Raw genomic sequence first — 49897 nt, 5'->3', positions numbered from 1 at the left:
GAGCGCGACAACTCCGGCTGTTTCGCGCCCCTTTCAGCGCTCGGAAACCCCCGTACGAAAACCAAAGGAGAAGGCGCGTGTTTGAACGCATAGCCGAACTGGCGATCCGCAGATCCCGGCTGGTACTCGTCGTCGCCGTCGTGGCTGTGGCTCTCATGGGCGCCTTGGGCTTCGGTGCGTTCGGCAAGTTGCTGGGCGGCGGTTACGACGACCCGGCCTCCCAGTCCGCCCGCGCCGGCAAGGTCATCGAGGAGAAGTTCGGCGGGGAGACGAACCTGATCCTGCTGGTCCGCACCTCCGAAGGACGCGTCGACGCCCCGGCGGCCCGGCAGGGCGGCGAGTCCCTGGTGGCCGAGCTCAAGAAGGAGAAGGACCTGGAGAACGTCGTCTCCTACTGGGAGACGGCCAGCCCCGACCTGCGCTCCAAGGACGGCCGCGAGGCCATGGTGCTCGCCCATGTGACGGGCAACGACACCGAGCGGGACGAGCACACCAAGAGCCTCGTCGAGGCGTACGCAGGACCGTACAAGGGCGGCCTCACCGTCCTGGCCGGCGGCGGCGCCGCCGTGACCAGCGAGATGGGCACGCAGTCGGCCGACGACCTGGCCCTCGCCGAGACCATCGCCGTCCCGATCACCCTCGTCCTGCTGCTCCTTGTCTTCGGCAGCCTGGTCGCGGCCTTGCTGCCGCTGGTGATCGGTGTCGTCGCCATCGCGGGCACGTTCGCCGAGCTGTACATCCTCGGCAGTGTCACCGACGTCTCCGTCTTCGCGATCAACCTGACCACCGCCCTCGGGCTCGGACTGGGCATCGACTACGCCCTGTTGCTGGTCAGCCGCTTCCGGGAACAGCTCGCGACAGGGGCGAGCGTGGACGACGCCGTCCGCCGGACGGTGAGCACCGCCGGCCGTACGATCGCGTTCTCCGCTGCGACCGTCGCGGCGGCGCTCGCCGCGCTCCTGGTCTTCCCGCAGTACTTCCTGCGCTCGTTCGGCTACGCCGGCATCGGTGTCGTCGTCATCGCCGCCATCAGCACACTGTTCATCATGCCCGCGCTGCTCGTCGTCCTGGGCCACCGCGTCAACAGCGGCCGGCTGCCGTGGGTCAAGCCTGAACGCACCACCTCCCGTACGCCGTTCTGGGGCCGGCTGGCCGGCACCGTCATGCGGCGCCCCGCGCTGACCGCGCTTCCCGTACTCGCCGTCCTGCTCGTCGCCGCAGGTCCGCTCCTCGGCATCACCTTCGGCACACCGGACGAGCGGGTGCTGCGCTCGGACGCCGAGAGCCGCCAGGTGTCGTCCGTACTGCAGGAGAAGTTCAACGGCAACGACGACGCCGCCCTCCACGTCGTCATCGACAAGCCCGTGGGCAAGGCGCCACTTGAGTCGTACGCGGCCGAACTGGCCGGTCTCAAGGGCGTCGTACGCGTCGAGACCAGCGCCGGAACCTACGGCGACGGCGCCGGCGACTCCGGCGGCGGCAACCCGGCGCTGGGCCGCGCTGACGCCCAACAGCTCAATGTCGTCAGCACCGTGACACCGAAGTCGGACGAGGCGCAGACCCTGGTCGGTACGGTGCGGGCGGTACCCGCACCCGCAGGGACACACTCCCTGGTGGGCGGGGCCGACGCCGAACTGGTCGACTCCAAGCACTCCATCGGCAGCCGCCTCCCGCTCGCCATCACCCTGGTCGCGCTGACCACCTTCCTCCTGCTCTTCCTGTTCACCGGCAGCATCACGCAGCCCCTGCGCGCGCTGCTCCTCAACATGATCAGCCTGGGCGCGACCCTCGGTGTGATGACCTGGATCTTCCAGGACGGCCACCTCTCCTCCCTGCTCGGCTTCACGGCGCAGCCCATGGACGTGTCGATGACCGTGCTGATGTTCTGCATCGCCTTCGGCCTCTCGATGGACTACGAGGTGTTCGTCACCAGCCGCATCAAGGAACTCCACGAGCAGGGCGAGGACAACGAGTCCTCCGTGACCAACGGCCTCGGTCACACCGGCCGTATCGTCACAGCGGCGGCCTGCCTGCTGGCGGTGAGCTTCTTCGCCTTCGGCACGGCCAAGCTCAGCTTCATGCAGATGTTCGGCCTGGGCAGCGGCCTGGCCGTCCTCATCGACGCGGTGGCCGTACGCGGCATCCTCGTACCGGCGGCGATGCGCCTGCTGGGCCGTGCGGCCTGGTACGCCCCGGGCCCGCTGCGCACGTTCCACAACCGCTTCGGCCTCAGCGAATCGGCTCCTGAGACCGCCCCGGCGACAACCCCGGAGCTGGTGACCGAAACGCGGTGACGGACGCGCGGTGACCGACGCGCGGTGACCGACACCGCACCACAGGCCGGACCGCCCGCCTCCCTCCCCCGGGGGCGGGCGGTTCGTCGTGTCCGCGAATAATGACGTGCCGCGCGGCTATGGGCGCGGCGGATTCGGCACACTGGGCGTACGGCCCTGCCGGTGGTGGTGTTGAGCGCACCACCACCCCGGTCGGCGGACGCCCCCGGCAGGGGTCACGTGATGATGTGCGGCAGGAAACGCGCGTACTCGTCGGTGATCAGCCCTGCGGACTCACGGATACCGAGGCCCGCCGACTCGTCGCCCACCACCCACGCGCCCAGCACCACGCGGTTCCCGTCGAAGTCGGGCAGCGGGGCCAACTCCTGGTAGCAGCAGGGCTCGTCGGTCCGTACGACGGGAGCGGCCCCCGCCTCGTGCACACTGACACCGGCGCCCTCGCGGCCGAGCAGCGGCTTCGCGACGTAACCGCCGGTGGTGGCCAGCTCGCGCGGCCCGTCCAGATAGGCCGGGAGCAGATTCGGGTGGCCGGGGTTGCGTTCCCAAAGGATCGCCAGCAGCGCCTTGTTGGAGAGCAGCATCTTCCACGCGGGCTCTATCCAGCAGGTGGTACCCGTGCCGCCGCCGTTGTCGAGGGTGTCCATGACGTGTTCACCGAAGCGGTCGGTCACCAGCCATTCCCACGGGTAGAGCTTGAAACAGGCGCGTATGAAGCCCAGTTGCTCGTCCACGAAACGCCCCGACAGCTCGTCCCAGCCGATCGCCTCGACGGAGAGCGCGGTCGTCGCTATGCCCGCCTGCTCGGCGGTCTCGCGCAGGTACGCGACCGTCATCAGGTCCTCGCCCAGCTCGTCGGCCTCGGAATGGGCGAAGTGCAACGGCCCCGGCGGCAGCAGATGCGCCTGCTTCCGCCAGCCGTCCACGAGCCGTTCGTGCAGCGAGTTCCACTGGTCCGCGCGGGGGAACCGCTCCTCCATCCAGAACCACTGCGCGCTCGCCGCCTCGACCAGCGACGTCGGTGTGTCGGCGTTGTACTCCAGCAGCTTGGCCGGCGTGCCGTCCGTACCGTCGTACCGCAGGTCGAACCGCCCGTACAGGGACGGCTGTTCGGCCCGCCGCCGCCACGAGTCGGCGACGAGCTCGGCAACCCGCCGGTCGGTGATGCCCAGCGAGGCGAAGCGGTCCTCGGCCACGATGAACGCGGCCGCGTCGAGGCACAGTTCGTGCAGTTCCTCGACCACTTCTTCCAGCGCCTCCACCTCGGGCAACGAGAAGGAGTAGTACGCGCTCTCGTCCCAGTAAGGGCGAAGCGTGTCGTCGGGATAGCGGGTCAGGGGATAGACAACACCCTGCTCCTCGACGATCCGCTGCCAGTCCGGGCGCGGTGTGATGGTGTGGCGTCGCATCGGCCGGCGACTCAGCCGCCGTGCGAATCGCCATGGCCGCCGAAGCCGCCCCGGCTGACCGCCGACTTGTCGAAACTGCCGCCGGTCAGCTTCCCGCCACGGACCTTGCCGCCGTAGTAGTAGCGCCCGGTCCCGCCGTCATGACACTGCTTGTCGTCGATCTTCTTGTACGTCGACGGGTCAACGCAGCGCTTGTCCGGGTCGGAGGAACATGACACGAGCGTCGCCGCCAGCAGCCCTATGCTCCCCAGGACCACCGTCCCCGACCGGAAACTGCCTTGCCGTACCGCACCCATCCGAACCACTCCTCCCCCGCCGGGCGCCCCTCGGCAACGGGCCGCCCCTAGGCAAAGCCAGACTAAGCACCTCGCTGATCCCCCGAATGCCCGGGTCTCCCCAGCGTATGGCTCCGCCCACCACCCCAGTTGCGGAGCCCCAGCCTCCGCCGACACCGGTACCGACACCGGTACCGACGCCGGTACCGACGCCGGCACATGCCGTCCCCGGTGCTCACCAGGGCACCATCTCGCCGTTGCGGTCCAGATACGCCAGGCCGGGCGTGCCCAGCCTGGACAGCAGGATGTCCACCAGGAGCGGGACGGACTCCTCCATCGTGAACGGTGCGTCAGGGCCGCCCAGTTCGGTGCGGATCCAGCCTGGTGCCAGCAGGACGAAGGCACGGCGCGTATCGGCCTGGCGGGCCGCGAAGCTGCGCATGAACATGTTCAAGGCCGCTTTGCTTCCCCGGTAGACCTCGCGGCCCCCGGTGGTGTTGTTGGTGATGCTGCCCTGCCCGGACGTCATCGCCCCGATGAGTCCTGCGGGGGCCACGAAGTCTTCGAGCGCTTCGACGACGCGCATCGGGCTGAGCGCGTTGGTGACCATCACCTCGACGAAGTCGGCTACCGGGACCGCGCCGATCGGCGTCCGCTCGTTGTTCGTGATGCCCGCGTTGACGAAGAGCACGTCGAGGCGGCGGTCGGCGAGACGCTCGTGCAGGGGCGGCAGGTGGTCGGGCTCGTTGATGTCGAGACGCTCGATGGTGACGCGCCCGTCGGCCGCGTCCGCGAGGTCGTGCAGGGGTGTGCGGGCGGTGGTGTCGCGGACCGTGCCGATGACGTGCCAGCCCCGGTCGAGGAATTCCGCCGCCATCGCGTGGCCGAGGCCGCGCGAGGCCCCGACGATGAGGGCGGTCGGCGGCCGCCGGTCCGTGGGAGTCGATTCTGTGGCAGTCGATGACATCCGGCGTCATCTCCGTTCGTTACGTCTCGTTACGTCGTGGGTGCCTGCCAAGTCTGTCCGCCGCGCCGCCGCAGCGGCGGGACGGCGGGGCCGATCTGTAGGATTTCCCCCATGACAGATGCATCAGTGTCTGATTCCTTCGTTCCACAGCCCGATGATGTGCGAATCATTCGCGCACTACAGATCGCTCCCCGGGCTTCCTTCACTGCGATGGCGTCCGCGCTCGGCCTCACCGAGAGCGCCGTCAACCGCCGCTACCGGCGGCTGTGCGCCGAGGGCGTCATCCGTGTGGCCGGGGTGGTCAATCCGGGGGCGCTGGGACAGAGCCGGTGGCTGGTACGGCTCCGCTGCCGCCCCGGCAGTGTCACGGCCATCGCCGACGCACTCGCCCAGCGCGACGACGTCAACTGGGTGGCGGTGAGCGCGGCGGGCTGCGAGATCACCTGCGCGACGCAGTCACGCACCCGGGAACAGCGCGAAGACCTGCTCGGCCAACGGCTTCCGCGCACCGCCGCCGTGCTCGACATCAACGCCTTCGCCATGCTGCGGCAGTTCATGGGAGGCCGGGGCCACTACTGGGCCGCCCTGCGCGGCGCGCTGTCCGCGGAGGAGGAGACCCTGCTCGGGAGCGACGGTTCCCCGTTCACGGAAGCTCCGGTCGTCGCGCGCGACCCCGTACACCTCACCGCCGACGACGAGAAGATTCTTTACGCCCTCGCCGCGGACGGCCGGGCCGGCCTCACCGACCTCGCCGCCGCTGCGGACTCCACTCCGGGCCGGGTGTCCCGCCGTCTGCACGCTCTGCTCCTGAGCCGCGTCGTCCAGATCGACGTCGAGATCGCCGCGGCGGCTCTCGGCTATCACACCCGGGCCAACCTGTGGCTGCGCGTGCATCCTTCGGCGGTGAAGACCTTCGGACGCGCCCTGGCGCAGGAGCCCGAGATCGCCTTCGTCGCGGCCGTCTCAGGCCCGTACAACCTCCACGCCGTCGCACACTGCCGTGACCTGGACGAGCTGTTCGAGTTCACCTCGGACCGCATCGGGTCCATGCCCGGTCTGCAGACCATGGAGGTCTCCCCGGTCCTGCGGCACATCAAGCAGGCGGGCACACTGCTGTCGGACGGCCGCTTGACGGAGCGCTCCCGCAGGAGCAGGAGTCAGCCGCCCTGACCGGCGCTGCCGACCGGGCCGATCCGCACCGGAGAACCGGCGCCTTCGGTGACGGGCAGGGCGGCCTCGCCCGGCCAGTCGAGGGTGACGGACTTCGTCTCGTCGGGCGGGGTGACGACCAGGCCCGTGATGCGGATGCCGGAGCCGCCCGACTTGTTGAACGGGTAGCTGATCGGGAAGGCCGTCGACTTTCCGTCCTTGAGAACGGCCGATGTGGTCTCCTGGCCGGTGCGCTTGGCGGAGAGCGACCCCGCGTTGGTCTTCAGGTCGACGCCCGCGTACCCGGAAATCACACAGTCCCGGCCGCTGCCGTTCTTCAACTCCACCGCGACGGTGGCGTCGGTGTCACCGTCGATGGTGTTGTCCGTCGCCGTGATCTCCAGATCGTCGGTGCGGCACTTGCCGACCTTGCTGCTCGCGTTGGAGCCGCTCGCCCCCGAGTCGTTCCCCGCAGCATCGCTCCCGCCGCCCTGATCCGAACTGTCCGAGCCCGAACCGCTGTCTGCGGAAGGCGTGTTGGAGGCGGCCGACGACGGGGCACTCTGTCCCGCGCTGTCGTCGTCACTCTGACAGGCCGTCAGTGAGAGACCCGCGACGACGGCCAGGGCTGCGAAGGTCAGTTTGTGAACGCGCATCGTTTCTACCTCGATGTCAGTTGGCAGTACGTGGACCGTTCCGTACGTTGCTGACCATCAAGACCCAGCGCGCCCGGTGATCCGTTCCGCACAACCACCGCCTAAGACACGCCTGTTACGCGCACAGCCAGGCACAACACACCCCGCCACCCGCCCACAACCGCGCGAGCGCCCGCCACCGACGGGTAGGAACACCCGTTCCCAGCACCGTTCCGCGCGGCCCCACGAACACCGCCCGCTGGGACAGACCCGTGACGCGGCGGCCCTTGAGGCTGGTCGGTCGCCGGGAGTAGGACCGGCGCCTCATGCGCGCCACGGAATCGCTGATGAGGGTCGGTGTTCATGCAGACCACGGGAACCGCTCGTCGTGATGTGCCGGAGCGCAGGCGCGACACTCTTGAACGCCTCGCCGCAGAGAGGGACATGTGGGTGTCGACGGCCCATCCGGAGCACGGCCCGCATCAAGTGCCGCTGTGGTTCTGCTGGGACGGCCAGGCCGTCTGGATGTGCACCGCCGAGACCTCAGCGACCGCGCGCAACGTACGCACGGAGCCCCGTGTGCGGCTGGCGCTGCCGGACACCTTCGACGTGGTGCTCCTGCAAGGGACGGCGGAGTGCTTCCCTGACCGGGACGTGCCGGCGGACGCCGCGGACGCGTTCGCCGAGAAGTTCGGATGGGACCCACGCGCGGAAGAGGGCCCCTTTCTGTACATACGCGTGACGCCGAAGACCGTGCTCGCCTGGCGCGGCGAGCCGGAACTGCGCGGCAGGGTCCTCATGCGCGAGGGCACGTGGCTGGACTGATCACATGGCAGACCGGCGACGCCAGGCCGGTGTCAGTGGCGTCCGCTTGGATGGGCCGTATGACTGTTTACGACGTCGCCGAGGCGCTGCCCGACATCCGGTCCCTGCGGGACCTGTGCCGGGCGATGGCCATGGCGGAGGCGGTCCTCGATCCGGCCCGCGAGCGGTACTACTCGTTCAACTCCCGCTGGTCGGAGACCGAAGCGCTCGCCTCGATGCGAAACGGATCGGGCGACGAGTTCGACATCGTCTTCTCGTCCGCCGGCGCCTTCATACGCGGCTTCGACCACGAGTCCCCGTTGAGCCCGTACCAGCACGACGCCGCGCCGGCGCCGTGGCCGGGTGTGGTCGACTCGGTCCCGGACGTGTTCCGGAAGTACGTCCGCGAACCCGCCTTCACGGATGAGGACGGCACCCCCGTCGTGACGGTGTGCGTGTGGCGACAGCCGGCGGACGAGCGCTGGCGGGCGGGCCGGATCGACTTCCCTGGCGGCCATCCGGACCCCGACGGCTCGGAATGGCTGTTCGGGCTGCTCGTCGACCCCACTCCCGAGGCGTTCCAGTCGTTTGCCAAGGACTACTACGAGACCCCCGTCGACCTCGAAGCCGTCCGTCACCTCTACGACTTGCGCCCCCTGACCCGATCCGTGATCGCCGACCTCAACCCGGCCGTCTCCCTGCACGACGTGACCGGGGCAGCCGAGACCATCGGCTATCCCGTGTCTCCCTCGGCCTGACGCCTGCGCGGCTGCCGCTCCCAGCGCCCCGGTTAGGTTGGGGTCCGTGATCGATTCGACGTCCGTATTCCAAGCCTTGCTGCACGTCGGCCGCGACGGCGGCGGGTGGCAGCCCGTCACGGACGGCGAGTCCGGGGCCCGGGTCTTCCGTTCTCCTGACGGATCGCGCTACGCCAAGTGCGTCGCCGCCGAGCACGTGGCCTCGTTGGAGGCGGAGCGGAACCGCGTCGCCTGGCTCGGCACGCAGGGGGTGCCGTGTCCACGCGTACTCGACTGGCGTGTCAACGCCAACGGCGCTGCCCTGTTGACCAGCACCGTCGCGGGAGTCCCCGCCGATCGTGTGCCGGCTTCGCTGCTCCGGGCGGCCTGGCGGCCGATCGCCGGCGCGGTGCGTCAGTTGCACGATCTTCCGCCGGAGGAGTGCCCCTTCACTCGCGACCTCACGCAGATGTTCGCCGCCGCCCGCGATGTCGTCGCGCGCGGCGCGGTCAACCCGGATTTCCTCCCGCAGGATCAGCGGCAGACACCTCCGGACGAGCTGCTTGCGCGTCTTGAGCCGCAAGTTGACGGCCGCCTCGCCCAGGAAGCCGCGGAAACCGTCGTCTGCCACGGGGATCTGTGCCTGCCCAACATCATCCTCGACCCGGAGAGCATGACCGTGGCCGGCTTCATCGACCTCGGCCGCCTGGGACGGGCCGACCCCTACGCCGACATCGCGCTTCTCCTCGCCACCGCAGGCGAGACGTGGACCGACGGGCAACAGTCGACCGCGGCGGACGAGACGTTCGCCCACCGCTACGACATCGTCCTCGACCGCGACCGCGCGGACTTCTACCTGCACCTCGATCCCCTCACCTGGGGATAGGCCGTGAATCGGGGCCCTCTCAGTGCGCCGCGCGCACCGCCGAGACCAGGCCTCCGGGGCCCTCGTTCTGCCGTGACGGGGTGAGCACCGGACGCCCGTAGGCCTCGGCGCGCTCACGCAAGGTGAAGGTCTCCGCCTCCCAGCCGAGACTGTCCAGCCAGCCGACCGGGTCCTCCGGCATCTCCGAGAGCCACATCGACGCCGCCGATCCCGGACCGGCGTCCCCACGGAAACGTTCGACCACACCGCGCGAGCCCAGTGTCAGGCCCATCCTGCTGCCTGCCGCGGACAGCGCGCCGATCCGTTCGAGCAGCAACTGCACCGCGTCCTCGGGCAGGTAGATCAGCAGTCCCTCGGCGATCCACACGGTCGGCCGCGCCGAATCGTGCCCGGCGGCGGTCAGGGCGCCGGGCCAGTCCTCGCGCAGGTCGACCGGGACGGTGATCCGCTCGCAGCGCGGCACGGCCCGCTCCTGACCCAGCACCGAGGCCTTGAAACCCAGCGGTTCGGCCGTGTCCACCTCGAACAGCCTGGTCCCCGCAGGCCAGTCCATCCGGAAGGCCCGGCTGTCCATCCCTGCGCCGAGCAGCACGACCTGCCGGACCCCGGACGCGACCGCCCGCTCCAGCAGGTCGTCCAGGAACTTCGTCCGGATGACGATCGAGACGGCCACCCCGAGCCAGCGCCGCCGCGACGCCTCGTCCGCGCGCGGCGGCAACGGCGCCCCGGGCTCCAGCCCGCCGGCCGTGGCAAAGGCCGCCGCCAGCGGATCCCGGAACAGCGGCTGCTCCCGCGCCGTCTCCAACGCCCTCACCCTGGCCACGCCCACGGCGGTGGCCCACACCCCGGACGGCTCGCCCCGTCCCCCCGCGTCAGTCATGCGCCCAGCCTAGGCCGCCGGGTAGCCACGCCCCCGGGCGGCACAAAACCCCAGGGCACCGCAGGCAAGTCCGGGGGTTTCAGAGCCTCCTGTCCCGGTCACGGCACTAGGCGGCGGGGCGTTCTTCGAGGGGGCGGCGGCGCAGGCCGGCCTGCTGGAGCGCTTGCGGCTTGTAGGCCATGTCGAGCTGGCTCACGTCGGTGCCGGGAGCGACGATGGCGTCGATCTCGTCCAGCAGGGCGTCGTCCAGCGTGGTGTCGGCACCGGCGAGCAGGTCGTCCAGGTGCTCCATGGTGCGCGGGCCGATGATGGCCGAGGTGACCCCGGGGTGGGAGACAGCGAACGCCATCGCCAGGTGGGTGAGCTTGATGCCGGAGCGTTCGGCGAGCGGGACGAGCTGCTCGACCACGTCGAGGCGGCGCTCGTCGCTGTAGTGCTTGAAGAGTCCGCCGCGGTGGGTATCGGCCTGCTGCCCCTTGCGGTAGCGGCCGGTGAGCATGCCCTGGGCGAGCGGGCTCCAGACGAGGGTCCCGATGCCGTACTTCTGCGCGACGGGCAGGATCTCGCGTTCGATACCGCGGTCGAGGATGGAGTACGCGGGCTGTTCGGTGCGCAGGCGTTGCAGTCCGCGGGACTCGGCGATCCACTGGGCTTCGACGATGGTGGAGGCCGGGAAGGCCGACGAGCCGACGGCGCGGACCTTGCCGCTGCGCACCAGGTCGGTGAGGGCCGACAGGGTCTCCTCAAGGTCGACCGTGGGGTCGAGGCGGTGCAGTTGGTAGAGGTCGATGTGGTCGGTGCCCAGGCGCCGCAGCGAGTCTTCGACGGCCGTCATGATCCAACGCCGGGAGCCGCCGCGCATGTTGGGGTCCTCGCCCATGGCGCCGTTGAGTTTCGTGGCGAGCACGACGTCGTCGCGGCGGCCCTTGAGTGCCTTGCCGACGATCTCCTCCGACTCGCCGCGCGAGTACACGTCGGCGGTGTCGACGAAGTTGATACCGGAGTCGAGGGCCTTGTGGATGATGCGGATCGAGTCGTCGTGGTCGGGATTGCCGATGGCACCGAACATCATGGCCCCCAGACAGTAGGGGCTGACCTGGATGCCGGTGCGGCCCAGCGTGCGGTACTTCATGGCTGTCCTCCGGTACTGCTGCTGTTACGATCGGTAAAACGGAACGTCTTACCACTTAGACGATACGGAACACCTTCTCAGTTAGCAATCGGAGGGACACATGAGCACGCCCCGCCCCGAGCCGGCCCGCCGGGTGCGCGCAGACGCGCAGCGCAGCGTCGACGCACTGGTCGAGGCGGCTCGTGAGGTGTTCATCGAAGCGGGCGTGGATGCCCCCGTGCGCCAGATCGCAGGCCGTGCGGGAGTCGGTCTCGCCACGTTCTACCGGCACTTCCCCGAACGCTCGGACCTGGTCTCCGCCGTCTTCCGGCATGAGGTGGACGCCTGCGCCGACGAGGCGGCCGTCCTGGCCGCGACCCAGGAGCCCTTCGAGGCCCTGGCCCGCTGGCTGCGCCGCTTCACCGGGTTCGTCGGCACCAAACGCGGGCTGTCCGCGGCCCTGCACTCGGGCAACCCCGCCTTCGAGCCGCTGCCCGCCTACTTCCAACAGAGATTCGAGCCCGCACTGCGCCAACTCCTCGAAGCGGCAGCAGCCGCCGGGGAGATCCGCGCCGACATCGCCCCGCTGGACCTGCTGTACGCCGTCTCCCGGATCTGCACGGGAGGCGTGGACCGCACCGCCGACGAGCGAATGGTCGCCCTGCTCGTCGACGGACTCCGCTACGGCGCGCGGCGGGACAACTTCGGAGTCCGCCAGGAAACAGGAAAAACCCCAGGTCACGGCGAGTGAGTCCTGGGGTTTTCAGAGCCTCCTGTCGGATTCGAACCGACGACCTACGCATTACAAGTTGTCCGATCTTGTTCCACTGGGGTCCACGGAGGTCTATGGCGCGGCTCGCAACGGTGGCCGGTGAACTTTCGGACGTCAGCGGACTACCGCGTACAGCAGCGCGCCAAGCGACAATCGAGACCGCAACTGAGACCAGCCCCGAGACTGGCTTCTTCCCGTAGAAGCGATGTGGGCCGCTCGCCTTGCACCCTTGCCACGCCGTCCGCCCGCCGCATGCCCGCGGGCATGCGGCGGGCGGACGGCGTGGGGCGGCATTCGGCAGGGTGAAGCACCCTGATTGCATTGGTCATACGTTGACCTCGACGTCGTTTACCTGCGCATGTGTTGGCAGCTCCAACGCCTCACATAGCGCCACGGCTGCAAGGACTCGCACGCATGGGTCGAATCGTCAGCGGCTGAGGCACGAGCGAAGGGCTACCCCAAGCTGCCTCCCCCTCCGCGTATGCGGACCACGAGGAGCCGGCTGGGCCAGCTCCTGGAACCGGTCCCAGCGCCGGACGAAGCGACTGACTCCTGGAACACAACGCCGGCAGCAAATACCAGCGCGGCCAATGAAGAAAGCTGTACTGCGCGCCGCCTCTGTGAGGCGAAGTTCAAATGACACACCTGCTTCGGTGCCTCCCCGTGCGCTCCACGAGCAGGCACCGAAGCACGGCAAGAACGCCTTCAAGACCGATCGGTTTTGCAGCCAAACGCGCCTTGACCTGCGCATTGGGAGCCCTCGGCCCATGATCCTGGGGCCTGCGAGCTGGCCCGCACACCAGTCCTTCTAGTACCGGCAGGGCCTCAAGGAACCGTACTGACTATCCACGGGTGCATGACGAGAGCTTCCATAATGGGGTTCTCGCAAAAGGACCTGTCCGAACGACTCGTCGCTCTATGCTGCCGGAGAGCACAGGAGGTGGGGGCATGACTGCATCGGAGCCGAACACACCGGAGACGGGTGCACTTCGCGATCAGTTCGCATTGGAGCGATACCGGTACATACTGCAACAGATCCAAGCGGTCAACGAGAATGCACACCGATTCCTGGCCATTTATCAAACGCTTGCTACGACGTTGGTCGGGGCAGCTTTGACACTCTTCGTCGGTTACCGAAAGTGGCAAGTGGAACCAGACGCCGCGCGATCCGGAGTGATCGGATTGCTGGTTCTGACCACAATGGTTGCAGCATTCACAGCGACTCAGATAGCGGTAGGTGCGGTCGCCTGGCTTGACTACCGGAACGAAGAGTGCGACATAACAGATGAAATGGTGGGGGAGAATTTCCGTAAGCGACCGCGCCCTGGTAATCTACTGCGCTGGTATGAGACCTACGTCCTCCTATTCATCATATTCTCCGTGATACTGATGTGGGCGCTTTGTGGATTTCTCATCCTACCCGGAATAAAATAATTTCGCGCGATGACCACGCGCCGGTTCACACATCACGCTGCTACCCAGGGCAAGTGGAGAACGGGCCAACAACTAGTGGATCTGGAGACACTTGATGGACTACGAGGAGACACGATTTTGGAGACTCTTAAGCGAACAGACTGGGGTACAGGCTCAGAACGAGGCGCACCGACTTGCAGAGCAATTCAAAAGTAGCCGCGAACGGGCTGCATTGATCGCCGCAGAGATTAATCGAGACTCTGCCGATCTAACACAGCACGACATTTCCCACATCGACGCACTCTGGGAGTATGCTGAGCTAGTTTGCGGCCCAGAGTACGAGCTAAACCCTGCCGAGATTTATGTCCTGGGAATCGCCTTCCTTACGCACGATCTAGCGAATGGAATGGCAGCCATTCCTGGGGGAATGGAAGAGGTGCGAAAAGACGCAAGATGGCTAGACATTTTGACGTCGGAGTACCGGGCGCAGAACGGCGCCTATCCTTCACCCAAGAAACTCATCAAACCGGATCCTGGAATTGAATCCCGAGCGGTCTCCCGTTATCTACGGGAGACGCATGCTGACTACGCAGCGACTATCCCCTTGACGCCATACAAAGACGCAGCCACTGGCGATTCATTTTACCTGCTGGAGGATGCCGAGTTGCGTAACCAATATGGACACCTTGCCGGCCGCATCGCAGCGAGCCATTGGTGGCCATCAAAAGAGTTGCGTCAGGAATTCGGCGTGAGAATTGGTGCGCGTGCAAGCATGCCGAGCTCGTGGGAAGTAGACCCTCTCGCGCTTGCCTGCATTCTCCGATGCGCAGATGCTAGCCATTTGGATTCCCGTAGGGCACCCGCCTTCTTGCGCGCAGTGCGGAACCCGGGTACTGGATCCATGCCGCACTGGGTTTTCCAAGATAAACTTCAGAAGCCGCGGATCCATGATGATCGGCTATCTTACACTAGTGTAAGCCCATTCAGGCGGACCGAATCCGAAGCTTGGTGGGTCTGCCACGATGCGCTTTCAACCCTACATCATGAACTCACCGCAGCCGATAACATTCTATCGGACTCAGGGAGACACCGGCTTTCCGCGCGAGGCGTCTTAGGCATTAGCGATTTGGAGGAACTTTCTCGAAATATTAGAACCCTTGACTGGCACCCAATCGATGCCACGATCAAGGCAACTGATGTAATCACGCTTGTCCGCCGACTGGGAGGCGCAGAACTATACGGAAACGATTCATCGATTCCCATTCGTGAATTGATCAGTAATGCTACTGACGCCGTGCGGGCCAAGAAATCTCTTCTAGCTGCATCCGGGGTCCGCCCCTGGGAAATCACAGGGGATGTTACCGTGTCCCTGAATGATGATACAGACGGGACTTGGCTCCATATCCAAGACACAGGTCTCGGAATGTCGAAGGACGTCCTGACGAACGCGCTTTTGAACTTCGGTACGTCTTATTGGGACTCACCCAAATCGCGGCGAGATCTCCCGGGCCTCCTTTCATCAGGGTTTCGCCCTACGGGCCAGTACGGCATCGGTTTCTTTTCGGTCTTCATGATTGGGCGCTCAGTTCAAGTAATTTCTCGACATTACGATGCTGCCGCGAGCGAGACAATGGTACTAGAGTTCGCCAACGGCCTGACTGGGCGTCCAATGCTAAGAACTGCCGACTCTCACGAGCAGCTAGTGATCGGTGGTACCGAAGTCAGAGTGCTGCTAAACACGGAGCTAGCCAGCATTCTGACCATCGGAACTGGTAGAAAAGGTCGGAGCCGACCGGTAACTCTGGCACAGTATTTCGCCTGGCTCTGCCCTGCGTTGGATGTAAATCTCTATGTGGTGAACAAAAAGGGAGAACGCGTTCTCGCTGTAGGAGCCGATGACTGGAAACGTCTCGAACGAGACACGCTTATTGATCGGCTGTATGCAGACCATCAACCAAGCGTGCGCGATAGGCTCAAAGAGGGGATCGATGGCAACCTGGAACCGATTTATTCACCTCAGGGAGAAATGGTGGGCCGGATGGCCATCTCGCCCACCATTAACGGTGTTGACCTCTACGACTATCCCGACTCGGATGATGTCAGAGGAAGGGACTGGATCTCCTTCGATGCTCCGCTTGTAGTTGGAGGTGTACGCGCCAAAACAAGCATGCAAAATTGCGCGGGTCTAGTCGCTGGAACAACACTTCGAGCAGCGCGCGATATGGCGATACCGACTATCTCCGCACAAGACTTTTCCACTTGGTCCACCGGTCAGGCAAAACTGTGGAAGCCGACATGGGAAAACTCTATGGGAAAGTTGAACTCAATTCTGGCGTCGCTTTATTCCGAGCCAGAAAACATGCCGGTAGGCGAAACGCAAAACGGTAATGTGACATATGAGCAACTGGTAGAACACTGCAAAAATCTACCTCGCATTGTCCTATTGCAGGATGCGGCCTGGTCTATTTACTGTAACAGGCGTAAGGGGCAGCACGAACTTCGAGAAGACGTCATTCTTATGAATCCAGGATACCCAGCGGTCTTGAGCGGGAGCCGCGGCGCATATGACGGCCGGGATGTTTTTCTGTACGATTGGGCCAGACACTTTAGTCCTGATGCGAATTTCGTAGCACCAAACTCGATGGGAGGTATCGTCGTTCGGGCTGTAGCTCAGGCGTGGGACATCGATGCATCAAAACTTTATCCATCCTATGCACTTCGAAAAGACGGCGAAGAGCGGGTTGAGATCGTTGGGGTAAGTGAAGAGGAAGGCACTGCAAAGAACGTGCGCCTTGAGGTTGTGGCAGTCCTGACACGAGAAAATCCAAATGGCAACGGCCAAGTAAAGTGATTTTCGGTTTGGGGCACAATCTGGTCGTTGCGGATGCAGTCAAACCAGGTTGATAAACCCCGGGCGGAGACTACGCCCCTGGATGGGGACTGGTCCCTCGCCTGGACCATGGGACGCTGGAGGCCGACGGTAGGGGCCGGGAGAAGGAGAACGTGTGTCGAAAGAGGCAAGTCCCCGGGGGACCTTCTTGCAGATCGCTGAGGCAGTGAAGGCCCAGATCGAGAGTGATTCGAGCAAGAAGGAACTGCCGTCGTTGGCAGACATCACGCGCGAGTACGGCGTCTCCCGTGGCGTGGCGCTGAGGGCGTTCTACGTGCTGCGTGACGAGGGCGTAGCTGAATCCGTGCCCGGTGGTCGCTGGCGAGTGATCCGGAACCGCACCGAGGAAGATCGCCGGCCGCTGACCGAACGGATCGCAGGGCTGATCGGACATGAAGGCTTGGACGTCGGGGCAGCGTTTCCGAGTGCCTCCGCGCTGAGTGCTCGGTTCGGTGTATCGCGCCCGACAGTCAGCAAGGCGCTTGACAAGTTGGAAGCTGCCGGACTGCTGTCAGCGGGTGGGCAGGGCAAGGTACGAACTGTACGAGCCCTGCCAAACTGAGAGGAGCGTTCCCCACCTTGAGCACTACTGGACTGGCCGCGTGGGCCTACCCTGTTGCGGAATCCCTACTGGCTGAACCTCTGCCGCGGCGTTGGGCACATTGTCAGGGAGTGGCCGAGCGCGCCCGGTCGCTCGCTCCGATTCTCGGAGCTGACGCGGACCTCATGGAGGCCGCTGCCGTCGTGCATGACGTGGGTTACTCGCCCGACCTGGTCAAGACTGGCTTTCACCCGCTGGACGGCGCCCGGTACCTGCGCGATGTGGCTGACGCTGACGATCGGCTCGTACGGCTGGTAGCTCACCACTCCTGTGCGTGGATGGAGGCGGAAGCGCGTGGCATGCGCGAGGAGTTGGAAGACGAATTCCCGCGTGAGCCTGCGCATCTTGCTGACGCGCTCTGCTACTGCGACATGAACACGACGCCGGACGGTACGCCGACGAACCCCGTGGACCGAGTGAACGAGATCGCCGGGAGGTACGGGCCGGAGAGCCTGATCGGGAAGTTCATCCGCCGTGCGGAGCCTGAAATCCTGGCCAGCACGGTACGCGTCCTCGAACGTCTCGCAGCCGTCAAGCTTCAGCCGATGTAGGGAGACGTCCGCCCCCGGTCCATCGCATGCTCGATCCGGAGCCGCATGGTGGGGTGGACGTCGTACGTCGCCAGGTCCGCCGGGTCCACCCAGCGGACCTGGGTTGTCTCGTCACTCGTGCGCAGCTCGCCGCCGACCGGACGTGCGCGAAAGCAGATGCTGAACTGCTGCCGGGCTTCGCCGTCGTCGTAGAGCATCACGTGACCAGGGTCGGTATAGATGCCCGACATCCCGTCGACCTCGGCCTTGATTCCGGTCTCTTCCAACGTCTCACGCACAACTGTGTCACTGATGGACTCCCCGACATCGTGACCGCCGCCGGGCAGTGCCCACCTGCCGTTGTCTGAGCGTTGGATCATCAACACCTGCCCTGCGTCGTTCTGCACGAAGGCCACAACGGACGGTACGACCGAGTTGGCCGGCGGGGCGTCGGGATCGTGAAGGTAGTCGATGCGTCCCATGTCAAGCTCCTGTGATGTCGTGTTCCGTCACCTGGCGACCGCCTGTCCAGGTCTGATCGATGCTGTTCGCGTACGTGTCGAAGAGGCCGCCGCCCGGGAGCCGCCGGAGGTGTAATACCGGCGCCAAGTAGGCACCTATGCCGTAGACATGCGTGTTGACCAGCATTTCGTCGTCGGCGCGGAAGAGCGAGTTGTAGAGCGTTGCGTCGTGGAGACGGAAGTTGATCTCTGGGTGTGACGAGAAGAGCGGGCGGTAGTTCACCAGGGCGTTGCGAATCTTCCCGTCCATGATGCGGTGCCCTTCGTCTATGCCGCGCTGCCGGACGGCGGGGCAATCAGGATCACCCAGCATGATGCGGACCTGCGCCCCGGCTTCCGACTTCATCCGGAGGAGTGCAAGGAACTGCGGGTCCTCGGACAGCCAAAGCCCGGCGTAGACGAGTAGGTCGACGTGGTGCGTGGCGCGTTCGTACATCTCGCGCCACAGCCCAGCGGGCACCATGTGGCGGTGTGGGTAGACCGTGAGGATCTCCGCCCGGCTCAGGTCTGCGGAGGTATCGACCGCGCGGGAGTCCTCCCACAGTGTTGTGACGTCGACGTTGAGCATGGACGCCGTTGCGTACTGATGGCGCCGATACGGCACCTTCCCCTGAGTGATCCAGCGTTCGACCGTCTTGGGGTTTACCTCGATCGACTCCGCGAGTTGCTGCACGGTCAGGCCCTGAGCCAAGAGCGCTGAGCGTAAGCGTTCGTTGGGCATCTCCACCCCCGGTGGGACGTCTTGGGATGTCTTGAACGTAGCCAGATTCACCCAAGGTGTCCATGGGCGAGGTAACCAAGGCCCGTGACCTGGAGTGATTCTGATGGTGCGCCAAGAAGTGCGGCGCGAAAGCAGGAAGTTCCGCCGGTCCGCTTGACGGAACCATGATGCAGGACCTGTAATACAGGTACCGCATCGCTTCGTAGTCCTCGGACTGTGGAGGGATCGCCCGGAGGGTCCCGGCAACGGGAGTGAGCCCGAAGGAAGCGGTCGTTCTTTGAGAATTGAACAGTGAGTCGTGGCAGGTGAGAGACCTGCTCCCGTGACGACCGGGTGATGTTCGTTGGCGGCATGTACGGCACGTCGGCTCTGGAGAACACCCCTTGGGTGCCACCCGGTGTGCGCCGCTCTGCTCACGCGTCAGGCAGAGAGATGACGCGCCCGATTGACGGGCCCGGGACTGGCACGGCGTGGCAACGGCCGGCCAGTGAAGCCCTTTCACCAGCATTCACAGTCCTCGGCATCCGCGCTTCGGCGTCGGATGTCGGGCGGCTGTGGCTGCTCGTGTCGAGTGGTCAACACCAGTGCAGACCCCGGGCGGCAACCCGGGGCCTGCGTACAGGCACCTGTGTTGGAGGACCTGTGTTCAGCAGTTTGGCAGAAGAGCAGGAAGCGGAGTTGCGGCGTCAGGTCGCTGAGACGAACAAGCGCAGTGAGGATGCGGCGCGGATTCGGGGTGGTCGCTGATGGCTGCTCCGCAGGATGTTGCGGCGTATCTCCAGTCGCAGGGCGACAGTTGGGCCGCTTCGCTCGCCTCGCAGGATCCGGCTCCGGCCGGCAGTGATCTGGCCTGGCAACAGGACATGATCCAGAACGCTTATGGGGATGCCGCTCGCCTCACTGACCAGCCCGAGAGGTGACGGGCATGGCCAAGAAGAGCGAGCACGTACAGGAGCCCGGCCCGTTGGCTGCTCAGGCGGCAACGGCTCTCGCCCGTGCGGTTGCCGATCGGCGCCCGCAGGACGCTCCGCACCCGCCGCCGGCGGGCACAGCGGAGCGCCGCCGGTTCGTGCAGAACCGGCGGTGGTGACGGACTTTCCGAGACCGGAACCCGTCTGACCTGGTACGACCCGCCCCGGATGTGGCGTGAGGCTGCCGGATCGAATCCGGCCCGGGGCGCTTCCCCTGCCGTTTGGGCGACCGCCGGTCGCCCGTTCGTTGTGCACCCAACCCTTTGAGGAGTTCCGTAATGACGGAGCGCGTTTTCGTTTCCCGCTCGGCCGGTCCGGTCGTGCTGGGCTTATCGCTGCCGGTCGGCAGTGTCCGTGTGCAGGTGGACCCTGACCTGCCCGTGGCCCGCGTGGTGCTGTCCACCGACGACGCCAGCGGCCCCGCCGCCGAGGCCGTCGGCCGGGCCCGCAGCCGGCAGGACGGGCAAGCGTTCGGCATCGAGGTCCCCGAGATGCCCGACAACGTGATGGTGCAGGGCACCCGGGGCAACGTGGTCTTCCAGAGCATGGGCCGTGTGCACGGGACGGTGACCGGCATGACCATCGTCAACGGCCGGATCATCTCCGGCGGCGGCCAGGACATGCCGAGTGTGAGCCCGATCATCGCCACCGTTCACCTGCCGGCCGGATCGTCCCTCGCGGTGGTGTCCACCTCCGCCGATGCCGAAGTCTTCGGGTTCGTGAACCGGATCGAGTTCCGCTCGGTCTCGGGAGACCTGGACGCGGACATCGTCTGCGCCCTGGACGCTTCAACCACCTCCGGCGACATCAACGCCGGACGGGTGACCGAGCAGATCACCGCCCGCTCCGTCTCCGGCGACATCGACGTCGCCCTCTACAACGGCCGGTCGGCGGACCTGACCACCACCTCAGGTGATGTCAGGGTCCAGGCCACCACCAAGGCGTCCGGCAGGGTGAGCGCCCGCAGCGTCTCCGGCGACATCCGTATCAGCGGCGGCGGACACCTGAACGTGAGCGCCCGCAGCGTCTCCGGCCGCACCCGCACCCACTGACCTTTTCCCACCCCACGGCCAGCGGCCCGGTGCTGTAACACCGGGCCGCTGTAGGGCCGTCTGCCCGCTAGGAGAGCACGACCCATGCAGAACATTGTCGCTGGTCATGTGGCCGCTTCGGCCCACGAATTCGTAGAACTGGCGCTCGGTACCCCGCCGGAGCTGTGGCTGGGTGTCGAGGGTGAGAGCGAGATGGAGCGGGCCGCCCGTATGGACGCGGCCCGCGACATCCTCGCCGACCACCCCGACCTGCCGGACCGGGTGAGCCAGGTCGCCGCGCAGGCGATCGAGGCGTTCGCCCCGGAGTTGTTCAACGTCGTCCCGCTCGCACCCCGGGCTACGACCCGGCGTCGGAGCTCCCGGAAGGGAGCGGCAGCATGACGACCACACCCGACACCCCCGGCGTACCTCCGCTGTCCAAGCCGGAACTGTGGCTGTTGGGCGCCGTCGCGGTCCTCGCGGCCGGCGTCGGTGGCCTGGGATTGGCAGCGTCGTTCGAGGCGGTGTCGTCGGCGGGTGCCCGCTGGGGATTCGCGTTCCCGTGGATGCTCCCCGTCGGCATCGACACCGCGATCCCCGTGTTCACCGCCGCGTTTCTGCTGCTGATCCGGACGGATATGCCGTTGGGCTGGGTGCGGTTCGTGCCATGGGCGCTGACGGGGGTGACGTGCTGGCTGAACATCGCGGCCGGGCACTCGCTGTCCGCGAAGCTCGCGCACGGCACCATGCCGCTGCTGTGGGTGGTGCTGTCCGAGGTGGCCGCGCACGTCTACGCCTCCCGCATCGGCGCTGTGACCGGCCGGCGGATGGAGAAGATCCGCCGCTCCCGCTGGTTGCTCGCCCCGGTGTCGACGTTCGCTCTGTGGCGGCGGATGACGCTGTGGGAGATCACCTCCTACTCCGAAGCCCTCGGACGCGAGCGCGAGCGGCAGTTGGCTCGCGCCGACCTGCGCGAGCAGCACGGCCGCCGCTGGCGTTCGCAGACCCCGCGCCGGGAGCGAGTGTTGCTCAAGCTCGGGGAGCTGTCCCCGGCAGGCGACGAAGCCGCGGTAACCCCGAAGCCGCCCACGCAGCCGGAGCCGGAGCCGTCGCAGGGCGGGGCGCCGAAGCCGCCGCGTAAGCGGACCACGAAGCCGAAGCCGTCGAAGTCGGTGCGTACGCCGGCCGAACTACTCACACAGGCCCGGCAAGCCACGACCGAGTGGGCAGACGCGGCGATCAACGCCGAAGCGATCCGGACTGAACTCCACTGCTCGGCCGCCAACTCCCGTGTCTTGCGGGACCTGTTGCTCAGCGAGAGGAACCAGGACGGCGAGAGTGACGAGCCCCGGGCGGAGGCTGCCTGATGTCTCCGACGTTCGGCCTGTGCTACGACCCAACCGGCAGCGTCCACGGCATACCAACCTTCCCGTGGCGCTTCGCCCCGGACGGCTACGCCACCCGCCGCCAACTCCGGGCACGCGGCCTGCGCCCCGGCGGGCAGCCGGTCGCCGCATAGGTGATGCGATCCTCCCGCCGCCGTAAGGCGGGTGTGTCCGTCGCCTACCTGTACCGCGTCGACCGGGCCAAGAAGGTCCGCCCGATGACGCCGGGCAAGTGGGCGGCTCACGCGGCGGCGATGCTCGCCCGCCGCACCTGCCCCAAGTGCCGCACCGACGCCGGATACGTCATCCCGACCTCGCTCGGCATGTGCGTCCCCTGCGCCTACCCCGAGGCACAGCAAGCCGCGTGAGAGTCCCTTCGGTGGTCAACTGACGCTACATGAGCGGCAGTTGACATGCCTTCCGGGCTATCGCGGCGCCGACGTACTCACTGTCTTGTCGCATGGGATGCAGGCCGCGTTCGCTACGGCCGCGCCCACGCCGAGCAGAACCACCGACAGTGCGAATCCACCCAGAAAGACCCTCATGCGTATCACCCAGTCACTTCCGATCCAAGATCACTCGTTCTTGATCGCGGACAGTACTGGACTGATCACCACTCCACCAAATTGACGAACCATCAGATATTTCGCGCCTGCGGGGCGACGGCGCCTGGGTGCCGGACCGGCTCCCTCCAATGGTGCAGTGACCAGCATGGATTCCATCCGAACGACATCACCGTTCTCGGTAGGTGACCGAACGGTCGGTGGTTCCACTTAGGTAGACCTTTCCCGCTCGCGACGGAGCCGGCCGCTTCGCCAACGTCGCCCGCGACATCACCCCCGCCTGACCCCGACAGTTCAGCCCCGGCATTGCTGCCGCGAGGGCGCCCGTTCGAAGCGGGCCCGGGGCATGCACCGTTCAAGCGGGGTCCGGACGTCTGCCGGCAAGCGCCGTCCGGACCCCTTCCCACCCGTGTCCGGGAAGGACATTCAGTGAATCACGAGGAAGAGAACGAACTGTTCAACCGACTCGAAGCCGACCTCACCCCCGACCCGACTACCGACCGGTCGCCCGACTCCGGCGCCGATCCGGACACGAACGTGGTCGACCTCGACAAGGCCCGGGTTGCCCGTAGCGAGTCGGGCGACGGGTCGGGCGACTCGTACGACTCGGAGTCGGGCAGTGAGTCGGGCGACCCGTCGGCCCGGGTGTTGGTCGACGGTCCGGCCCCGGTCGGGCCCGGCTACTTGGGTCGGATCATGGGGGCGAAGCGTCGGGACACCCTCCCGCCGTGGCTCCGGTCGACTGCCGAGCTGCGGACCGCCGCCCGGTGGGCTGCCGGGCACTACGGGCACCTGGCTGCCTATCACGGCCTGCGCTCCCCCTACTACGCCGCACGGCTCGCCGTGCAGTCCCCTCGCGGGGCGGCGAAGTTCATCGGCGGAAGCATGCGGTGGGCGGCCGACCGTGAGGGTGAGCCGGTCCGACTCGCCGCCGTACGCCGCGAGGATGCCGCGGAGTACCTCAAACTCTCCCGGCAGCGGGACGGCCGGGTCCGGCTGCGGACCCTGGTCACGGTGCTGGCGATGTTCGTCGGGTTGGGTGCCGCGCTGTCCATCTACGTGCTCGCGCCAGGGTGGCTGCAAGCCCTCTCGGTCGGCGCCGTCATCCTTGCGTTGGGCGCGGCCGGCACGCAGTCTGACACCCCGGTCGTCACCCGGGCAGTGGAGCTGCCGAAGTCGCCCAAGCTGACCAGCGACATCGTGCTCCGGGCGTTGGGATCGTTGGGTATTCCGGCGATCAGTCAGGCGCAGGCCAAGGGGCGTACCGGGTTCGAGTTCTCCGCTCCGATCACCCGGGACGGTCCCGGGTGGCGTGCCGAGGGCGACCTCCCGTACGGCGTGACGGTCACGGACGTGATCGACAAGCGGGACAAGCTCGCCTCTGGTCTGCGCCGCCCGCTGGGCTGCGTGTGGCCCGAAGCCGTCCCGGAGGAACACACAGGCCGGTTGGTGATGTGGGTCGGTGATCAGGACATGTCGACGGCGAAGAAGCCCGCATGGCCGCTGCTCAAAGGCGGTGCAGTCGACCTGTTCAAGCCCGTGGCGTTCGGCACGGACCAGCGGGGGCGGTGGGTGGAGATCACCCTCATGTACATCGCCGCCGTGATCGGTGCGATCCCGCGTATGGGCAAGACGTTCCTGCTGCGGTTGCTGCTGCTGATCGCGGCGTTGGATGTGCGGGCTGAGCTGCACACCTACGACCTCAAAGGCACCGGGGACCTTGACCCGGTGGGCGAGCGTGTCTCGCACCGCCACCGTGCCGGCGACGATGACGACGACATCGAATACGCGCTCGCTGACCTGCGGGAACTGCGGGCGGAGTTGCGGCGCAGGGCGAAGATGATCCGCTCCCTGCCCCGGGACATCTGCCCGGAGTCCAAGGTCACCTCGGAACTGGCGAACAAGCCCAAGCTCGGGTTGCACCCGATCGTGATCGGGGTGGATGAGTGCCAGGTCTGGTTCGAACACCCCAAGCACGGGGCCGAGTTCGAGGAAATCTGCACCGACCTGGTCAAACGCGGCCCCGCCACCGGGATCGTGCTCCTGTTGGCGACGCAGCGGCCGGACGCGAAGGCACTGCCGACCGGTATCAGCGCGAACGCGTCCGCCCGGTTCTGCCTCAAGGTCATGGGCCAGTTGGAGAACGACATGGTCCTCGGCACGTCGTCGTACCGGCGGGGCATCCGGGCCACGATGTTCTCGTGGAAGGACAAGGGCATCCACTACTTCGTGGGTGAAGGCGCCGACGCGAGGATCGTCTCCTCCGCCTACGTGGACGCGCCGACCGCCGAGGCCATTGGCATGCGCGCCCGCAAGCTACGCGAGGCGGCCGGCACGCTGTCCGGGCACGCGCTCGGGGAAGCCTTCGAGGCAGCGGAGAGCGCGGCGTATGACCTGCTGCGGGACATCCTCGCCGTGGTCCCCGCCGAAGAGCCCAAGGTGTGGTCCGAGATCGTGGTGGCCCGGCTCGCTGAGCTGCGGCCGGACGTCTACGGCGGGTGGGACCCCGAGGGGCTGTCCGCCGCTCTGAAGCCGCACGGTGTGAGCACGGTGCAGGTATGGGGCAAGACGGCGGCCGGCAAGGGCGCCAACCGCAAGGGCATCGAGCGCTCCCGCATCACCACGACTGTTGCGGAGCGTGACGGACGCCGGGACGCGGGCTAGATCAGATTCGCCGCTAGACCTAGCGGCATACCCCGCTAGGTCTAGCGGCACCGCTAGCGCCCCATTCGGCCGCTGATCAGCACGCTAGATCCTAGCGGCCCACCTGCAGAAACCCCTGAAACAGCCCCGGAAGGCCCCGATGACCCCTATCCTCGCCGCTAGCTTCCTCCTTCTGATCCTCACGCTGTGTTACGTGAGTCTGTGTGCTGCCTCGCCGTTCGGTAACTGCCGCAAGTGCCGTGGCTGGGGTTTCAAGATGACCACCGACCGCAAGGGCCGGGCCAAGCGCGGCAAGGACTGCCGCCGCTGCCACGCCACCGGCAAACGCATCCGGATAGGCCGCCACCTCTACAACGTGGCCACCTGCATCCACCACGAAGGCACCGACCGACCCACCACCGAAGCGGAGTCCCGCTCATGGCTGTGACCGTCTCGCTGGTCCTGCTCTTCGGACTGGTCCTGTTCTTCCTTCTGCGCTCCAACACCCTCGGCTGGGGATCCGCGTTCATCGCCGTGATGTTCGGGTTCTTCCTCGCCACCACCGGAGCCGCCGGACCCATCAACCAACTCACCCGCGCCGTAGTCGACGCACTGCCGAGCCTGTGAAGGAGCACACCATGCCCACGCTCTCGCGCTCCGTCCGCGCACTGCTCGAAGTCATCGCCCAAGCCGATGCCGGCGACGGTGTCCTGTTCCTTTCCGCCCCCTGCGGGCGGTGGCGCATGGACGGCACGCGGTACCTCGTCAACAACCGCACCTTCTACCCCCTCGACTCCCACGGCCTGGTGGACGTCGGCAACGGCCGCACCGACCCCGTCCGCGTCACCGCCACCGGACGCGCCTACCTCACCGGAGGCACGCAGTGAACGACCCCGTGGAAGTCCACCACCCTGTACCCCTGTATCCCCCCGTCGTCCCGGCGGCGGTCGTTCCAGCCCAGCCCGGCACGGTCCCGGCAGTGGCGAGCATCGTTCTCCCCGACGGGCGGGTCGTCACCGGCTACGCCGTGGCCCCGGTCCAGCCGGAGCCACTCACGGCCAAGCCGCCCGTATCGCGGGCCGCGGTGAACGTCGCCCTCGGGGGCGTCGGGTTTCTCGCGGTGTGCGGCGGGCTGCTGCTGCTCACCTCGTTCATCGCCGCCCTCACCGCGTTCATCACTCAGCTCGTCATCCTCGCCGCGGTCATCTTCGGCGGTTGGATCGCCGTACAGGTCTTCGGCACCGGGCGCGGTCGGGGTGGAACGACAGTCAACATCCGCAAGGCCGTGATCAAGCGCAACCACTTCCACACCTGATCGGAGAGGACACGCCAATGAACGATTCAGCTACCGCAGCGTCTGGCGAAGTTGCCTGGCCGGACGGAGCGATGATCGCGCTGGACGTGGAAACCACCGGCGTTGATCCGGAAACCGCCCGCATAGTCACCGCCGCCGTCGTCTCGCTCGGTGTGAGCAGCGAGCCGCCCACGAGTACGTGGTTGGTGAACCCAGGGATCGAGATCCCGGCAGAGGCGAGTACCGTCCACCGCGTCACGACCGAACAGGCTCGGACGCAGGGGCAGTCGCCGGCCGAAGCGATCCCCGAGATCATCGCTGAACTCACGGGAGCGTTGGATGCGGGCTGGCCTCTGGTCGTTTTCCGTGCCCCGTACGCATTGACCGTTCTCGCCCGCGAGGCCGCCCGGTACGACGTGGCCTTCCCCGGCGAGGTGGCACCCGTCATCGACCCGGCCGTGCTCGACAAGCAGGTGGACCGCTACCGGCGCGGGCGGCGCACCCTGCCTGCCTTGTGCGAGCACTACCGCGTCCGGCACGATGGCCCGAACGACGCCGTTGAAGACGCGCTTGCCGTCGCCCGGCTGGCCTGGCGCCTTCCGCGCGTCCACCCCCAGCTCGCCGCTCTTCCGTTGAACGACCTGCACACCAGTCAGCAGGCGTGGGCGAGGGACCAGGCCGCCGGGCTGCAAGAGCACCTGCGCCGTACCGACCCGGCGGCCGTGGTCAACGGCGACTGGCCCTTCCTGCATGCCCCGGGCAACGCCGGACAGGGGTCGCGGTGACCTTCGAGATCCGGATCATCTGCGACCGGTCCGAGGCCGATCGCATCAACGCGGCCATGGCCGCCGCCTTCCTCACCGGCCCGGCCCGCCAGTACCCCACCCGGGACGGGATGCGCGTCCGTCTGTACTTCACCGCGGACCATCACCCCGACCCCAGTGAAGCGGGCAGCGGACCCACGGCCTGACCCCAGCAAGCAAACCGAGGGCGGCCCGGTCTCGCCAAGGTTCGGGCCGCCCTCATCCAGCGCGGCTCACCCCCTCGTACCGCGGAGTTCAGGTGAGGGGCCAGCCGGCAAAGCCGTCATCGGTCTGATAGACAAGCGCGATCTTCTGCTCGGCAAGAAGCTTCCGTACGTCGGGAGTTGGGGCGCTGGGCAGCAGTACGGCGACGCGAAGCGTTTTGCTGTTGGGTACGTGCCGGCGGTAGTCGGCAAGCTGGCCGATGGCCATGCGTACGTTGGCCCGGGTCGTGAGCCCTTTGCCTTCATACAAGGCGTGGTCGTCGGCGTCGTACAAGTCGGGGGTCAGCGTTCCCGGCTCGCCTTCGACGGTGATCTGGAAACTGTGGGTCTTGTGACCTGCCGCGGCAAGATGTGCCACGAAAGCCTTCACCAGTTCCCCCTCGCGACGCAGCACCTTCCGCTGGCCGGCGGGGATGTCCGCGACGGTCTCTGATGTGGTGTGCTGCTCGGTCTTCTTGACCTTTGCGCCGCTCTGCGCCGGAAGCACGACGGGCGCTGGCAGCGCGACTTCCGGGTCGGTGATCTCGATCGTCGTCTGTGTGGCCTGCGGCTGCTTGTCAGCTTCCGTCCAGCCCGGCGTAGTGCCCGGCGCGAGACGGAATCGGAAAACCAGCACATCGCGCATCACATGGTCCCTGCCGGGGCCGCGGCGAATGTCGTACGGCGTGATGGGGTCCAACACCATCTGCCCGATATACCGCTGCCGCATCGCCCCGCCGCCCTGCACCCTGCCGTGAGCGACGAACAGGTGCACCTCACGCCCCTTCTCCGCGGCAGTGATCAGCGAAGCGTTGCGGCCCGAGGGCTTCTGATCCCCCTCAGCGCCGGCGCCCGTGTACAGGTACAGCGGACCGAACTCGTCATCCTCAGCGCGGCCATCGAAGGTGTACCCATACTCCTCACCTGCGGACGGGTCGGAGTAGACGAATACCTTCCCGGCATCGACAGCCGGCTCGATGCCCTGGAACGTGCCACAGCCAAAGGCCGCCGCGATCGCATCGCGCGTCGTAACAAGGCCCGGCACAAGATCAACAGTGGTCAGCATGCGACGACCCTAACCGTCGCCACTGACAACCGCCTTCGCGTTTCCCGCGGCAACCAAAAGGGCGGCCCCCTCACGCCAATGACCGGGGCCGCCCTCATCCACCCAACTCAATAGTGGAGGCACCCAGCATGACCCAACCGACTGCCAATAGGCGAGAGTGCCTGATAACCGCCGCCCTTGAACTGGCCGCCACAGGTGTGCCGGTCCTCCCGTTGCGGGCGGGCAAGCTCCCGTTCGGGAACTGCCCGGTATGCGCCGGGTCCGCGTGTGGCGACCGCCCGCACATGGTGCGCGCTGGCGCGTGCGCCTGTCCCGCTCCGTGTCACGGGTGGGCCGCCGCGACCACCGACACGGCCGTACTCACCTCACGCCCGTGGGCCCGAACGTGGCGCGAGGCGCAAGCGGTCGCCTACCACCCTGGCGGCGCCGGTCTGACCGTGGTGGACCTCGACAACGCCGCCGCCGTGGCATGGGCGGGGGAGCACCTGCCGGCCACCCGTGCCGTGATGACGACGCGTGGGGAGCACTGGATCTACCTCGGTGCCATGCAGTCCTCCAACGCCGTGCGGCCCGGTGTCGACATCAAGTCGACTATGTCCTACGCCCGGTGGCTCGGTCCCGGCACCGGCACCATGGCGCCCCTGCCCGACATCGTGCGCGTGCTGACCACGAGGGCGCCGGCCACGGTCCGACCGGCGGCCCTCACCGTGCCCGCGCCGGCCGGGGGCGGGACATGCCCGCACCGCACACCTGCCTACCTGAACCGTGGCATCGCCATGGCGGAACAGCGCATCACCGAGGCCTGTGAGGCGGTGCACGCCACCGTCTACCGGGCGTTCCTCGCGGTGCTGTCGACGCACGGGCGGTGCGGCTGCCTCACCGACGCCCACATGGCCCAGCTGTTCACCGCAGCCCAGGCCAAGGGCGAGTCGGCCCGGCACTGCACCGACGCGTGGACCAACGCCCTGACCAGGTTGGGACTGTGACCATGTCCGACGACGAGAAGACACCCGCCCGCGAGGTCATCACCGACTACGCGCAAGCCCACTTCCGGTACTTCCGCACCGCCGAGGGCACCGTGTACGCGCAGAAGAACGGCCACCCCGTGGCCCGCCCGATCCGCTCCCAGGGCACCACCGGCAGCCACCGGCAGGAACTCATGGTCGGCCTGTACAAGGACGGACGCGGCGCGTTCAACGGGTCTGCGCTCAAGGAGGCGTTGGACCTGATCGAAGCACTCGCACTGACCGAGGACGTGCAGCCCGTCCACATCCGCGTGGCCCCCGGGTTCGACGGAGCGACATGGCTGGACCTGGGCCGCAACGACGGGCAGTCCGTCCGCATCCACCCCGCCGGCTGGGATGTCCTCACTCCGGACCCTCGCGAGGTGTGCTGGCGGCGCACGCAGCTCACCGGGGAACTGCCCTTGCCGGCCAAGGACACGGACGGCAAGGGCATCGACCTGCTGATGCGCCTGTGCAGCTTCGCCAACGCGGAGACCGAGTGCCTGGCCATCGCGTGGCTCATCGGCTGCCTCGGACCCTCCGTGCCCGTCCCCGCGCCCTTCCTCACCGGTCCGCAAGGGGCGGGCAAGTCCACCGGTGGGCGGATGCTGATCAGGATCGTGGAGGGCATGAGCGGTGACCTGCGCCGGGCGCCGAAGGATGAGGAGAACCTGATCGCCGCGGTTGCGGCCGGTTGGGTCACCGCTCTGGACAACCTCTCCCACATGACGCCGGACCTGTCCGACGCCATGTGCTGCATCGTCACCGGAGCCGAGAGCGTCAAGCGCGCCCTGTTCACCGACGGAGACGTCTTCCGCGTCGGCTACCGCCGGCCCCTGCTCCTGACCGGTATCGACGTGGGAGTCATCCGGCCCGACCTGGCGGAACGGCTGCTGCCGCTGCGGTTGGAGCGGCCCCGCGTCCGGCGCACCGAGGCCGAACTGTGGGCGGAGTACGCGGAGATCCTGCCCGTCGTCCTCGGCTCGCTCCTCGACCTGACCGTCAAGGTCCGCGCAGCCGAAGCGGAGACCCCGACCGATCTGCGGATGGCGGACTTCGCCCACTTGTGCGCGCAGCTCGACGCGGCAACCAGCCTCGGAGCGTTGCCGGCGTACCGGGCCAGTCTGGACGACCTGAATGACGACGTGATCGAGGGCGATCTCCTCGCGCAGACCGTCCTGCAGCATGCCGACACCATCACGCCGGGCGGGGATCAGCGGATGACGTCCACCGAGTGGCTGCACTGCCTCAGCCGCCTCTACAGCGGCGACGAACTGCGCCCCCTGCCCAAAGGGTGGCCGACCACCGGCAAAGTCCTCTCCGACCGGCTCAAGCGCCTCCAACCCACCCTCGCCGCCCGCGGCGTCCTCATCGACACCGGGCGCACCAGCGAGGGCCGCTACCTCGAAATGACCCGCCGGCCCGCCCCGGCCCCACACGAGCAGAAGCGGGCGTTCTGACCCGCATCGGCCACCGAGACAGGCAAGAGGAGCACCACACGCCCTGGGGGTGCTCCTCTTGCTGTTCGGCGGAACGCCGCCCAAGGTCGCTCCGCGCAGCGGCTCCTTCTTCACTCTGTGAGACGCACCGAACTACTACAGGCATCTCCCTCTTTGTCCTAAGAGGGAAGACGCTGCGTCATCTGCGTCATGCAGGCCGAAAAACGGCACCTGACCAGTGGAAACAGGCACGACGCAGACGGCAGGCTCTGCGTCATCCTGCGTCATCTGCGTCATCCGATGACGCAACCCATGACGCTCCGATGACGCACCCCCCGGCGGCTACGTCATACAAAGCAGCAGGTCAGAAGCCTGAATGACGCTGATGACGCAATGACGCAGAAATCAACACTTCGGACAGACAGGTCAAGGAACCGCGCACAACTCCCCTTTCAGGCAATGCCGAACTGCCCTGGAGGCACCCGGATGAGCACCCCGACCGCCGCTCCCGTCGACCAACTGCTCTACACCGCCGAGGAAGCCGCCGCCGTTCTCCGTTACGGCCGATCGACGGTCTACGAACTGATGGCCGCCGGGGTCCTGAAATACGTCAAAGAGGGCCGCTCCCGCCGCATCCGCCGACGCGACCTCGAAGCGTACGTAGACCACCTCGAACCACTGCCCCACTAACACGCATCACGACAGGCGACCCCGGACAACGGCCCGGGGTCGCCTGTCGTGTGGAGGAACCCATGAGTCCCCGCAAGCCGAACATGGAATCGTCCGTCTACTTCGGTAGTGACGGATGGTGGCACGGACGCGTCACCATGGGCGTCAAAGATGATGGCAATCCCGACCGTCGCCACCGCAGAGCCCGTACGGAGCCCCAAATCCGGCGCAAGGTGAAGGCGCTGGAAGCGCTCCGGGACAAGGGCCGCGCACCCAAGGCTGGACGCCCGCCAACCGTGGCCGTGTGGATGACCACCTACCTCACCGACATCGCGAGCCTCAAGCTCAAGCCGCGCTCGTTGGACGACTACTGGTCCAAGACCCGCAACGACATCGTGCCTGGCGTCGGGCAGCATCGGCTCGACAAGCTTCAGCCGGAGCACCTGGAGAAGATGTACCGGGCGATGCTCGACGCTGGCCACGCGCCCTCGCACGTGCTCAAGGTGCACCGCATCCTTTCGCGCGCGCTGAAGATCGCTCACCGCCGCCGGATGATCGGCGAGAACGTCGCCACCCTGGTCGATCCTCCGTCCGTCGATGAGACGGAAGCGAACCCCTTCACTCAGGACCAGGCAAAGGCATTTTTGGTGGCAGCAGCCAAACGGCCCACGTTTATGCGATGGATCGTCGGTGTCGGCATGGGCTTCCGGCAGGGCGAGACCTTGGGGCTGCGGTGGCGCTACGTCGACCTCAACGCGGAACTCTTCCACCCCCGGTGGCAGCTACAGCGGCTCACCTGGCGGCACGGATGCGACGACCCGCACGCCTGCGGTACCCGTCTCCACCGCTTCGAGCCATGCCCGCCGGCCTGCACCATGCACAAGGGCTACACGCGCGGCTGCCCCAAGCCCTGCACAAAGGCATGCACCGCCCACGCGAGCACCTGCCCCCAGCGGAAGGGCGGCGGCCTGGTCTACACCCGACCGAAGACCAAGAAGAGCCAGAACCCCGTTCCGATCCCGCCGCCTTTCGTGCCCTATCTGCGCGAGCACAAGGCTCACCAGGCGGAAGCGAAGGCACTGGCCGGTGACACCTGGCAGGAGTGCGACGCGGTATTCACGCGCCCGGACGGTCGGCCGCTCGATCCTCGCGCCGACTGGGAAGAGTTCAAGGAACTGCTTGCCGAAGCGGGCATCAGTGACCGACGTCTCTACGACGGAAGCCGCCATACGGCCGGCACGATCCTCAACGAGCTGGGCGTCGACATGCCCACGATCATGGAGATCCTTCGGCACACGCAGATCAGTCAGACGCGGCGGTACGTGAAGGGTCGGTCCCACCTGTCGAAGGACGCCATGCAGCGCATGGGAGATGCCTTCTTTCCTGCGGCCCAGCCCTCCGCCGAGCCCGCGGCTGAGACCACAACTGAGACCAGCGCCAGCCGTGCGGCCCGCGCCCGGCGTCGCCGTCGCATCCGGTAACGAGAAACCCCAGCTCAGGCGGGGTCTGGGCTGGGGTTTTCAGAGCCTCCTGTCGGATTCGAACCGACGACCTACGCATTACAAGGTCTCTCAGGGTAATCGTGTGACCTGCTAGGCGATCACAAAACACCCCCTGACCTGCTGAAATACCCCTCCCCGTATAACTCTCCATAGGTCCGTATAGACCCCCCATGTGTACGGCATCCGTATTTCTAGGTGTTGCTACTTAGCACCACAAGGTGTTAGATGGCATCAGTTCCACCGAAGAAAAACGGCCCCGCCCGATGGTGAGACACCGGGCAGGGCCTTGACCCGAACCCCTCCGTTACAGGGAGTCCAAGCCATGCGCAGCAGCGTACCGAACCAGAGCAAGTCCATCCTGAGCGCCGTGGAGAACGGCCCCGTCCGGCCGAAGCTGCCGGCGGAGGGGCCGAAGACCTGGTCGTTCACCGACGTGACGACCGGCGAGAAGCGCACCATCACCTGCATGATCGGCTGCGAGATGGACCACAGCCACCAGGCCGATGCGGTCACGGCCGCCGACGACATCGAGTGCAGGGCCGACAGCCTCGACGTCACCCTGCCGGTCAACGTAAGCGGCGAGCCCGAAGAGTTCCGGGTGCTGTCCACCATCATGTCCGTGATGCCGTTCGACACGACCCTCGCGTACCGGCTGCCGCACGTCAGCATGGAACTCATCACCGACCACTGGATCGAGGGCATGGGCCCCGACGAGCTGGCCACGGTCATCGAGACGCTGGCTGGCCGTCTGGACGCGCTGCGCATGGCGCACGCCCAGCTGGTCGCCGTCCGCAACGAGTACAAGAATCGCGCCCGGTGAGCGCCGACGACCAGGGGCCTTTCGTGGCCCATCCGGTGCCCCGTAACGACGATGGCAGCCTCACGGTCAGCACCGTCGACCATGGGCTGATCCGCCTCGACTGCCCGTACTGGTGCACCAACGGCCACTCCTACCCGAACCGCGTCGCCAAGGCGAACATCGTCCACCGCAGCGACCCGATCTGGGCGCTTTCGGTCACGGCCGAGTACGGGGAAGCCGGACACCTTCCGGTGTCGTTCATGCAGTTCCCGTTCCGTGACGACTCGGGTGTGTACCTGCTCGTCGAGGACCAGGCGGGCGACGACTTGGAGTTCGGTCCGGCCGGCGCCCGCAAGGTTGCCGAGTCGCTGCGGTTGCACGCCGATGTCATCGACGGCATGGCCGCCGAACTCGAAGTGATCCGGGGGTCTGCCCGGTGAGCACCGACATGATCAACCGCCCGACTGAGGACATCGCACTCAACGCGGTGTCCCGGTCGGCGCGGCCCCTGCCCCCCATGCCCGCGATCCTCGCGGACCTTCTGACAGCGAACCGTCTGGGTGACCGTGCGGGCGTACAGCTCCTCGCGCACCTGGCGATCCGCGTAGCCCTCCCGGAGGTGGGCCGCTGATGAAAAACACTGACGTGCGTGTGTGGCTGCGGCGGGTGTCCCTCGCCGCGGGCATCGCGTTCACTGCCACCGCCGAGTACGACCTCGCCCGCCAGTTGGGCGCCAACGGGATCATCGCCGCGATGCTCCCCGTTGCCCTCGACGCCTACGCCATGGCTGCGCTGCGGTGGTTCCGGGCGTTCGATGTGGCCCTGTCGCTGGCCCTGATGGGTGCGGCACAGGTGGCCGCGCATCTCCTCGACGCGAACGTGATGACCGTCAACATCCCCATGGTCGTCGTCGTCTCGCTGCTCGTACCCGTGGCGATCTGGCGTACCCACGCACTCGCCCGCACCGAGCACGCCGAGCCTGCCGCGCCGGAAAGCGTTGCTGTTAGCAACGGTATTTCGGATGTGTCGATGGAGCGTGTACCCGAGTCGTACCCGGAGATCGAGGCGGCCGTACCCGACGCACCTGTCGAGGAGTCCCAGCCGCGTCCGGTGTTCGCCGCCGAGGGGACCCGTACCCGTCCGGAAGTACACGCCGTACTCGAAGGCGACGAAGACCCGCTCACCCCGATGAGCATCGACAACGCCGCCGACCACTTCAGCGGGCAGCTGGGCGACGGCATCCTGCCAACCATCCGCGACATCAAGACCAAGCTGCGCGTCGGGCAGAAGCGGGCCCAAGAGCTGCAGGAAGAGTTCCGCAAGACCCTGGTGACGTCATGAGCGACATCGAGAAGGCCGCCAAGGATGCGGTCGAAGCTGCGGACAACTCGGCGCAGCTGGCCCTGATCGTCGCCGCGTTGAAGGCGCAGCAGCTGGCGCAGCAGCCGGCCGCCCCTCAGCCCGTACCGGCCGCGTCGGGCGGGGCCGGGAAGTGGATCGGGATTGGGGTGGGCGGGTCAGTGTTCCTGCTGACCGTGGCCGTGTCCGCCGTGGCCGTGGCCATCGCCGCCGTGTCCCTCACCATCTGCGTGCTGGTCCTCTGGTCCTTGTGGAACAACGTGCGGAAGGGGCGTTGACATGTCGATCTCCGACCACGACGACATCGGGCACCTCGACCTGGCCCGCATCGCCCGCATCAGCGCCGTCGCCGCCATGCGCGGCGGGGTCCTGACCTCGAAGCAGAAGCGCGCCCTCGACCGCATCGCCAAGCAGGCCAAGGCGCGCGAGGAGAAGAAGCGGCAGAAGTAGCAGTGCCACGGGGCGGCCGTACCCGACCAAGGAATCCGGCCGCCCCGTGTACCCCGTCCCTCGCGAGACAGGAACACACATCATGTCTGAGAACGTCCTCGAACTGTTCAAGGCTGCGGAGTCTGTGCCGCCCCAATCGGAGCCGGATGCACCCCGGGTGCAGGTCGTACCCGACGTCCCCGTGCCCGTACCCGGAACGTCCGGCGGATGGGTGCGGGTCGTACTCCACCACGCCCGGCGGTGGCGCTACGGATGGACCGCGATCCGTGCCGGGTACCTGATCGTCTCCACCCCGATCGCGGGTACGGCCCGGATGCTGAAGGCCGGTTGGGTGTGGATGCGGGCCGACGACTACCGCACAGCCATCAGCGAGTCACCCGAGTTCGTCGAGAAGGTGCGTACCCGCCGGCGCCACACCCTGTGGTGGAGTACCGGCCTGTCCCTGGTCACCTTCGGAATGTCCTGGTGGCTCATCGACCCGAACACCCCGCTGTACTCGGCAACGGCGATCCTCGGTACCGGCGCGGCCGTTGATGTCCGTCGTCGGTTGCGGGACCGCAAGACGCCGCTCGTCTTCCCCGGGCTGAGCCGTAAGAACCCGGGCGAAAACGCTGTGACCCGCGCGGCCGTCGTGTCCAAGCTGGGTACCGGGCGGGACGTCGAGGAGATGCGCCTCGCCAGCCCGATCATGAACGAGGGACAGGGCTGGTCGACCAAGCTGAAGATGCCGCCCGGTCAGCGAGCCCGTAAGGCCCTGGGCAAGGAGGCGGACTTCGCGTCCGCCCTGGGTGTTGGTGAGACTCAGGTGTTCTTCGACCTGGTCCCCTCGCACGCTGGGCTGCTCGACATCTACGTCGCCAAGGATGACCCGTTCCTGCGGGTGTACCCGTCGCCCCTGATCGGCCGAACCGAGCCGCTCGACTTCTGGGCAGGCATCCCCGTGGGGGTCAACGGGCGTGGCGGACGGGAGTTCCTCCGCCTGGTCGACGCCTCCCTCCTGGTCGCTGGCGAGCCCCGCGCCGGAAAGACCGTGGCAACCAACACCATCGTCGGAGCCGCGGCCCTCGCGGTCACGCCGAGGATTCACCTGTTCGACGGGAAGGGAGCCGGCGACCATCGCCCGTGGCGGAAGGTCGCCCACACGGCGGTCAAGCGCAACCCTGCCCGCCTGCTGCGGCATCTGCGGAAGATGCAGCAGCAGATGGAAGCGGTCTTCGACATGCTCGACGAAGCGGGCGCCGGCTCGAAGCTGACCCCGGATCTGTGCCGCTCACTTCAGGTCGACATCGAGCTGACCGTGGTCGACGAGACCCGGTACTACGTCACGTCGCCCCTGGGCGAAGAGATCGTTGACGTCATGGTCGACATCGCCAGCCGTGGCCCCGCTGCCGGGGTGATCCTGGTCCTGGCCACACAGCGGATGACGTCGGACGCGATCCCCGGATCGCTGAAGGGTGTCTGCAGTCTGCGGTGGGCGATGCGCTGCCCGGACACCATCGCCTCGAACGCCGTACTCGGTGCCGGCGCGGTCGGGCGGGGCTTCAACGCCTCGGAGATTTCCCGTGCGCACCGCGGCCTGGGCATCCTCGACGCGGACGGCAACGAACCCACCATGATGCGGTCCTTCCTCCTCGACGACTTCGACCTGTTCGGGGTTGCCGAGACCGCGTACCAGCTGCGCGAGGCTGCGGGCACCCTCCCCGAGTGGGTCGTCGAGGAGGAGGAGAGCACCCTCCCCGCCGTCCTCGCCGCGTTCAAGGACGATGACGCACTGCTGTTCGCCGAACTGGCTGACCGTCTCGACTGGTCTGTCGAGCAGCTGAAGAAGGAACTCCATGGCGTGACCGTCCGGCAGATCACCCGCGAGGGGAAGAACGTGGGGCGCGGATACAAGCGGACGGACATCAGCGCGGCGGCCGGCGAGTAGGCCTGTTGGACGGCGGGAGGCTGCTGGACCCTAGCAACGGGTCTAGCAGCCTCCCCACCTGCGATCTAGCAAGACCAGCAGACCTAGCAGCCTCACCCGATTCTGGGTGTCAGTCCCCGTCTGGCTGGGCGATGACGAACACGCCCATGCCGCTGACCGTCTCGACGAGTCCTTCGTCTTTCAGGACCCGTACCGCCTTGCGGAGGGTGTCGCGGGCCACGCCGTACTGCTGCTCCAGCTCGACCAGGCTCGGGATGCGCCGGCCGACGGGGAGCGTCCCGTCTGCGATCTGGGCGCGCAGCTGGTCGGCGATCTGCCGGTACGGCGGTACGGGCCCCTCACGGTCGATGCTCATGATCGAAAGCTAGGTAGGTAGGGACGCCCCGCCATAGCTAGCCACGTGGGTAGCAGGGGGTAGTACGGTCTATCCGGGTGAAAGAAAAACCCCCGCGGCCGATGGCACGGCCCGGGGCTTGGACGACGCTTCGAGGGAGCGACGACATGGACGAGACTACCGACGGCACAGCCTGGGTGTACCAGGACAGCGGGTCCGGGGCGCAAGGCCACATGGAGCTGCGCACCACCGCATCCCTGCCCGATCCGCTGGACGCGCATCGCGAGCACCTGGCCCACATCGACGACTGCGGCTTCTGCCGGGAGAGTGTCGACGGGAGCATGTGCCACGAAGGCCACCAACTGTGGCGCGCATCGAGGGCGGCCCGCGCATGACTTGCGCCCGCTGCGACCAACCCATGACCCGCGCCGAGGCCGAGCCGTTCGACGTGGCCGGCAACTCCGGGGGCGGCTGGACCGTGTGGGTCCACAAGAAGCTGTGCCCGCTGCCGGACACCAAGCGCACCACCTGACACACGAGCGAGGGGTACGCACTCAGTGCGTACCCCTCGCCGCGTCAGTTCCCGCCGCCCGCGTTGAGCACCTGCATCAGTTCGTGGTTGGCGTGCGTGATCTCGACCCGTGCGAGCTTCGAGATTTCCTCACTGCCGACAAACACCTTCACGTTCACGTCGCCGGGCCCCTGACTGCCGGCCCGCCCCGTGAGCGCACTGAGCTGCTGTGTCGTCAGCACCGGCTCCGGCTTGCCCGTCCCGTTGTACGCGAGATTCATGCCGGGCTGCAGGTATCCGCCGCTGTCGAACTTGCCAGGCATGAAGCCGTAGTGGCTGCCGAACAGTGGATCGTTCCAGCCGCGGGCATGCGGGCCGACGACAACCCCGGCTCCGCCCCTCGACTCGACGTTCGTCCCGCCGAGGGTGCCCGCCGTGTGGCCCACGCCCGCGTTGGTGATGCCGATCTGGAACGGCGACTTGCCGTTGAGGACCCATCCGGGCGGCGCCTGCTTCCCGGAGAACGAACCGGTCGCCCAGCGGCGGTGCGGCTTCTCCCCACGGATCACAGACTCGATCGCGGACATCAGACCTGAGCAGTCCCACGAAGGTGACCCATTACCTGCCCACTGATAGGGCAGGCCAGCCTGCGTCTTGACCCACTTCAGGGCCGTCTGAATCTTCGGCCCGCCGATCCCCCCGGCACCCTTCGCGTCGGCCTTCTTCGAGTACCCGAAGAGGCTGTCAATGATCTTCGTGGGGATGCGGCGGATCATCTTCCCGAACCCGGTGTCAGCGCCCGGGAACCTCTTCAGCAGCGGGTCAACAACATGGCTGACCCCAGCGCGAGCCGACGATTCCAGCCCGTCCGTGAGCCAGCTGGCCCCCTTCTTGATCCCGTCCCACGCCTTGGAGCCGACACCCGATGCGGCCTTCCCGATCCACCCGAAGATCCCGCCATCCTTGAACTGCTGGCTGGGCAGTGGGTTCCCGCCGAGCGCGGGCGCCAAGGCGGCCTTGACCCCGTTCGCACCCCGCGTCGTGGCGATCTTGTTGAGGGTGTTGACGAACCCGCCGCCCACAGCCCGGGTGAACTCCGGCCTCATGATGGCTTCGCCGCCGGACAGGTCGAGCCGGCCACCAGTCGGGGAGACGAAGCGGTGAACGTCGCGACCAGGCGTGTAGCCGGGAAGGACACCACCTGTCGCCCAACCGGTGAGTGGCATCTTGGCCAGCGGGGGTGCACCGAAAGCGGACGCGATCAGGTTCCACGTCTTGACGATGCCCTTGTTGTACACCTGGTCGATGACGAACTTGACCGGCTTCTTGGCCAGTTCCTGGATCTTCCCCCACGCCTTGCCCAGTCCGGTCGCCGCGCTCTCAAACGCCTCGACTACCCGGTTCTTCAGGGTGCCCGCCCACCCGGGGATCTTCTTGGTGAAGAAGTCCTGGATCGGAGAGATGACCCACTTCTTGATCCAATTCCAGCCGGCGGACAGACCGGCCCGCACCTGATCCCAGTGCTTGACGATGTACACCACCGCCAGGCCGATCGGTCCTGTCAGGGCGCCGAGGATCCACGGCCAGTTCTTCTTAACCCAGTTGATGACCGTGTTGAAGACGCCGGGAATCGTCACGGTGAAGAACCGTTTGAACGGTCCCGAGAACCAGCCGATCACCGCCTTCGCGCCCGCCTGGATCCCAGCCCACGCCGCTTGGACGATCGCCCGGAACGTCTCCGACTTCTTGTAGGCGATGACGACCGCGGCAGCGAACGCGATGATCGCGATGATGATGATGGTCAGCGGGCTCAGTGACATCACCGCGTTGAACACGGTCTGAGCGATCGTCCACGCCTTCTGTGCCGCGGCGACGACCGTCATCGTCAACGCGTACAGCCGCAGCCCCACGATGGCGCCTGCGACCACAGTGGTGAGGATCTTCAGCACCGGGAGCGGAATGGACGCGGTCAGCCGCGCCATCATGTTGATGACCATCAGGCTCACACCGCCGAGCGGGGCGAGCGCCTGCACCAGCCTGCCCACGGTGATCGCCGCGTTCTTGAAGAACTCGCCGACCGTCGGACCCACATCCCGCACGTAGGCGAGCAGCGACCGCACACCCGTACCGGACTGGCCCCACTCCCGGAAGCGCGCCGTGAGCCGCACCAGGGATGCCACCACCGTCTGCGAGGACGGGGCGAACGACCGGAGGATGCCGCCGATCCCGCTGAAGATGTTGGCGACGATCTGCCCGAACCCCCGGATGGACGAGCCGGCCGTCGTCGACAACCAGGCGACCACCCGCTTGATACCGCCGCCCTCCACCCAACTGGCGAAGGACCGCATCAGGCCCATCACGGCACCGGACGCGGCCACCACCAGCGGCGTCAGCTGCGGCAGAATCTTGCGGATCGTGTTCAGCCCTAGCGTGAAGATGGGCATCACCTGCGGCTGCAAGCTCCGCGACCATCCGCTGAACGCCGTCTTCAGCCCGGTGAACGCGGTCATCGTGTCCCGCGCGGACGGGGTCAGCTTGGCCAGCTCCGCCCGGTACTTGGCCTGAGCCGTGGCCGCCGCGTCCGACCCGGTTGCCGACGACATCTGCGCCGACTGGATCTGACGCTGCGCCGACGCCACCGAATCCGCCGCCGACTGCTGGGCGACAGCCACGCTCTTCTGCGCCTCGACGATGCGGCCCTGAGCCTCCGCCACATCCTGGGCGTTCTGCACCGCCTGCCGGGACTGTGCGGCTTCCGCGTCCCGCACGGCAACCGCCTGGTCGGCTACGTGCTGCTTGGCCTGAGACAGCCGGTCCTGGGCGCTCAGGACCGTGTCGGAGCCCTCGACCCCCGCCTTGTTCGCCGCAGCCGTCTCCGTCTTCAGCCGGGCGTTTTCCTTCTGCTGATCCTTCAGCCCCTGCACGGCCTGGTCGTAGGCCAACTGCGCCTGATCACGGTCAAGCTGGGTGGCCTTCGAGCCGGCCGCCTGAGACTTGGTCAGCTCGTCCTGGGCTTCCCGCACCCGCAGGACCGCCGCACGCTCGTCGAGGGCGGAGCCGGCAAGCCGGTCGTTCATGTCCTGCAGCTGCTGGGCGGCATCCTTGCGGGCCGTCGTCAGATCCTGCTGCGCCCTGACAGCGTCCTTCTGCGCGGACACCAGCTGCTTCTCCGCGTCCTGCACAGCACGGGCCGCAGCCTGGGTCCGCTGGGACGCCTGGGCGGCCACCGACGCAGCGTTCTGCCGGGCTTTCGTTACGCCCTCTTGGGCGGTGGCTATCTGCCGGGCGCCGTTGCGTTCCGCCGTCGCCAGCCCCTGCGTTGCTGTCGCCATCTGAATGGCGCGCTGCTGGGCTGCCACAGCTGCGGCGGCGCCGTTGCCCGTCGACTGGGTGGCAGCGTCCTGAGCGGCCTTCTGTGCCTGCAGGGCGGACCCGATCTGCTTGAACGCAGGGATCGCCACCAAGGCGACAGCACCAACCCCAGCCGCCGCCGACACGCCAGCCGACGCAATCGCACCAAGCCCCGCGCCGACCGTGGCCAGAACCGGGATGATCGCCGGACCCAACCCCACCGCCACGGTGGTCAGATTGCTGAACCCGGTGATCGCCCGGCTGGTGTCGACGTCCGCGTCGATGTCGACGTCCTGCCCGTCAAGGCGGGCAATGTCCGCACGCAAAGCAGCCAACTGGGCGGTCGCCGCACGGACGTTGATGCGGACGTTGATGTCCGGGCTCGCCGCACCAAGACGGGTGAGTTCCCGTTCCAGCTCGTCTATCTGCCGGCGGGCCGTCTCCGCATCCACGTCGATGCCGACGCGTTGGGTTGCCAGCGTCTCCAGCTGCACCCGCAGTGCACGGATGTCCGCGTCCGCCTCGGAGGTGTTAGCGCCGATCGTGATGTCAGGCAGGCTCCGCAAGGCGGCCTCGACCCGGGTACGGAACGTGCGGCCGAACGCCCCTCCAGCTTCACCACCCTGACGGGTCGACGCTGCACGGGCCTGCGCACCGCCCTGGGTGATGCCCTGAGCCATCGCGTCGCGGATCTCAGCAGCGATACGGGCCGCGATCTGCGCACCGATCTGCTGACCGATGGTCGTACCGATGCCGTTGCCGACAGCACCCTGCATCGCCGGGCCAAACGCGTGTCCAGCTGCGTTGCCTGCATCCTCACCAGCACGCGTCGCAGCCGGTACCAGACCGTCCCGGAGACGGGCATAGATGCCCTGAGTGTTCGGGATGACGTCGACCTCGACGGATCCCACAGAGATAGCCATAAGCCAGTCCTTGGATGTCGCAGGGCTGGCGCGGAAACCCCTGTCGAAAGGTTCATATGTGGATCAAGCGGCAGTGGGCCGGGATCCCCGGGGTGGATCTTGCGGGGACCGGCGCGTATTGCAGTCGAGGCCGCCTACGGGTCTGGGGAATTCGGCCTTGGAACCCCTGGGCCAGGACCCCGATAGGGGGTCCTCTGCGCCTCGGGACCGTGTAGCACCCCCGCTTTTGCAAGCGGCTGGTTCCTGTTTTCCCGACCCCGGAACCCCTGAGTGTCACGGCTACAGGCCCCCGACCTGCGGCTTTGTGCGGGCCGTCTGGGGGCCGCTGGGGGGCGCTGCGTTTCCGCAGGTCGCGGCCTTGGGAACCCGAACGGATCCCCGGGAGCTATAGCCCCCGATCCCACCAGGGATGACCCCGAGGGGGCCGTCCCCTGGTGGGATCGTCCTGGTTTGGGGTGCGCGACCTGGCCGACTGGTGGCTGCCAGCCAGGCCGCGCGGTCGGTGTCGCCGGCTGTGGAGGGTCAGCCGTGCCAGGGTGCGCCAAGTCGTCATGCCCAGTGATCCCTTGGCTGCCTGCGTGGACACCGACGTTCATGGGGTCACGCAGCCCTGAGTGCCTGGTCGACTGCCCTCAGGGCGCGCTCAGTGGGCTGTGGTGCGACGCCTCGCACTGCGATGGCCTCGATCCACTTGCCTCGCAGTGCGGCCCGTGCGCGTACCTCGCTCGGTGTGGCCAGCTCGATGGTCAGGTGCTGCGAGCGAGCCAGCTGCAGCCACCTTGAGACAGGCTGATGCTTGAACTCACGCCACCGCTGGATCTCAGGTGAGATGTGGTCGCGCATGACGTGGTCGACGACGCCCTGCCGTGTCGGCTCGGGCAGCTTGGCAACCGCGTACAGCTGGTTGTCGTTGCCGCCTTCGCCTTGCAGGTCGCCTGCCTTGGCGATGACCTGCCTGTCGGAGACGATCTGATCCAGCTGGAAGGCGACACCTTCCGCCTTCTCCCATGCTGTGGTGACTGCCGGGTCATCCCAGTTGAGCCAGGTCACGTCGAGGTTGTCGGGCAGCTTCTTCGCCTGCACGCGCAGCTGCTTGATGAGCCCGTTGAACTCAGGCTGCAGTGCCATGATCCAGCCGGGTACCCGCTCGCGGACGAGGGCGTTGTACTTCCGGGCGACGGGTTCGAGGAAGTCGCTGCCAATCGCGTTGTGCGCCTTGGCGATGCGGTGGGCGTGGGCTCGCTGCTCGATGAGTTCCCGCAGTTCCTCGGGCGTTGCGGGGATGTCGTCGAGGGTGGGCCGGCTCGGGGGCCGCATGTGGGAGGCGTCGACAACCACCTTCCACATGCTGGCCACGTGATCAATCTCGTCGGGTACGGCGAGACCGCGACGGCGGGCAGCCTTGACGGCGCCCTCCGCCCGGTGGGTGTCGTTTTCGAACATCAGTTGACCTCGATGTCAGCTTCGGCAGCGCGGCTGATCTCGTGGGGCTTCATGCCTTCGAGGACGCCGGGCATGGGGGGCGCGTAGGACGCGGCCGTGTTGATCCGCCACGCCGGGTCCTTGGTGTCCGGCAGCTGACGCATTTCGATCAGGCTGCGCATGGAGGCGTTGTTGCTGCCATCCGAGTTCCAGGCGTCGACGACGTCGTGCCACCCGTTCTCGTAGGCGACCGCCGCGGTGGCGCGGGCGAGGTGTACGTCACCGTCGAACTTGGCCTCTGCCAGCATCCGCTTGGCGGCGTCGGGGTCGGTGAGGGTGGCGGCCTGCTGCCGTGCCTGGCGGCGCATCATGGCCTTCGCGGGGTCGTTGGTCGGGTCGGAACCGAATGCCTTCTGCGCAAGCTTCTGCTTGTGCTGCGTGACCTTCTCGATGTGCTGGTCGAGCATCTGCCGCATCTGCTCGCAGGCCGGCTTGTAGATGCGGGCCGCAGCTGCGCGGGCAGCTTCGGGGGTCAGATCCTTGCGCTCGCTGATCCTGCCCAGCAGCGTCTCTGCGTTCTCGCGGACGGCCGCGGCCTTCGCCCGGTGGGCGTCCATCTGCTTCTGGAAGTCGGCGGTGTAGTCGACCGCGGACTGGTTGAACATGCGCTGGTAGTCGGTAGTCATCGTGTTTTCCCTTCTGCTGCGTCGTGCTGGGCGAGTTGCTGCACGGCGCGGATCATGGACTGGATGGTGTGGGGGTCGAGGTGTTCGCGGAGCGTGCCTGCCATGGCGAGCACGGCGCCCTCCGCGGTCGCTGCGATCTCCGCGGGCGTGAGGCCGGCGAATAGGGCGCGGATCGCTTCCGGGTCGTCCCGCAGGGCGGCCACGACTACTCCGTAGCTCGTCAGGTAGGGGTCGGACATTGGTCACTCCTTGTCACTGTGCTGCCGGATGGTTGGACGGCTACGAACTAAGCCGAAAGAAGGAAAGAAGCAGGTCAGAGGCGGCCCGAGGCGGGGCCTTAATTCGTACCGACGAATTAAGGCCCCTTGCGTTTCTGCAGGTCAGACCCTTAATTCCTTACTTAGCCTTAATTCGTCGCACCCCCTTTACCGGCCTCCCTGCCGTTGGCCTGGTGAACTCTGCGTAACCGTTGATCTTGAGTAGTTCGACCACCAGCGCGTCGACTTCGGACGCCTTCTTGTTGCGGCCGAAGCACTTCGCGTTGATGTCGGTACGCGTCACCCCGGGCTCGCCGGCCTCATCGACGAACGTCTTCAGCCGGTCGAGATCGGGGTTCCCGGAGCCCCCGCCGAAGACGTACCAAGCGGAGTCCTCGGCGTAGTCCCACATCGCCTCGGCGACTTCGAGGTGCGGAAGGTCGACGTAGTCGCACCCGTCGAGGAGTGCGGCCATGACGGACAGCCGCAGGACTTGGGGCGCAGCGCGGGCGACCACTTGGGCAACCGGGCCGTCTCCCGCGTGATCGGCGGCCAGGCGCTCGTACAGCAGGCGCCAGCGGGTAGCAGCGTCGGTGCTGCGCCGCATCTGACCGATCGTCGTGGCCTTGACGATGACACTGCTCAACTCGGCGCCGAGCGCCTTGACGTCCGCCTCGGAGAGATCCCCTCCGTCTGGGAGGAGCTTGGATCGCTTCGAGAGCACGGGCAGGAATCGGTTCATCGTCCCGCCGGCCCGCTCCGCCTCATTCAGTTTCATGCGGAGCTCGGTCGGGGTGATGTGGCCGATCATCCCGATGTGGGGCTCGGTTGCGATCTTCGGTTTGACGGTCATGGTGCGGAGGGTCCCGCCGTCCCACGCCTGTCGGATGAGTGGGAGGAGTGTGTTGCCCTCCCGCTTGCCCTGGGCGAGGACGGCCGCGAACTCCGACTCGACGACCAACAGCCTCTTGTCGGTGGCCCCTTCGTCGTAAGAGTCCGACTCGGGGTCGCCGCTCGGGTCGCGCACTTGGATGATCAGACCCTCAGCAGAGGAGAGGCCACCCATGATCCGGTCCTCATGGAACGTCGGATCGGTGTGCTTGAGAACCCGCCGAACCTCCGCCCAAGAGGTGCCCTTCATGCCGCCGGCGGTCCGGCCGATGATGAGCGACCAGAGGCGGGCGCCATGGTGAACACCGCCCGTCAGAATGTGCGGCTCTTTGCCGATCATCGCCCCTGCGGCGCTGTACAGGGTGAACAGCATCGCGGCCGGATCTGCCTCGGTGTGCGGAAGGATCGCGGAGACGATCCGACCCGGCAGACCGTGCATCGCCCTGTCGTCGAGGACAGGCCAGGGCCTGCCCGTTGCAGACGGCTGGTCGTCCGGCTCTGCATCGCTCATGCAGCCACCCCCGCCCGCCTCGCGGACGCCACGGTCCGCATGGCTTCACCCGCGGAGAGACCCTGCCGGACAGCGGCCTCGACGAGGGCAGCCTCAACATCGGCTGCTGCCATATGCCCGTCATCCACGTGAGCCCACGCCTTGGCTGCAGCCCAGTACAGGCGGTCGTTACGCGTACCTTCGGGCGCGTTGAGAACGACCCGTACAAGGCCGTCCAGCGCCCTGCTGGCTGTAACGGGTGATGGGTCAGCCCGTGGGATCCGACGCGTCACCGGGGCGGGCAGCATGAGCTTGAGCAGCTGCTCGGGTACCGGCTGGACGTCGACCTCTCCCAGCTTGGGGTGCAACCCGTAGTCGCCGGCGCGCCCGATGCTGCCGGGGCCGACCAGGTACCCACCAGTTCCTCGCACGTCGATGCCGGGGCCGAGGCGACCAGCAGAGTTCGGTACGGAGAGGCCAGCCGGGGCAGCGAGCCACACGTGGAACCCACCGGACGGGGTGCAGATCGTCTGACTCTGCGGGATCTCGAACCCGTGCCCGGCTGCGAGTTGGTTGAGCGTGGCGCAGCCGTCGACCCCGTGCTTGCGGTCGAGGTCGAGCCCGATGAGTTTGCCTCCGCAGGCGATGCCGTAGCCGGTCGCACGCGAGGACAGGTCAAAGAGATGACGGGCATAGGCGGGGTCGGTGGTTGCGTCGTGAACGCCGTGTCCCGGCTTTCCGCAGCGCCCCTTGCAGCTGTGTCCCTTGTCGTGCGGGGACTTGATGGCGGGGGTTTTGTTGATGCTGAGGGGGAACACGGCGTACCCGCGCGTGATGGCGTAGAGCGCACTGTTGAGGGCGGTCTCCCAGTTGGTCATGCGGCCCCCCGCAGCTTTGACTTGGGCTGCAGCAGGTACCGGGCGCCACACGGGCCCGTCTTCTTGCCGAGGCTGACGTGTCGGTGCCAGTTCTGGCAGCTGGGGCAGCGGGCCGCGTACTCGATACGGCCGGCGGTCAGGACCACGACAGGCCGGGCGATCAGCGGTACGGTGGTGCTCGGTCCACCACCAAGGACTTCCTGAAATGACCCGCGGTCCAGGCGGGTCATTTCTGTGTTTGCGGTCATGCGGCGGCCTGCCCTCCCGCGATGGTCAGCCCGTCGATCCACTTCTCGACAGCAGACGTCTTGTAGAAGACCCGCCCCGACCTTCCGGGATGCGTCTTCACGTAGGCCGGGCCGGTCCCCCGCCACCTGCGCTCAGCGAGCGACTGCGTGTTCGGGAAGACGGACGGCCAGTTCTCACACACCTGCACGGGAGTCAGTAGCTCGTCCCTGACGGTTTCCCTTGCCACGGTTCCATCCTTTCCAGACTCATGTGTTGCTTACGTGCAACAAGTGATCCTATGCTGCACCCATGAGCCAGATGGTAGCCGATACCGGCAGCAATACAAGACGCTCGCTGTTGCTTACGCTGATGCCCATGACTGAGCAGCAGCGTGGACGACGTGCGATCGAGGTAGGCCCGACCGGCAAGACGGTGGGCGAAAACTTGGCGCGGCTCCGGAAGATCCGGGGACTGACCACGCGACAGCTCTCCGGACTGCTGGAGAGCAAGCAGCGCCCCATCCCCGCCTCGGGCATCACCCGCATGGAAAAGGGCGAGCGGCAGGTGACTGTCGACGAGCTGGTAGCGCTGGCCGCCGCCCTGCGTGTCGCCCCTTCAACCCTCCTGCTGCCACTGACCGACGACCCGTCGGTCAGTGTCGAGATCACAGGCGTTGGCACGGTCGGCGCAGAGACAGCGTGGGATTGGATGGACGGCCAGTTGCCGATCGAGCGCATCGAGCCCGGCGACCCGAACGGCGCCATCCTCCAGTTCCAGCTGTACGCCCGACCCGGCGGCCGGCGCATGCAATTCGGCGCAGGCGAGGCCGACTAGTGGCCCGCGTATGGATCGAAGATCGCGAGACCCACGCCGACTACCGCCGGGCTATGGAGCGCTGGCGGGACGCCAAGAAGGCTGGCAGCAAGCGGAATCCCCCGGGTCGTTGGCGGGTGCGCTGGTACGGGCCGGACGGCAAGGACAAGGCGCTGACGTTCGCCAAGCTCCCCCAGGCGGAGGCCGAGAAGAACGCGATCACGGCCAGGCTCGACAAGGGTTCGTACCGGGACCCGCAGTCAGGCAAGGCCGCGTTCAAGGCCGTGGCCGAGGAGTGGTACGGCTCGCTGCGGAAGCAGGGGCGGACAACGAAGAACGACTATCGCGAACTGCTCGACAACTACGTCATCCCGAAGTGGGGTGACTGGCAGGTCAGCAGCATGCGGTGGGAAGACGTGTCAGCGTGGCTCACGGATCTGTGCGAGCAGCCCGGGAAGCGTGGCAGGAAGCTGGGGCCGGCCCGGGTGACGAAGACGTACCGCGTCGGTGGCATGGTCATGAAGCGTGCGGTGATCTCCAATCGGATAGCCGCAAGCCCGTTCCACGATCACGATCTTCCCGTGAAGATCGAGGACGACGAGCACGTCTACCTCACACACGAGCAGCTGGAGCGCCTGGCCGAGGGAGCTGGCGATCAATGGCGCCTAGTGCTGGTCCTCGGCTACTGCGGGATCCGCTGGGCTGAGGCATCCGCCATCAAGGTTGGCCGGCTCAACCTGGAGACCCGCCGCATCCGGGTCGTACAGAACTACACCGACGTCAAGGGCGTACTGGCTCTGGGTCCGGTGAAGAACCACGAGAAGCGCTCCGTGCCCCTGCCGCGGTCGTTCGCAGACGAGCTGGCCGAGCTGACCAAGGGCAAGGGCGCGAACGATCTGCTGTTCACCGCACCTGAAGGCGGACCGCTGCGGTACGCGAACTTCCGCAACAGGATCTTCGACCCGGCGGTTAAGGTGGCCGGGCTGGCAGACCTCGGGATCACGCCACACAAGCTGCGCCACACGGCCGCCTCGCTCGCCATCGCGGCCGGCGCCGACGTCAAGGTCGTCCAATTGATGTTGGGCCACAAGTCGGCGGCCATGACCTTGGACGTGTACGGGCACCTTTGGCCGGACCGACTCGACGAGGTGGCCGACGCGCTCGACGCTGGCCGCAGTGCCGCGTTGAGCAAGCGAACCCGAACGTCCACGTAGGGGCTGCTCTGGCCGGTGCGTACAAAATGCGTACTCCCCTCCGCGATGATCTTGCGGAGGGGAGTACGCACATACGGCCTGACCAGCACCTTTACCCTGAGCCTCCTGTCGGATTCGAACCGACGACCTACGCATTACAAGTGCAAGGTTTTCACTCCAGCTCACTCCGGGGGCCTCTGGCCTACTCCGGAAGTCCAGC

The 49897-nt window shown here is 66.9% G+C and carries 52 protein-coding genes, 1 tRNA gene and 1 pseudogene; 36 read left to right on the top strand and 18 right to left on the bottom strand.

Features of this window, described 5'->3' with window-relative positions; all coding sequences use genetic code 11:
* The first annotated feature begins 77 nt into the window (after nt 1-77).
* Complete coding sequence (locus HY68_RS12950) at nt 78-2294, top strand: MMPL family transporter (RefSeq protein ID WP_041988301.1); 2217 nt, start codon at nt 78-80, stop codon at nt 2292-2294.
* Nucleotides 2295-2509: 215 nt separating this feature from the next.
* Here HY68_RS12950 and HY68_RS12945 read toward each other — a convergent pair whose 3' ends face one another.
* From HY68_RS12945 to HY68_RS12935, 3 genes are all read right to left on the bottom strand, one after another.
* Entirely contained in the window at nt 2510-3700 is a 1191-nt protein-coding gene (locus HY68_RS12945) for a glutathionylspermidine synthase family protein (RefSeq protein WP_041988299.1), read from the bottom strand.
* Nucleotides 3701-3711: 11 nt separating this feature from the next.
* Nucleotides 3712-3996: a hypothetical protein gene (locus HY68_RS12940; RefSeq protein WP_041988297.1), complete on the bottom strand. Its 285-nt coding sequence runs from the start codon at nt 3994-3996 to the stop codon at nt 3712-3714.
* 214 nt (nt 3997-4210) lie between these two features.
* Entirely contained in the window at nt 4211-4942 is a 732-nt protein-coding gene (locus HY68_RS12935; RefSeq protein ID WP_041988294.1) for an SDR family NAD(P)-dependent oxidoreductase, read from the bottom strand.
* Nucleotides 4943-5053: 111 nt separating this feature from the next.
* On the opposite strand from HY68_RS12935, the gene HY68_RS12930 reads away from it, so the two are divergent.
* The gene (locus HY68_RS12930) at nt 5054-6112 is read left to right on the top strand and encodes an Lrp/AsnC family transcriptional regulator (RefSeq protein ID WP_041988291.1); all 1059 of its coding nucleotides are present in this window, start codon (nt 5054-5056) and stop codon (nt 6110-6112) included.
* Here HY68_RS12930 and HY68_RS12925 read toward each other — a convergent pair.
* Nucleotides 6100-6747 (bottom strand): DUF4232 domain-containing protein, encoded by a 648-nt coding sequence (locus HY68_RS12925; RefSeq protein WP_041988288.1) that lies wholly within the window; start codon nt 6745-6747, stop codon nt 6100-6102. The two genes, HY68_RS12930 and HY68_RS12925, sit on opposite strands and share 13 nt — an antisense overlap.
* A 342-nt stretch (nt 6748-7089) precedes the next feature.
* Between HY68_RS12925 and HY68_RS12920 the strand changes: the two genes are divergently transcribed.
* The 3 genes from HY68_RS12920 to HY68_RS12910 are packed head-to-tail and all read left to right on the top strand — an operon-like array spanning nt 7090 to nt 9153.
* Nucleotides 7090-7551: a pyridoxamine 5'-phosphate oxidase family protein gene (locus HY68_RS12920; RefSeq protein ID WP_041995912.1), complete on the top strand. Its 462-nt coding sequence runs from the start codon at nt 7090-7092 to the stop codon at nt 7549-7551.
* Nucleotides 7552-7610: 59 nt separating this feature from the next.
* The gene (locus HY68_RS12915; protein ID WP_041988285.1) at nt 7611-8288 is read left to right on the top strand and encodes a hypothetical protein; all 678 of its coding nucleotides are present in this window, start codon (nt 7611-7613) and stop codon (nt 8286-8288) included.
* Between the two features lie 46 nt (nt 8289-8334).
* On the top strand, nt 8335-9153 hold the full coding sequence (locus HY68_RS12910; protein ID WP_041988282.1) for an APH(3'') family aminoglycoside O-phosphotransferase: 819 nt from the start codon (nt 8335-8337) through the stop codon (nt 9151-9153).
* A 19-nt stretch (nt 9154-9172) separates the two neighbouring features.
* On the opposite strand, the gene HY68_RS12905 is transcribed toward HY68_RS12910, so the two are convergent.
* Both HY68_RS12905 and HY68_RS12900 read right to left on the bottom strand, forming a co-directional pair.
* Nucleotides 9173-10033, bottom strand: a complete 861-nt coding sequence (locus HY68_RS12905) for a class I SAM-dependent methyltransferase (protein WP_041988280.1) — start codon at nt 10031-10033, stop codon at nt 9173-9175.
* Nucleotides 10034-10139: 106 nt separating this feature from the next.
* Nucleotides 10140-11165: an aldo/keto reductase gene (locus tag HY68_RS12900; protein WP_041988277.1), complete on the bottom strand. Its 1026-nt coding sequence runs from the start codon at nt 11163-11165 to the stop codon at nt 10140-10142.
* Nucleotides 11166-11265: 100 nt separating this feature from the next.
* Here HY68_RS12900 and HY68_RS12895 point away from each other — a divergent pair, with 100 nt between their 5' ends.
* The 5 genes from HY68_RS12895 to HY68_RS12890 all read left to right on the top strand — a co-directional run bounded on the left by HY68_RS12895 (nt 11266) and on the right by HY68_RS12890 (nt 17371).
* The gene (locus tag HY68_RS12895; RefSeq protein WP_041988274.1) at nt 11266-11895 is read left to right on the top strand and encodes a TetR/AcrR family transcriptional regulator; all 630 of its coding nucleotides are present in this window, start codon (nt 11266-11268) and stop codon (nt 11893-11895) included.
* A 969-nt stretch (nt 11896-12864) separates the two neighbouring features.
* Nucleotides 12865-13350: a hypothetical protein gene (locus HY68_RS40670; RefSeq protein WP_241778558.1), complete on the top strand. Its 486-nt coding sequence runs from the start codon at nt 12865-12867 to the stop codon at nt 13348-13350.
* 94 nt (nt 13351-13444) lie between these two features.
* Nucleotides 13445-16180: an ATP-binding protein gene (locus HY68_RS40665; RefSeq protein ID WP_078863924.1), complete on the top strand. Its 2736-nt coding sequence runs from the start codon at nt 13445-13447 to the stop codon at nt 16178-16180.
* A gap of 154 nt (nt 16181-16334) precedes the next feature.
* Nucleotides 16335-16781, top strand: a complete 447-nt coding sequence (locus tag HY68_RS40660) for a GntR family transcriptional regulator (protein ID WP_078863580.1) — start codon at nt 16335-16337, stop codon at nt 16779-16781.
* A gap of 17 nt (nt 16782-16798) precedes the next feature.
* A complete protein-coding gene (locus HY68_RS12890) occupies nt 16799-17371 on the top strand; it encodes an HD domain-containing protein (RefSeq protein ID WP_041988271.1) in 573 nt (190 codons plus the stop codon).
* Here the strand turns inward: HY68_RS12890 and HY68_RS12885 are convergent.
* Together HY68_RS12885 and HY68_RS12880 are read right to left on the bottom strand one after the other, a co-directional pair.
* Entirely contained in the window at nt 17359-17832 is a 474-nt protein-coding gene (locus HY68_RS12885) for an NUDIX domain-containing protein (protein ID WP_041988268.1), read from the bottom strand. The genes HY68_RS12890 and HY68_RS12885 overlap by 13 nt on opposite strands.
* 1 nt (nt 17833) lies before the next feature.
* Entirely contained in the window at nt 17834-18592 is a 759-nt protein-coding gene (locus tag HY68_RS12880; RefSeq protein WP_041988265.1) for a helix-turn-helix transcriptional regulator, read from the bottom strand.
* Nucleotides 18593-19338: 746 nt separating this feature from the next.
* Here HY68_RS12880 and HY68_RS42780 point away from each other — a divergent pair.
* The 12 genes and pseudogenes from HY68_RS42780 (at nt 19339) to HY68_RS12825 (ending at nt 27449) form a co-directional block, all read left to right on the top strand.
* Entirely contained in the window at nt 19339-19512 is a 174-nt protein-coding gene (locus HY68_RS42780; RefSeq protein ID WP_157874338.1) for a hypothetical protein, read from the top strand.
* A 329-nt stretch (nt 19513-19841) separates the two neighbouring features.
* Nucleotides 19842-20615 (top strand): DUF4097 family beta strand repeat-containing protein, encoded by a 774-nt coding sequence (locus HY68_RS12875; RefSeq protein WP_041988262.1) that lies wholly within the window; start codon nt 19842-19844, stop codon nt 20613-20615.
* Nucleotides 20616-20699: 84 nt separating this feature from the next.
* The gene (locus tag HY68_RS12870) at nt 20700-20996 is read left to right on the top strand and encodes a hypothetical protein (protein WP_041988259.1); all 297 of its coding nucleotides are present in this window, start codon (nt 20700-20702) and stop codon (nt 20994-20996) included.
* Nucleotides 20993-21961, top strand: coding sequence for a DUF2637 domain-containing protein (locus HY68_RS12865; RefSeq protein ID WP_041988257.1), 969 nt, complete (start codon nt 20993-20995; stop codon nt 21959-21961). Before HY68_RS12870 ends, HY68_RS12865 begins: the two co-directional genes overlap by 4 nt.
* Nucleotides 21961-22347: pseudogene (locus HY68_RS12860) on the top strand (RRQRL motif-containing zinc-binding protein). The gene HY68_RS12865 and the pseudogene HY68_RS12860 overlap by 1 nt, the downstream one beginning before the upstream one ends.
* Nucleotides 22348-22971: 624 nt before the next feature.
* On the top strand, nt 22972-25206 hold the full coding sequence (locus HY68_RS12855; RefSeq protein WP_041988254.1) for a cell division protein FtsK: 2235 nt from the start codon (nt 22972-22974) through the stop codon (nt 25204-25206).
* A 139-nt stretch (nt 25207-25345) separates the two neighbouring features.
* Nucleotides 25346-25633 (top strand): hypothetical protein, encoded by a 288-nt coding sequence (locus HY68_RS12850; RefSeq protein ID WP_041988251.1) that lies wholly within the window; start codon nt 25346-25348, stop codon nt 25631-25633.
* Complete coding sequence (locus HY68_RS12845) at nt 25624-25812, top strand: hypothetical protein (protein WP_041988249.1); 189 nt, start codon at nt 25624-25626, stop codon at nt 25810-25812. The genes HY68_RS12850 and HY68_RS12845 overlap by 10 nt, the downstream gene beginning before the upstream one ends.
* A gap of 11 nt (nt 25813-25823) precedes the next feature.
* Nucleotides 25824-26072 carry a hypothetical protein gene (locus HY68_RS12840; protein ID WP_041988245.1) on the top strand — a complete coding sequence of 83 codons (249 nt, stop codon included), beginning with the start codon at nt 25824-25826 and terminating at the stop codon, nt 26070-26072.
* Nucleotides 26069-26500, top strand: coding sequence for a hypothetical protein (locus HY68_RS12835; protein WP_041988243.1), 432 nt, complete (start codon nt 26069-26071; stop codon nt 26498-26500). Before HY68_RS12840 ends, HY68_RS12835 begins: the two co-directional genes overlap by 4 nt.
* A gap of 17 nt (nt 26501-26517) precedes the next feature.
* Nucleotides 26518-27264, top strand: coding sequence for an exonuclease domain-containing protein (locus HY68_RS12830; RefSeq protein WP_078863579.1), 747 nt, complete (start codon nt 26518-26520; stop codon nt 27262-27264).
* Entirely contained in the window at nt 27261-27449 is a 189-nt protein-coding gene (locus tag HY68_RS12825) for a hypothetical protein (protein ID WP_041988238.1), read from the top strand. Before HY68_RS12830 ends, HY68_RS12825 begins: the two co-directional genes overlap by 4 nt.
* A gap of 88 nt (nt 27450-27537) precedes the next feature.
* On the opposite strand, the gene HY68_RS12820 is transcribed toward HY68_RS12825, so the two are convergent.
* The gene (locus tag HY68_RS12820) at nt 27538-28551 is read right to left on the bottom strand and encodes a hypothetical protein (RefSeq protein ID WP_041988236.1); all 1014 of its coding nucleotides are present in this window, start codon (nt 28549-28551) and stop codon (nt 27538-27540) included.
* A 128-nt stretch (nt 28552-28679) separates the two neighbouring features.
* Here HY68_RS12820 and HY68_RS12815 point away from each other — a divergent pair, with 128 nt between their 5' ends.
* The 11 genes from HY68_RS12815 (at nt 28680) to HY68_RS12770 (ending at nt 37700) form a co-directional block, all read left to right on the top strand.
* Nucleotides 28680-29537, top strand: a complete 858-nt coding sequence (locus tag HY68_RS12815; protein WP_041988234.1) for a bifunctional DNA primase/polymerase — start codon at nt 28680-28682, stop codon at nt 29535-29537.
* Between the two features lie 2 nt (nt 29538-29539).
* Nucleotides 29540-31015 (top strand): hypothetical protein, encoded by a 1476-nt coding sequence (locus tag HY68_RS12810; RefSeq protein ID WP_041988231.1) that lies wholly within the window; start codon nt 29540-29542, stop codon nt 31013-31015.
* A gap of 465 nt (nt 31016-31480) precedes the next feature.
* A complete protein-coding gene (locus HY68_RS12805; RefSeq protein ID WP_041988227.1) occupies nt 31481-31684 on the top strand; it encodes a helix-turn-helix domain-containing protein in 204 nt (67 codons plus the stop codon).
* 62 nt (nt 31685-31746) lie between these two features.
* Complete coding sequence (locus tag HY68_RS12800; protein WP_041988224.1) at nt 31747-33144, top strand: tyrosine-type recombinase/integrase; 1398 nt, start codon at nt 31747-31749, stop codon at nt 33142-33144.
* A 343-nt stretch (nt 33145-33487) separates the two neighbouring features.
* Nucleotides 33488-33985: a hypothetical protein gene (locus HY68_RS12795; protein ID WP_041988221.1), complete on the top strand. Its 498-nt coding sequence runs from the start codon at nt 33488-33490 to the stop codon at nt 33983-33985.
* The gene (locus HY68_RS12790; RefSeq protein ID WP_041988219.1) at nt 33982-34404 is read left to right on the top strand and encodes a hypothetical protein; all 423 of its coding nucleotides are present in this window, start codon (nt 33982-33984) and stop codon (nt 34402-34404) included. The genes HY68_RS12795 and HY68_RS12790 overlap by 4 nt, the downstream gene beginning before the upstream one ends.
* Nucleotides 34401-34595: a hypothetical protein gene (locus HY68_RS12785; protein WP_041988217.1), complete on the top strand. Its 195-nt coding sequence runs from the start codon at nt 34401-34403 to the stop codon at nt 34593-34595. Before HY68_RS12790 ends, HY68_RS12785 begins: the two co-directional genes overlap by 4 nt.
* Nucleotides 34595-35305: a hypothetical protein gene (locus HY68_RS12780; RefSeq protein WP_041988214.1), complete on the top strand. Its 711-nt coding sequence runs from the start codon at nt 34595-34597 to the stop codon at nt 35303-35305. The genes HY68_RS12785 and HY68_RS12780 overlap by 1 nt, the downstream gene beginning before the upstream one ends.
* A complete protein-coding gene (locus tag HY68_RS42775) occupies nt 35302-35601 on the top strand; it encodes a hypothetical protein (RefSeq protein WP_041988212.1) in 300 nt (99 codons plus the stop codon). Before HY68_RS12780 ends, HY68_RS42775 begins: the two co-directional genes overlap by 4 nt.
* A gap of 1 nt (nt 35602) precedes the next feature.
* The gene (locus HY68_RS42770; protein WP_157874337.1) at nt 35603-35773 is read left to right on the top strand and encodes a hypothetical protein; all 171 of its coding nucleotides are present in this window, start codon (nt 35603-35605) and stop codon (nt 35771-35773) included.
* 82 nt (nt 35774-35855) lie between these two features.
* Entirely contained in the window at nt 35856-37700 is a 1845-nt protein-coding gene (locus HY68_RS12770; RefSeq protein WP_041988210.1) for an FtsK/SpoIIIE domain-containing protein, read from the top strand.
* Between the two features lie 109 nt (nt 37701-37809).
* On the opposite strand, the gene HY68_RS12765 is transcribed toward HY68_RS12770, so the two are convergent.
* Nucleotides 37810-38055, bottom strand: a complete 246-nt coding sequence (locus HY68_RS12765) for a GntR family transcriptional regulator (RefSeq protein WP_041988206.1) — start codon at nt 38053-38055, stop codon at nt 37810-37812.
* A 146-nt stretch (nt 38056-38201) separates the two neighbouring features.
* Between HY68_RS12765 and HY68_RS12760 the strand changes: the two genes are divergently transcribed.
* Entirely contained in the window at nt 38202-38429 is a 228-nt protein-coding gene (locus tag HY68_RS12760; RefSeq protein ID WP_041988203.1) for a hypothetical protein, read from the top strand.
* Nucleotides 38430-38610: 181 nt separating this feature from the next.
* Here the strand turns inward: HY68_RS12760 and HY68_RS12755 are convergent, their stop codons facing one another.
* The 7 genes from HY68_RS12755 to HY68_RS12725 all read right to left on the bottom strand — a co-directional run bounded on the left by HY68_RS12755 (nt 38611) and on the right by HY68_RS12725 (nt 47918).
* The gene (locus HY68_RS12755) at nt 38611-42672 is read right to left on the bottom strand and encodes a hypothetical protein (protein WP_052457087.1); all 4062 of its coding nucleotides are present in this window, start codon (nt 42670-42672) and stop codon (nt 38611-38613) included.
* Nucleotides 42673-43419: 747 nt separating this feature from the next.
* On the bottom strand, nt 43420-44262 hold the full coding sequence (locus HY68_RS12750; RefSeq protein WP_041988199.1) for a hypothetical protein: 843 nt from the start codon (nt 44260-44262) through the stop codon (nt 43420-43422).
* Nucleotides 44262-44927, bottom strand: coding sequence for a hypothetical protein (locus tag HY68_RS12745; protein ID WP_041988197.1), 666 nt, complete (start codon nt 44925-44927; stop codon nt 44262-44264). Before HY68_RS12745 ends, HY68_RS12750 begins: the two co-directional genes overlap by 1 nt.
* Entirely contained in the window at nt 44924-45166 is a 243-nt protein-coding gene (locus tag HY68_RS12740; protein WP_041988195.1) for a hypothetical protein, read from the bottom strand. The genes HY68_RS12745 and HY68_RS12740 overlap by 4 nt, the downstream gene beginning before the upstream one ends.
* Nucleotides 45167-45323: 157 nt before the next feature.
* The gene (locus tag HY68_RS12735; protein ID WP_157874336.1) at nt 45324-46586 is read right to left on the bottom strand and encodes a DUF3987 domain-containing protein; all 1263 of its coding nucleotides are present in this window, start codon (nt 46584-46586) and stop codon (nt 45324-45326) included.
* Nucleotides 46583-47443 (bottom strand): bifunctional DNA primase/polymerase, encoded by an 861-nt coding sequence (locus HY68_RS12730; RefSeq protein WP_041988191.1) that lies wholly within the window; start codon nt 47441-47443, stop codon nt 46583-46585. The genes HY68_RS12735 and HY68_RS12730 overlap by 4 nt, the downstream gene beginning before the upstream one ends.
* Before the next feature lie 244 nt (nt 47444-47687).
* A complete protein-coding gene (locus HY68_RS12725) occupies nt 47688-47918 on the bottom strand; it encodes a hypothetical protein (RefSeq protein ID WP_041988189.1) in 231 nt (76 codons plus the stop codon).
* Between the two features lie 62 nt (nt 47919-47980).
* On the opposite strand from HY68_RS12725, the gene HY68_RS40055 reads away from it, so the two are divergent.
* Complete coding sequence (locus tag HY68_RS40055) at nt 47981-48505, top strand: helix-turn-helix transcriptional regulator (protein ID WP_198533260.1); 525 nt, start codon at nt 47981-47983, stop codon at nt 48503-48505.
* A 53-nt stretch (nt 48506-48558) separates the two neighbouring features.
* A complete protein-coding gene (locus HY68_RS12715) occupies nt 48559-49698 on the top strand; it encodes a tyrosine-type recombinase/integrase (protein WP_041988186.1) in 1140 nt (379 codons plus the stop codon).
* Between the two features lie 102 nt (nt 49699-49800).
* Here HY68_RS12715 and HY68_RS42765 read toward each other — a convergent pair.
* A tRNA-Thr gene (locus tag HY68_RS42765) sits at nt 49801-49864 on the bottom strand.
* Nucleotides 49865-49897 lie beyond the last annotated feature (33 nt).

Origin of the sequence: Streptomyces sp. AcH 505 (assembly GCF_000818175.1) — a bacterium.
GTDB lineage: Bacteria > Actinomycetota > Actinomycetes > Streptomycetales > Streptomycetaceae > Streptomyces.
Note: the sequence above shows the minus strand (reverse complement) of the source record. Positions and strands in the feature narration are given on the sequence as shown.

Bases quoted from the DNA above. Each gene is read 5' to 3' on its own strand.
- HY68_RS12945 (WP_041988299.1), bottom strand. From the start codon at position 3,700: ATGCGACGCCACACCATCACACCGCGCCCGGACTGGCAGCGGATCGTC.
- HY68_RS12940 (WP_041988297.1), bottom strand. From the start codon at position 3,996: ATGGGTGCGGTACGGCAAGGCAGTTTCCGGTCGGGGACGGTGGTCCTG.
- HY68_RS12935 (WP_041988294.1), bottom strand. From the start codon at position 4,942: ATGTCATCGACTGCCACAGAATCGACTCCCACGGACCGGCGGCCGCCG.
- HY68_RS12930 (WP_041988291.1), top strand. From the start codon at position 5,054: ATGACAGATGCATCAGTGTCTGATTCCTTCGTTCCACAGCCCGATGAT.
- HY68_RS12925 (WP_041988288.1), bottom strand. From the start codon at position 6,747: ATGCGCGTTCACAAACTGACCTTCGCAGCCCTGGCCGTCGTCGCGGGT.
- HY68_RS12920 (WP_041995912.1), top strand. From the start codon at position 7,090: ATGCAGACCACGGGAACCGCTCGTCGTGATGTGCCGGAGCGCAGGCGC.
- HY68_RS12915 (WP_041988285.1), top strand. From the start codon at position 7,611: ATGACTGTTTACGACGTCGCCGAGGCGCTGCCCGACATCCGGTCCCTG.
- HY68_RS12905 (WP_041988280.1), bottom strand. From the start codon at position 10,033: ATGACTGACGCGGGGGGACGGGGCGAGCCGTCCGGGGTGTGGGCCACC.
- HY68_RS12900 (WP_041988277.1), bottom strand. From the start codon at position 11,165: ATGAAGTACCGCACGCTGGGCCGCACCGGCATCCAGGTCAGCCCCTAC.
- HY68_RS12895 (WP_041988274.1), top strand. From the start codon at position 11,266: ATGAGCACGCCCCGCCCCGAGCCGGCCCGCCGGGTGCGCGCAGACGCG.
- HY68_RS40670 (WP_241778558.1), top strand. From the start codon at position 12,865: ATGACTGCATCGGAGCCGAACACACCGGAGACGGGTGCACTTCGCGAT.
- HY68_RS40665 (WP_078863924.1), top strand. From the start codon at position 13,445: ATGGACTACGAGGAGACACGATTTTGGAGACTCTTAAGCGAACAGACT.
- HY68_RS12885 (WP_041988268.1), bottom strand. From the start codon at position 17,832: ATGGGACGCATCGACTACCTTCACGATCCCGACGCCCCGCCGGCCAAC.
- HY68_RS12880 (WP_041988265.1), bottom strand. From the start codon at position 18,592: ATGCCCAACGAACGCTTACGCTCAGCGCTCTTGGCTCAGGGCCTGACC.
- HY68_RS42780 (WP_157874338.1), top strand. From the start codon at position 19,339: ATGGCTGCTCCGCAGGATGTTGCGGCGTATCTCCAGTCGCAGGGCGAC.
- HY68_RS12875 (WP_041988262.1), top strand. From the start codon at position 19,842: ATGACGGAGCGCGTTTTCGTTTCCCGCTCGGCCGGTCCGGTCGTGCTG.
- HY68_RS12870 (WP_041988259.1), top strand. From the start codon at position 20,700: ATGCAGAACATTGTCGCTGGTCATGTGGCCGCTTCGGCCCACGAATTC.
- HY68_RS12865 (WP_041988257.1), top strand. From the start codon at position 20,993: ATGACGACCACACCCGACACCCCCGGCGTACCTCCGCTGTCCAAGCCG.
- HY68_RS12850 (WP_041988251.1), top strand. From the start codon at position 25,346: ATGACCCCTATCCTCGCCGCTAGCTTCCTCCTTCTGATCCTCACGCTG.
- HY68_RS12845 (WP_041988249.1), top strand. From the start codon at position 25,624: ATGGCTGTGACCGTCTCGCTGGTCCTGCTCTTCGGACTGGTCCTGTTC.
- HY68_RS12840 (WP_041988245.1), top strand. From the start codon at position 25,824: ATGCCCACGCTCTCGCGCTCCGTCCGCGCACTGCTCGAAGTCATCGCC.
- HY68_RS12830 (WP_078863579.1), top strand. From the start codon at position 26,518: ATGAACGATTCAGCTACCGCAGCGTCTGGCGAAGTTGCCTGGCCGGAC.
- HY68_RS12820 (WP_041988236.1), bottom strand. From the start codon at position 28,551: ATGCTGACCACTGTTGATCTTGTGCCGGGCCTTGTTACGACGCGCGAT.
- HY68_RS12815 (WP_041988234.1), top strand. From the start codon at position 28,680: ATGACCCAACCGACTGCCAATAGGCGAGAGTGCCTGATAACCGCCGCC.
- HY68_RS12810 (WP_041988231.1), top strand. From the start codon at position 29,540: ATGTCCGACGACGAGAAGACACCCGCCCGCGAGGTCATCACCGACTAC.
- HY68_RS12805 (WP_041988227.1), top strand. From the start codon at position 31,481: ATGAGCACCCCGACCGCCGCTCCCGTCGACCAACTGCTCTACACCGCC.
- HY68_RS12800 (WP_041988224.1), top strand. From the start codon at position 31,747: ATGAGTCCCCGCAAGCCGAACATGGAATCGTCCGTCTACTTCGGTAGT.
- HY68_RS12795 (WP_041988221.1), top strand. From the start codon at position 33,488: ATGCGCAGCAGCGTACCGAACCAGAGCAAGTCCATCCTGAGCGCCGTG.
- HY68_RS12780 (WP_041988214.1), top strand. From the start codon at position 34,595: ATGAAAAACACTGACGTGCGTGTGTGGCTGCGGCGGGTGTCCCTCGCC.
- HY68_RS42775 (WP_041988212.1), top strand. From the start codon at position 35,302: ATGAGCGACATCGAGAAGGCCGCCAAGGATGCGGTCGAAGCTGCGGAC.
- HY68_RS42770 (WP_157874337.1), top strand. From the start codon at position 35,603: ATGTCGATCTCCGACCACGACGACATCGGGCACCTCGACCTGGCCCGC.
- HY68_RS12770 (WP_041988210.1), top strand. From the start codon at position 35,856: ATGTCTGAGAACGTCCTCGAACTGTTCAAGGCTGCGGAGTCTGTGCCG.
- HY68_RS12765 (WP_041988206.1), bottom strand. From the start codon at position 38,055: ATGAGCATCGACCGTGAGGGGCCCGTACCGCCGTACCGGCAGATCGCC.
- HY68_RS12760 (WP_041988203.1), top strand. From the start codon at position 38,202: ATGGACGAGACTACCGACGGCACAGCCTGGGTGTACCAGGACAGCGGG.
- HY68_RS12755 (WP_052457087.1), bottom strand. From the start codon at position 42,672: ATGCAGGGTGCTGTCGGCAACGGCATCGGTACGACCATCGGTCAGCAG.
- HY68_RS12750 (WP_041988199.1), bottom strand. From the start codon at position 44,262: ATGTTCGAAAACGACACCCACCGGGCGGAGGGCGCCGTCAAGGCTGCC.
- HY68_RS12745 (WP_041988197.1), bottom strand. From the start codon at position 44,927: ATGACTACCGACTACCAGCGCATGTTCAACCAGTCCGCGGTCGACTAC.
- HY68_RS12740 (WP_041988195.1), bottom strand. From the start codon at position 45,166: ATGTCCGACCCCTACCTGACGAGCTACGGAGTAGTCGTGGCCGCCCTG.
- HY68_RS12735 (WP_157874336.1), bottom strand. From the start codon at position 46,586: ATGAGCGATGCAGAGCCGGACGACCAGCCGTCTGCAACGGGCAGGCCC.
- HY68_RS12730 (WP_041988191.1), bottom strand. From the start codon at position 47,443: ATGACCAACTGGGAGACCGCCCTCAACAGTGCGCTCTACGCCATCACG.
- HY68_RS40055 (WP_198533260.1), top strand. From the start codon at position 47,981: ATGAGCCAGATGGTAGCCGATACCGGCAGCAATACAAGACGCTCGCTG.
- HY68_RS12715 (WP_041988186.1), top strand. From the start codon at position 48,559: ATGGAGCGCTGGCGGGACGCCAAGAAGGCTGGCAGCAAGCGGAATCCC.